Raw genomic sequence first — 57,671 nt, forward strand, 5'->3', positions numbered from 1 at the left:
AAGAGTGTTTATGGCGGCAAGCTGACGATCGGTGGCGACTTCACGCAGTCGGCAGGCGGAACGCTGGAACTGAACGTATCTGCTCCGAGCGATACGCTCGAAGTACAGGGCCGTGTACAAGCCGGCGGCACACTGAAAGTCAATTTCACCAATAACTATGTACCGGCAGCAGGCGACTTTACGGTCATTACTCATGCTGCGGGAACTCCTGTCGGCGCATTCGATAGACTGGAAACGACCGGCCTGCCGAACGGATACAGTGCAAGCCTGAACTACCGGAATGACCGAATCGTACTGACCGTGGCTGATACGACGGTTGGAACGCCGAATCCAGGCACGTCGAATCCGCCTTCGAGCGGCGGGGGAGGTTACGTAACCCCTGCTCCTTCGACACCTGCACCAACACCAGTATCGACACCTGCACCAACACCAGTAATCCCAACACCGGCGCCAACTGCTCCGCAGCCTACCAGCCCGTTCCGTTCGAACGTAGTGGACCCGGCGATCACGCTGCAGGCATTGACTCAAGCCGCAGCCGTCACGCAAAACGGAAGCCGGACGTTCTCCGACCTGTCCGCCGGTCACTGGAGCCGCGACGCTGTTGTCAAAGCGACCAAACTCGGTATCGTGAGCGGTTATGAAAACGGAACGTTCCGTCCGAACGCGTCGGTTACGCGTGCCGAGTTCACGGCGATGATCGCCCGCGCTTTCGGAATCGAACCGGCTTCATCTTCGGCTTCGTTCCGCGACACCGGCTCCAACTGGGCTTCCGGCTACATTGCAGCACTGTCCGATCTGGGTGTAGTGGCCGGTTACAAAGACGGCAGCTTCAAGCCAAGCGGAACGATCTCCCGCGCCGAGATGGCGGTCATGATCGCCCGTGTCATCAACCTGAACGAGCTGTCAACCGGCACAACAGCTAACTTTAGCGATGTGAGCGGCGATTACTGGGCAGCAGGCGCAATCAGCCAGGCTTCGTCCGCTGGTCTGCTGAACGGAACCTCATCTTCTTCCTTTGCACCGAAAAAGGAAGCCAGCCGCGCCGAAGCGATCACGCTGATCATCCGCGCACTGGAAAGCGACAGCTCCGTGAAGTCGCTGCTGGACAGCCTGTAAGAACTAACGTATTGATTTATCCACCCCCTTGGATAAATGAAAAGCCCGTCCTTATGGACGGGCTCTTTTTGCTATGTGAAGCCATGGTTTTTATGCGCAAAAGACCTTAGATCTTGAAGCGGCTTACGGCGTCATGCAGATTTTCCGCGAGATGAGACAAAGCTGCCGAGGAAGAAGAAATCTCCTGCATGGAAGCAAGCTGCTGCTCGGCTGCCGCAGCCACGTTCTGCGAATGGTCGGACGTCTCGTCCGCGATGTGCAGAATGCCTGATAGATTCGAAGAAGCGTGCTGCACGTGCGAAGACAGTTCGGTTGTTTCTCCGGACATAACTTCAACACGGCCTGTCAGATTGCCCATCAGCTCGAGAATTTCCTTGAAGTTCGTTTGTGTCCGTCTGATCGCTTCAAGTCCGGCCTGCACCTCCGTGCCTACCTGTCCGATGGAACGAGTAGAATGCTCCATGTCGTTCTGAATTTCGTGGATCAGGCCCGAGATCTGTGAGGAGGACTGCTGGGACTGTTCGGCCAGCTTGCGCACTTCGTCGGCAACGACCGCAAAGCCTCTGCCGTGCTCGCCGGCTCTGGCCGCTTCGATCGCCGCATTCAGTGCGAGCAGGTTCGTCTGCGCGGCGATCGTCGAAATGAACTGCGAGATTTCCTCGATTTCTTTCGAACGATCGTCCAGCATCTGAATAATCCTGCCGCTCTCGTGAACGGAACGATCGATCTCTTGGATTTGAAGAACGGTATCGTCGACGAGACGATCGCCTTCCGATGCTTTGCGGATTGTTTGACTGCTTACGTCCAGGACAGCCGAGGCATTGCCTGAGATGGACTGCATACCTGCTGCGACGTCACTAAGCACAGATGTACTGTCGTTGAGGCGATGTGCCGACTGTTCCGAACCGACTGCAACGTCTTGAATGGATTGAGCGATGGTTTCCGTCGCCTGGCTGGTCTGATCCGCACTGGCGGATAATTGTTCGGAAGAGGAAGCTACTTGATGGGACGTTTCGATGACTTCATTGAACGTATTTCTCAAACTTTCCGTCATCGTATTAAAGCTGCCGGCCAGGCTGGAAATTTCGTCGCCCGCCCGATCGTCTACTTGATGGGTAAAGTCGCCGCCGCCGGCTTGATACAGCGAAGCGGTTACGGCGCCAAGCCGCTTTCGGATTCGTGAAGTGAAGAGGAAAACAAATGCAGTGGATAAGAGCAGAATAACGCCAAGTGCAATTAGGAATACCGTGAAGAAGCTGGAGAGAATACTGTCGATAATGCTTTGCGGCGCTCCCACGTAGAAAATGCCAATGACTGCTCCTGACGCGTCATGGAGCGGCATGTAGGCAGCCTGATACGTATTACCTGCTACATTGGCTTCTCCGGTATACGGTTGTCCGCTATCGATCACAATTTGTTTCACCTTGTCCGATACCTGCGTACCGACGGCGCGGTTGCCGTTGATTTGAACATTGGTCGCAACCCGGGTATCTCCCTGGAAGATTGTGACCGTACCGCCGCTGTCTTCGCCGATTGTATCGACCAGTTCAAAGTTGTCGTTTATAACGGTTTCGCCCTTGAACAGTTTGCCGTCCGAGATGGACCATTCTCCGGGGTAGGCACTGTCGATATAGCGATAAGCCAAAGCCATATCATTTTTAGCTTTTTCGACTGCAAATTCCTTGATGCCTCGAGTTACCTGATCTTGTACAATCACTCCCACAATACCGGAAAATAGAATCATGCAGGCGAGAAACAATAGATTTATTTTTGTACCCAATTTCATTTTCAGCTGCAGTTTTTTACGCAAAGTTCGTCCGCTCCTTAAAAAAAGTATTGCTAACTATATCGGCGAAATTTGAAGGATTTGAAGAGAAAATGACTGGAATTCGACACAAATAGACCTTTCACTTATGTGAAAAGGCCTATTTGATCATAAATTTTGAATGAAAATGCTTTAGTTGAATGAAAAAGCGTCTCTTCAATCTCCCCAAGCACTCTCAGGCAGCAGCATTGGCAGATGAAAAACGAAAGAGCTGCCTTCCGGCGAGGAGTGCTCCAACTTCAGTTCTCCATTCATCAATACGACAAGCTGTTTACAGATCGACAAGCCCAGTCCGGTGCCGCCGTAGCGGTTAACGTAACCGGGTGTATGCAGTTGGGTAAAGGCTTGAAACAGCATAGGCTGTTTATCTTTGGCAATGCCGGGGCCCGTATCTTTTACAGCAAACGTTAAATAAGCCGTTTCTGCCGCAGAACGTACTGGAGAAAATTCATTTCTAGCAGCGCAAGAAGAGATGACTGCCGCCGAATCTTCTGTAAAGCCTACCTGCACAACGCTTTCTCTGCCCCAAGACATCCGGACTTCGACTTGCACTTCTCCTTCATTCGTAAATTTTAATGCATTAGACAATAAGTTGACGAGGATTTGCCGAATTTTGTTCTCGTCCCCGATCCAAAGATCCGGTATGCTTGGCGGTACGCTAGCGTGCAGTCCAATCTTTTTAAGATTAGCTTCGGTTCTAAACATCTGCGTGACTTCAAGTAGACAGCCTCTCAGAGAGAACGGCTCGCATACGACTTCCATTTTGCCTGCATCCAATCTTGAGTAGTCCAAAATTTGATGCAGGATCGTCATCAGCGAACGTCCGCTGGACTGAATGATGCGCAGATACTCCATTTGCGTATCTGACACTTTGGACGATTGCAGCAGTTCCCCCATATTCAGAATGGCATTCATCGGTGTACGAATCTCATGACTGAGAATGGCCAGTAGATTGGCTTTCCCTTCCATAGCTTTCTTCTGTTCCTGCTCGGCCTTGCGCCACCTTCGGTACGTTTGATCCAGATCCAGCATGTTTTCGAAAAAAGCAGCGAGCGAGATCAGCAGTTCCACATCTTCCGGCTGATACGCGTAGAAGTTATGATCGAATGCGCACAGCGAACCGAACACTTCACCATCGCTCGTTCGGATGGGTACTCCCATAAACGAACAGCCGCCGATAAACGAGGTAACGCTCATATCGCGGGTCAAAGGGTGAGTCAGGTTGCTATCGATCACCAGCGGCCCGGGACCATTTTCGGTCACAAGATGACAGTAAGAGTCGGTATGATCGATCACTAATCCTTCCTGCAAAATCACGGCGCTGCGGTTGATTGTATTGAGCACCTTTGTCTGGTCGTGGTCGCTTAGTGCGATACAGAATGTATTGGCAGGGATCACTTTACTGGCTGTATCTACAATTTGGGCAGCGGAAGTATATAATTTCTCGGATAAGACGTCCATGACGTCGATATAAGTTGTTTTAAGCAAAAGAGCACCCCCAGGTATGGTCAAGCTTTTATTGGATGAATGAAAAGGAAACTAGCTTTAGAAAAAAGCGAGAACATTAAATCGGGAATTTTGGATCTTTATAGCGAAAATTAGGGGGGAATAGCAGTTTATAGAGGCCTGCCTTATGAAAAACTACATTACTCTCTAAATAAACCGACGTTTCGACAAACTAAACAAATAGAAAAACCGGCTTTGCCCCAAAAAGAATGCCGAGTTTTACGTTACCATTGCCATTTGCGCTGCGGTTCGCTATGCTAAAAATAAATCAAATAAGAATGCGGGTGCTGGATGAAGTCCGGCTGAGATTGGAGCCTTGTGCTCGGGACCGTTAATCTGATCCAGGTAATGCTGGCGTAGAGAACCTCATTCGAATTGTCCAAGCCATTCGTGTATTCTCGAATGGCTTTTTTGTATATTCGCGAGGAAAAGGATTCGGGAGCGGGAAGCAAACGGCAGATTGACGGCTGCGACTTATCGCTTGAATTGATTTTCCGGTTCCAGCGTCCGGCATGATCTTGGAACGAGGAGGGGCATCATGCAGAAAAATGCATGGAATCAGCAGGGGGAGACTGCTGCGGACAGTGGGAACACGGTACGCGAAACAATCTCTATTGAAGAAGAAACATCTACTAAAGAAGAAACAAATGATAGGGAACGATATTCTCGTCAGATGCTGTTCGCGCCGATTGGATCGGAAGGACAGAGTCGTCTAGCAGAGCGCTCCGTTTGTATCGTTGGCATGGGCGCGCTCGGTACCGTGTTGGCGAATCATATGGTTCGGGCCGGTGTTGGACGTGTACGTTTGGCAGACCGCGATTATGTGGAGCGCAGCAATCTGCAGCGACAGATGCTCTATGACGAAGAAGATGCCATACAGGCACTTCCGAAGGTGACGGCAGCCGAGCGCAAGCTGCGCAGCATCAACTCATCCGTGAGGCTGGAGACTGTTTTCGCAGACGTGACGCCTGGAAATATCGGCAGTCTGCTGCAGGACATCGATCTGGTGCTGGACGGGACCGATAATTTCCAGACCCGGTTTCTTCTGAATGATGCCTGCTACAGCGGAGGAATTCCGTTTATATATGGCGGCGCGGTCGGATCGCGGGGAATGAGCGCCATTTTCGTGCCGGGGGAGACGCCTTGTCTGCGCTGCTTGATCCCGACTGCGGATTCCGGCGGAGAAACATGCGATACGGTAGGTGTGATCTCGCCGATCATCGATATCGTCGCGTCGTATCAAGCGGTCGAGGCGCTGAAGTTTCTGGTGGGAGATCGTGAAGCGAGAAGGGAAACGCTGCTGTCGTTCGATATATGGAATAATCACCATCACGCGCTGAAGCCGATCTCTCCGCGCCCGGATTGTCCATGCTGTGGATTGAAGCGTTATCCGGCGCTCAATCGTGAAGAGGAAACGGTGCTGTCGCTGTGCGGACGGGATTCGGTGCAGATCGCGGGACATGAACCGTTCGATCTGGAGCTCTGGCGGAAGCGGTTAGAGCCGGCTGCACGCAGTCTGAAGACCAACCCATATCTGATTCGGGCAGAAATGCCAGAAGGCGAACGCCTCGTTTTGTTTGAAGATGGACGCGTACTTGTGCAGGGGACGGACGATCCGGCCCGAGCCCGAACCGTCTATGCCAAATATATCGGCAGTTGAGGACAATATAAAGGAGGACGACAGTAATGCGCGATTTTAGATTGTATGCGATCACCGGTGAAAATTTTCATCCCGGTCGCGAACTTGTCGAAGTGATGGAGCAGGCGATTATCGGAGGCGCGGATATTATACAGTACCGCGATAAGACGAGCGGAAGGGAAGATCGTCTGCGCAAAGCCAAGGCGCTGCGAGAGCTGACACGCAAATATGATATTCCGTTTATCGTCAACGACGATGTCGACTTGGCGCTGGAAGTGGATGCGGACGGTATTCATCTCGGTCAAGGTGATCTGCCGCTGGAAGAAGCGCGGCGCCGGGTAGGGGACAAGGTCATCGGCATCTCTACACACGCGATTGAAGAAGCGCTGCTGGCGCAGGAGCAGGGAGCGGATTACATAGGAGCTGGTCCGGTCTACGCTACACAGACCAAGGCGGACGTGGTCGATCCCGTTGGACTTGATTATATCCGCGAAGTTTCTCGGCAGATTACCATCCCGTTTGTCGCGATCGGGGGCATCAAGCTCGGCAACGTGGACGAAGTAATCGAAGCCGGTGCCACTCGGGTATGTGCAATCAGCGAGATCGTCAGCAGCGACGACGTGGCGGGCGCCTGTCGGGCATTTATCGATAAATTGGAAGGGAAAGGGTGAACAAATGGTGGAGCTGATCATTAACGGAAGCAGGCGAGAGGTAGAGGCGGCTACGGTGGTGGACGTGGTGAGAGAGCTGGGTCTTGCGGGAAGACCGGTCGTGGCCGAGGTAGACGGGGCGGTATTGACCGAGGAGCAGTGGGCATCGACGGAAGTGAGAACCGGCATGAATATCGAATTAGTCCATTTTGTGGGAGGGGGCTAAACCTATGTCTGAAGCAAATCGAAATAGCGAAAAGCAAACGGACACGAATCGGAATATGAGCTCCAAGGCGGATTGGCCGAACGAGACTTATGCAGGTACAGCCAGAGATACTTGGCGGATCGGAAATTTGGAAATGACATCGCGCTTTTTCCTTGGCACCGGATTGTTTCCCAACCCGTTTGTACAGACAGAAGCGATCCGCGCCTCCGGCGCGGAAGTGCTGACGTTCGCCATTCGGCGTGTCGATCTGGAATCTGCGGAAGACGATTCTATTCTGCAGCATCTGGAGCCGGGCGCTTTTCAGTTTCTGCCGAATACGTCGGGTTCCCGAACGGCGGAAGAAGCAGTTCGTATCGCACGCTTGGCCCGCGCATCGGGACTGAGCGACTGGATCAAGGTAGAGATCAGCGCAGACGAGCGCACGCTGCTGCCCGATCCGATCGAGACACTGCGGGCGACCGAAATCCTGGTCAAGGAAGGATTCACGGTGCTGCCGTATATTTCGGACGATCCGGTGATCTGCCGCAAGTTGGAAGAAGCCGGTGCGGCGGCAATTATGCCAGGCGGAGCACCGATCGGGACAGGGCTGGGTATTCTGAATCCTTATAACATCGGATTAATCGCCGAAGAAGCGAGTGTACCGGTTATCGTCGATGCGGGACTCGGTACGGCAAGCGATGCGGCACTTGCGATGGAACTCGGCGCATCCGCTATTCTGATGAACACGCCGGTCGCCAAAGCCCAAGATCCCGTTGGCATGGCACTGGCGATGAGATTGGCGATCGAAGGCGGACGGTTGGCCCATCTGTCCGGAAGGATGCCGAAGAAGCGCTATGCTTCCGCCAGCAGCGGTTTGCAGTCGTTGATCGTGGAGTGAACGGATTGAGCCGCATAGAGGCGAATTAAGCAGGAACCGCATAATCGGTCGGCAATCGAAGTTTGACTGAAGACTATAAGGGCTATGAGAGACAGAGTCTTGGGCTGCCAAGGGAGGCGACAAGGAGATGAACGATTCTTTTATCGTGTTGGGCGGAGGAATTGTCGGACTATCATGCGCGCTGGAACTGCGGCTGCGCGGAGGAGATGTGACGCTGCTGGAGAGCGGTGTCTGCGGCGGCCAGGCCTCAGGGGCCGCAGCCGGGATGCTGGCGCCATATTCGGAAAACCCGGAGTCGCCGGATGAGTTTTTCCACTTGTGCCGGGAGAGCCTGGGGCTCTATCCGGAATGGCAGCGGCGTGTCCGGGAAATGTCGGACAAGGACTTCGAGTATACAGAGTGCGGCAGTCTGTACGCTGCTTACCATGAAGCGGATCTGCTGGCGCTGGAAGGCCGGCTGGATTGGCAGAGGCAGCATGGATCGAGCGGCAAGATTCTGCGCGGAGCAGAGTTGTTCAAGGCGGAGCCAGGGCTGTCGAGTTCGGTTGTAGCGGCGCTGTGGACGCCGGAAGAGAGTCATGTTTATGCGCCTGACTTTGTCGAAGCGCTCAAGACGGCCTGTCTGAAGGCCGGCGTCGTGATCCGCGAACGGCTGGGCGCTGTGGAGCCGGTAGAATGGGAACAAGGCATTGAGGTTTGGTCGGCGGAATACGGTATCGAGGTACGCCTGACAGAGTCCGGCAGCGATATGCAGTCGGCGGATCACAGCGGCGAAGTGCCGTCGGTAAAATCCGGTCACGGCGTGTTTCGCGCCGATCGACTGGTCGTCTGTACGGGGGCTTGGGCCGGCGGGCTGTCAGACCTGCTCGGTCTTCGCCTTCCCGTGCAGCCGATCCGCGGACAGATCTGTGCATACGAATGGCGCGAAGAGCGTACGCCGGTCAAGCATATGGTGTTCTGCAGTCAAGGATATCTGGTACAGAAAACAAACGGGACTCTGGTCTGCGGCGCATCTGAAGATGTCGCAGGCTTTGATACAAGCGTAACCGAGCGCGGGATCTCGCGCCTGCTGCGCTGGAACAAGCGGCTGCTGCCCGCGCTGGAGCAGGCGGAGCCGTTCCACCGCTGGGCCGGACTGCGCCCGGCGACGCTCGACGGCCGCCCGCTAATCGGGCGGCTGGAACGCGCGGAACGGGTGATCTTCGCGGTGGGACACTACCGCAACGGCATTCTGCTCAGCCCTGTCACCGCGAAGCTGGTGGCCGACTGCGCGGAAGGCCGTTCGCCGCAGCCGTGGCAGCAGGCGTTCCGGCCTGAACGGTTCGGTATGCCTGCGGCAAGCTTGCGATAGACGTACGCTTGCCAACGGAGCTGTATAAGGTGCTGGAGATCGGTCGCTCAGCTTTCTGAACCGTGCTTGATGCTGCAGCGTTCTAACGGAACGTCATTCCGTTAGAACGCTTTTTGACATATTCAAAAACATTAAAGGTTCTTGCAGGTCCGCTTTGTTGTGTTGGACTGAAGTGAATTTCCTTCGGGAAAATCTAACCATTTTCATACTTAAGAAAAATTTAACTTTGCCTCGCTTTTTCTTAAACGGCTTCTTCTATACTTGGAGAAGAGAGCGATGGGGAGGAAGAACGGAATGAAAAGCGGGATGAAGAGATGGGGAGTTATAACGGTAATCGTCGCGCTTCTGGTTGCAGCGGCTGTCTTTAAACTGGCGGATCAGAGGAGCGTACTCGGCGATCATTACGAATTGGCGGATGGCTTAATTCAGGAGATCGCCCTGCGCAACAGCAGAGAGGCTCTCCGGGTGACGGAAGAAGAGCGGTATGAAGGCGATCTGCTGCTCGTAAACAGCGATTACCCGGCACGTCCGCAGGGAACGAAGCCTGATATCGTCGAGCTGTTTGGGCATCCCGAGCTGACAGGCCGGGCAGCTCTGCTGGACAGCAGCATTCGTCTGTCACGGAGTGTGGCATTGAAATTCGTTGTGATGCTCGATGCGGCCGCAGCCGACGGAGTCGAGCATTTTCTGATCAGCAGCGGTTATCGAGATCAGGCGGAACAGGGCCAGCTGTATAAGGAGAAAGGTGCGGATTACGCGCTGCCGCCCGGACGGAGCGAGCATCAACTGGGACTGGCGCTGGACGTAGGTTCGACGGAAGGCAAAATGGGCGAAGCCGACGAAGGCAAATGGCTGGAGGAGAATGCGGCAAGATACGGATTCGTGCTGCGCTATCCTGCCGACAAGACAGAAATCACGGGTATTTCGTTCGAACCCTGGCATTTTCGCTACGTCGGTCTGCCGCACAGTGTGCTGATGAAAAAAACAATATGGTACTGGAAGAGTATGTGGAGCTGTTGGAGGAGAAAAAGGCGATCTCGACTACCGTCGGCGGCCGCAAATACGAGGTCTGCTATTATGGACCGGATGAACAGTCGAAGCTTAAAATACCTAAAAACCGCGATTACTCCCTCTCGGGCGATAATCGCGGCGGTCTGATCCTCACGGTTTATCCGTGAGGTTATTTGCATTTGAACAGCTCCAAATTCGAAGCGGCTCAGATATTCAATATTCAAATATGCTGGAACATTCGCTCCAGCGCGGCTCTGGCATCTTCGGTGATATGTGCGGGAACTTTGATAATTCCGGTCGGTTCGCCGCGATCGATGCATTCTAGCGACCAGAGCAGATACGGAAGATCGATCCGGTTCATGGTCAAGCATGGGCACAGATCCGGATTAAGCGAGACGATATGCTGGTCCGGATGATTGGCCGCAAGGCGGCGGACCAGGTTCATCTCGGTGCCGACGGCCCATTTGCTGCCCGCAGGCGCTTCTTTGATTCGGTCGATGATATATTTGGTAGAACCTGCATCGTCCGCCGCGATCACGACATCGTGGGTACATTCGGGATGCACAATCACGCGGATTTCAGGGTCCTGCCGTTTCATCTCCTCGATCTGTCCGGTCGTGAATTTCTCGTGTACGGAGCAGTGGCCTTTCCACAGGATGATCCGGATTTCTTCAGGATCTCTATCAGTGAGCAGGCGCTGCGCGTAAGGGTCCCATACGGCCATCTCGTCCAGCGGAATGCCGAGCTCGTAAGCGGTATTGCGTCCCAAATGCTGATCGGGCAGGAACAGAATCCGTTTGCGCTGCTTCAACGCCCAGGCAATGACTTGACGGGCATTGGACGACGTAACGGTAGCGCCGCCGTGGCGCCCGACAAAAGCTTTGATTTCGGCTGTCGAATTGACGTACGTCAGCGGCAGAATCGTGTCGCCGACCATTTCGGTAAGCAGGCGCCAGGCCGCATCGGTCTGGGCCATATTTGCCATGTCCGCCATTGAGCATCCTGCCCGCTGGTCGGGCAGGATGACGTGCTGGTGCTCTTGGGTCAAGATGTCACAGGTCTCAGCCATAAAGTGCACACCGCAGAATACGATATGACGCGCTTTAGTGTTCTCGGCCGCCAGTCGTGCGAGCTCCAGCGAGTCTCCCGTCACATCGGCAAATTGAATGACCTCATCGCGCTGATAATGGTGTCCCGGAATCAGCAGTTCGTCGCCGTATTTCTTTTTGATTTCCCTAACCCGGTGTTCCATTTCTGCAGTCGGAATCCCGCGGTATGTATCGGGCATCAATTGATATTGAGGCATTAATTCATTGAATATAGACATAGGGCCTCCTACCTTTCCGATTTTTGTCCGCGTTTGGAGTCGGGGACAATATCCATGCTGATGTCCAGGCTGCCGGCCGAATGGGTCAGAAAGCCGAGCGAGATATAATGGACGCCCGTGCCTCTGTATGCCGGCAGGGTATGCATATCGATTCCGCCGGAAGCTTCCGTGATGATCGAAGGCGGCGTCATTTCCGCAAATCGTCTGACCGTGTCGGGATCGCAGTTGTCGAACATAATAATGTCTGCGCCTGCGGCAATCGCTTCCTGCAGCTGATCTTCGTCTTCGATCTCGACTTCAATCTTGACCATATGCCCATTCCGCGCCCGGGCTTTGGCGACGGCTGCCGCAATGGAGCCTTCCGCCGCGATATGATTGTCTTTGATCATGATTCCGTCATACAGGCCGAAACGATGATTGTACCCTCCGCCTGCCGTTACTGCGTATTTTTCCAGCATACGCAGACCCGGTGTCGTTTTGCGGGTGTCGCAGATGCGAATCGAAGGATCGTTCAACACTTCGATTGCCCGCCGGGTCGCCGTAGCAATGCCCGACATTCGCTGCAGCAGATTAAGCACGACCCGTTCTCCCGTCAGCAGGTTCAACGGCTTGCCCGTAAGGGCAGCGATGGTTTCGCCCGGAGCGAGTGATTCTCCATCTTTTTTGAGCAGGGAGACTCTAATGTCCGCGTCCAGCAGGGCAAAGGCTTCGGAAATGACGTCGACACCAGCTAGGATGCCATCCTGTTTGGCATAGATGATGGCCTGCTGCGGGCCCGAATCCGAGATAAGCTGCGCGCTCAGATCGCCGCTTCCGATATCCTCCATATAAAAGTGTTCCAGCATTTTTCTTAAAGCGATACGCTGCATTCGTTCATTGTCCTTTCTGCGGCCACGATAGGAGCGGCTGTATTCGTATGGGTGATCGTTCGGCCCGACCATTGAGAGTCGAGCGGTACCGGATAATCTGCGCGATAATGCGCCCCCCGGCTTTCCGTCCGCAGCTGTGCGGAAGTGACGACCAACTGCGCAAGCTTCCACAGATGGGATAGTTCCGCTTGTTCACGGGTAAGCTGCGACAGCGGAACAGGGTCGGTCTTCAAATTCCGCAGCCACTGTGCCAGCTGGCGCAGCCCTTGGGCATGGCGAACGATCGAAGCATGCAGGCTCATCTGCTGCTGAAGCTCGGCGAGCGTAACCTGCGGAACTTCGAAAAATGCTCGATTTGCAGAAGGGGGAGTGTCCAAAAGTTTCGGATCTGCCGTTTCCATTTGCGTTCTCGAATGCTGCCGCATGACATACTGGAAGCTGTGCTGCGCCGCTCTTCGTCCCAACACCAGCGCTTCAAGCAGCGAATTGCTGGCCAGACGGTTCGCGCCATGAAGACCTGTGCAGGCTGCTTCTCCGATCGCATACAAGCCGGGAAGCCTGCTGCTCCCCGATCCGTCGACTTTGATGCCGCCCATCATAAAATGCATGCCCGGCACGACAGGGATTTTCCCATCGGTCCAGTGAATGCCCGCTTTTTCTAAAATGCCGGTTATCGTCGGGAAACGTTCGCTAAAATGCTTGCAGCCGCGAATATCCAGATGAACGTCGTGGCCGTTCTGCATTTGTTCGTGAATGGCTCGGGCGACGACATCGCGCGGAGCCAAGTCGCCCAGCGGATGTTTTCCTTCCATAATCCGCAGACCTTGTTCATTCCGCAGCACTCCGCCTTCTCCCCGCACCGCTTCAGAGATTAACCCATAGGTTGTGCCATTTTTCACCAACATGGTCGGATGAAACTGCATAAATTCAAGATCGCATAATTCGGCTCCCGCCTCGTAAGCCAGCATCAGACCGTCTCCCGTTATACTGGAGTCCCCGGTATGGTGAGCGTAGAGGCTCCCGCAGCCGCCGCTTGCGATAACGACCGCGTCTGCGCGGAACTCGGTCAACTGCCCTTCTTGCAAAGCCAGTACTCCAGTGCATCGGCCCTCTTCCACAATCAGCTGCAGTACGGTCGCATGCTCTATGATCGAGGCGCGGCCTGAAGTTCGATCAAGCAGGTACTCCATCAATATGCGGCCTGTAGCATCTCCGCCTGCATGGAAAATTCGATTGAACGAATGTGCGCCTTCAAGGCCGAGCGAAATACGCTGCTGCGCATCCCGATCAAAGGGGAATCCTTCGCTGGCCAATTGATTGATCAGCGCACTGCCTTCCGCAAGTATCTCATTGACGAGAACGGGATCATTATGACCGTCTCCTGCCATCAGCGTATCCCGGACATGGTAATCCACGGAATCTTCCGGCAGACGGACGGCGGCAATGCCTCCCTGGGCAAGCATGGAATTTCCGCTTCGAACAGAAGCTTTGGTGAGGAGCTGCACTTGGCAGCCATCAGGGAGAGAGGCGATCAGCGAGAGGGCTGCCGCTCCGGCTCCGATAATCAATACGGATGGTTGGGACAAGGTGATCCACTCTCTTCTTTATTTTGTTTACATGTAAAGTTACAGGTGTCTTGACACCTATATTTACATAAACATAAACTAAACTCAAGTCCATTTGCATAAATCGCTGGATTTATGACGGAAGAGGGGTTTGGAATGATTTATTTGGATTATGCAGCTTCTTCGCCTATGTGCGAAGAAGCTTTACAGACGTTGATGACAATGAGCCGCGACGTCTATGCGAATGCAAGCAGTTTGCATGACGGGGGCGGGCGAGCATCACATATTGTGGAACAAAGCCGGGAATTCATCGCCGGATTGATCGATGGGCAAAAAGACGGGCTGTTCTTCACGAGCGGCGGTACGGAGTCGAACATACTGGCGATTCAGTCGCTGGCGAGAGGACTGCCTATGGAACGCAGACATATTCTGACCTCCGTGCTGGAGCATCACTCGGTCAAACTTGCAGTTTCGGAACTGGTCTCCCTTGGCTATGAAGTGGATTATATTTGTCCGGATGCATCAGGACGAATCACGCCCCAGCAGATCGAGCCGCTGCTGCGGCCGGACACCGGCTTGGTATCGATACAGCATGCCAATTCGGAGACGGGATTGGTGCAGGATATATCGATGATTGGCACATTTCTGCACGAGCGCGGCATTTTGCTGCATACGGATGCTGTTCAGACTTTTGGGAAAATCAGATTTTCCGCTCGTGATCTTGGTGCGGATGCAATATCGATCTCGGCGCATAAAGTGCAGGGACCCAAAGGAGTCGGCGCAGTCTACATCCGCCCCGGCATTCCGTTCGTTTCGGCGCATCCCGGAGCTTTGCATGAACGCGGCTTCCGACCGGGAACGGTCAACGTGCCGTCTATTGCCGCTTTTGCCGCTGCCGCTGTCCATACCTGTGGGCGGCTGGAACAGACAGCGAATCATTACCGCCTGCTCAGGCAGCGTTTGAAAGAACGGTTCCGCGCCTGCGGTCTGTCTGCTTATTTGGTTACCGACCGGCTGCCGGGCAGCGAATCTAACGAATCTAACGAATCCAATAAAGTTAATGTTCTGCCCCATATCGCAGGCTGCGCCGGCTTGGGATACGAAGGCCAATATGTTATGCTGGAATGCAATCGAAAGAGCATTTGTATCTCCACAGGAAGCGCATGTTCCTCCGGGCAGCATGCGGTTCCCGAGACGCTGGTCGCGCTGGGATTGTCGGAAAGGGAAGGCCATTCGTTTTTCCGGATTTCTTTCGGTCCCGAGACGACCATGCAGCATGTGGACCTTCTCGTTCAGGCTCTGCATGAATTGGAGCAAACCAAAAAAGAAGGGAGTTTCTTATAAATCCCTATGGAAGATATCAAATTGACAGGTGAACAGCGGCGCGAAAAGCTGCTGGAATGGCTCAAGCAGTCTTCTCCGATTACCGGCAGTGAGCTTGCCAAAAGAGCTTCCGTGTCCAGACAAGTCATCGTTCAAGACATGACGCTGCTCAAAGCCAGAAATCACGCCATACTGGCTACAAGCCAAGGATACATTTTCCTGACACCTACCGATGAACCGAAAGCCCGAAGAATCGTAGCCTGCAGGCACGATCCTTCCCGAACGGAGGAGGAACTGCTTCTGCTCGTGGATTATGGAGTCAGTGTCGACGACGTCATTATCGAGCATCCGGTCTATGGAGAATTGACAGCCTTGATTCGCGTGAGCACGCGGAGCGAAGTGTTTGAGTTTATCGAGAGAATCAATTCGACGGGCGCTTCCTATTTGTCGGAATTGACGGACGGTATTCATTTACATACGATCTCCGCACCCGATGAGAGCCGAATCGAAAAAGCTTGTGCCGCATTGAAAGAAGCTGGGTTTTTGGTCGAGGACTAAAGCGTGTATGCAAACGCATCTGTCTGTTACAGCGGTGTGAAAATGGATTGAACGCTATCTTTTTCGGGGTGGATGGTTGGTCGTTATGCGATTATTTGCAGTCGGGGATCGTTCGTCATCCATCATTTATTGTTACGGGAGGACTTTGACTTTATGAGCAAAACCAAACTGGCCGTGATCGGCTTGGGCAATATGGGACGGCGGATGATTCACCGCTTGGTGCCGCAGTATGCGGACCGGGTAGAGCTGGTTGCGCTGTGTGACAGCAGCGAGGAGAATTTGCGAAGCGAGAGTGAAGCGGCAGGAGGCTCGGCCAAGCTGTACACCGATTACCGTACGCTGCTGGCGGAGACCGACGCGGATCTCGTCTATATCGCTGTCCCGCCGTCCATGCACTTCGACGCTGCGCGTCTTGCCTTCGAGCGGGGAATTCATGTCTTCTGCGAGAAGCCGCTGGCAAACAGCCTGGAAGAAGCCAGAGAGATGATGGAACTGGCGCAGCGGACAAACAGCCTGCTGAACATCGTCCACTTTTCTTTCCCGCTGGAAGCTCCGGTGTTGGAATTCCGGCGCCGGATCGCAAGGGGAGACGCCGGACAGATCCGTCAGATCGATCTGTATTTGGAGTTTCCTCAGTGGCCGCGGGCTTGGCAGCAGAACGACTGGATCTCGACGCGCCGCGAAGGCGGCTACCTGCTGGAAGTAGGAATCCATTGGATCCAGATGATCCAGCAGACGTTCGGTCCGATTGTCGCGGTGAAGAGCGAGATCGAATTCCCGGAAGACGAAAGCCTGTGCGAGAAGACGGTCCGGGGAATTCTGCGGCTGGAAAACGGGCTGGAGATCCAGGTATTCGGCACCGACCGCCGTATTGGTGACGAGCGGGTCTCACTTGTGGTGCAGGGTTCCGCAGGTACCCTAGCGCTGGAGAACTGGGGCAATCTGTTCGCCGGTTCAGCCGGGGAAGAGCCGCAGCCGATCGAAGTCTCGGAAGAAAATGGCGAACTGCCGATCTTCAAGCAGGTGCTGAATCTGCTGAACGGCGAACCGGGCACGGCATACGATTTCCGCGATGGCTATAACGCACAGGTTGTGCTGGAAGCACTGCGCAATCCGGCGGAAGGCGGCGGGTTTACGGAGCTGACCGGGCGGTTGATCAATGAGCTTGCGTAGCCGAGGGCTGTGCGGCGGCGGTTCATAGATTTGCTTGAGAGGTGCTTGATCCGCGGATAGTAGGTAGGCAAGGAACGTTCGAAGAGGCTTCGGTTAAACCGAAAGCCTCTTTTTATAGGGGATTTTGATTTGAAATATGCCTGCGGATGTTTTAGATGTGTAGAACCCTTTAGGAGCTATTTATAATTTTTAAAGTTAGGAAGGAAATAAAGAGGAAATAGCAAATGTTTAAGTACCAACTAAACAGAGGAGTTGTGAAATTGCTTGCTAAATTAGCTTCATCCATTAAACTGGTTTTGAATAAAACAAATTCTATTTTAAATAAAAATTTCATAGTCTGGATTCCTTTCCTCTTATGTACATCAGTCTTTTTATTTTCGTCAGGGAAAACAGAGAAAACTATAGCACTAGCTTTTCTGGGTGTTATTTTGCTTTTTAATATCCTTAATAATAAATGGTTAAAGAAAGATAAATTTATTGTCGGCATAGTTGCTTTATTAACTTTGGTTTCTTGCTTCTATATCGAATTTTCATATTTTGTGATTTCTTTAATTTTAATCTCTATACTTTCTTTTAAAGTATTCAACAAATTAGGAATTAGCTTTGAAAACTTTTTTGTGGAAAAAGGCATGCCTGAGTTGATGGCTATACTGTTTAAATTTTTCATCTGGTCGATTGGTTTTTTTATTTATCTTTTTCTATACGGGATTTTTCTGATTAAATATTTAGAAATATATCCGGAAAATAACTTGTCTAAAGCTTTGTTAGCACAACCTATGGAAAGCGTAATCAATTTTTGGGGAATGACTGTTTTTTCTTTAATTGTAGCTGGTTTCATCATTGATTTCTTAATCAGATTTGTAATGAAAAATGTGTCCATTTTAAATATAAGAAGCATGACAAAAAATAGACTCTACGAGTTTGTTTTAAAGTTAGCAGTGATCATTGTTTTCGTAGATATTTCATATTCACTTTTATATTTTTCATTTTCAAATATAGCCACCTTAGAGTCTAGAAATCAAAATAATCTAATAACGAATTATTTTGTTAATCTTCGCTACATAGTAGAAACATTTTATTACGCATTTTGCTTGCATTTTGCTGTACCTATGCCCGAAACAACTTTGATTGAGAAGTTAGATACATTAGTAAAGAATACACCACACCTTTTGGTTATTCAGTTCTTTCACTTTTGTATGAATAAAATTGTAGACATAACCATTCTGGCGTATAGCGCTACAACAATCTTTAAAATTTTTAATTCCAAAGAAGAGATTCATACTTCTGATCCAAAAATATAAGTATAAAATATCGTGATTTATAACTGTAAAAATAAATTAAGTGAAAAGGAGATGATTCTATCTCCTTCCACCCTACCTATAATGCTGCTTCAGACGTACAGCATCCGCGAAAAGGCCGCGGCCTCGCCGCGGTTGAATGGGATAGACCGTCATGGTGCTAGTCTACAAAAGTACGGATCTGGAAGAATGGGAATGCCCATATGTTGTGTTCGAAGTTCTCGACGGCGTCTAGGCGCATCCGCAGCGTGGCACTGGAAGTGCACAAGTACGGCGGCTGCCACTATCTATTCGTAAGCTGCATAACGAAGGCGGAATTTGGATGGCACGCTGTACCTCGGTGAGGGAGTCTACTGCCACGAGTGGATTCAGACGCTGAACGGCACGATCGAAGCGGTGCAGTTGACGAAAGATCTGTCGTCGGCAACCTTGGAACCAATCGTGCTGCTTTAGGATTCGGCCGCTCCGTGACTGGTTGGAACTAACAGCAAGACCGAAGAATCGAGGGATCACTTCACGCCCGCCGGTGATCCTGTTATTTACGTCACGGATGACTGTCAGCTGCATCGAACATCGGACGGCAGCCTGGTGATGCTCTGGTCGAGCTACAAAGAAGACAGCTACGTGCAGACGATTGCCCGTTCGACCAGCAGCCGACTTGAACGGCCATGGGAGCAGCTTGACCCGCTCGTTAAGGAAGATAGCGTTCATGGCATGCTGTTCCGTACATTCGACGGATATTGAATGCTGATCCTGCATCGACCGTTCAAGATACCGGATTCACGGGGGTATCTGTACCAGATGGAAGATACGGGAGATCGCTTCCAAGTCATCAACTGAACTAGAATGCAGTGCGCTTAATCGTAAAGCGCAACACAAAAAACCGGGTGCGGTACGGCGTACTTCCGCTTTATCGCGCCCGGTTGTCTTTTTCATACAGCTCAACTCGGCCGTAAGGCAGGTTCGATCATTTCCTTTTGCCGCGGCTTCGCTTGAGGTTGACCGGCTCGCTGCCCTGCGGACGCCGATCTACTCGGAGCCACAGAATACCGCTAACCAGCGCATATAGGCCTACGAAGAGAACGAAAATCCCCGCCAGCAGATTGTCCAACATCATGATTCCCGTAACGAACATGATCGCAGCCAGCAAAAAGCGGATCAAGGAACGTTTATATTTCATCAAAATTGATTTACCTCCTTTGAAATTAAATGATTTCTGTTACGGGAAAAAAGGCAAAGGGTTTCAGGCGCGGCAAATCACAGTAAATTCGAAGTTTGGGCGGCTTTTGTAAATGGTGTACAATGGAAAAAGAAAATGTATCTTTTTTTCCGGCATCTATACCTCTAAGGAAATAGGAATTGAATGGATTTTAGTTTATAGTAAAGATAGACAATATACAGACACAGATTGTTCCGGAGTGGAGCCTTACTTCTTGTAGCACCCATGCAGGCGAGCCTGCCGTTTGACGCAGACCGCGTACCCGCCTGTTCTCTTTTGCCAATATACGAGATAAGGAAGGTTTTATATGAGCAGCGTACAGAAAAAAACAGACGTAATCTTAATCGGGGCCGGGGTCATGAGTGCGACACTGGGAACCTTGTTGAAAGAGCTGGCGCCGGAGTGGGAAATCAAAGCGTTTGAGAAATTGGCAAGCGCAGGCGAAGAAAGCTCCAACGAATGGAACAATGCAGGCACGGGCCATGCGGCACTGTGCGAACTGAATTACACGACGGAAAAAGCGGACGGCTCGGTCGATATTACGAAAGCCGTCAATATTAACGAGCAGTTCCAGCTGTCCCGGCAGTTCTGGGCGAATCTGGTCCGACGCGGCCTGATCTCGAATCCGCGCGAATTTATTCGGCCGATTCCGCATATGAGCTGGGTGACGGGCGAGAAAAATGTGGAATTTTTAAGCAATCGATTTAAAGCGCTGTCACAGAACCCGCTGTTCCAGGGCATGGAATACTCCGAAGACAAGAGCAAACTGCGGGAGTGGATTCCGCTGATGATGGAAGGCCGCGACACCAATGAGCCGGTAGCCGCGACCAAGATCGATTCCGGCACAGACGTTAACTTTGGCGCGCTGACCCGGCTGCTGTTCGATCACCTCAAGACCAAGGACGTTGAAGTCCAGTACCGCCACAGCATCAAGGATATCAAGCGTGCAAGTGACGGCGGTTGGCAGGTCAAAGTTCAGAATCTCGACAATAACAAAATCGAGTATCATCATGCGCGTTTCGTCTTTATCGGAGCGGGCGGAGGCAGTCTGCCTCTGCTGCAGAAGACGGGTATTCCGGAATCCAAGCACATCGGCGGATTCCCGGTCAGCGGATTGTTCATGGTCTGCAAAAATCCGGAGATTGCCGAGAAACATCATGCGAAAGTCTATGGCAAAGCCAAGCTGGGCGCGCCGCCGATGTCTGTTCCCCATCTGGACACCCGCTATATCGACGGCAAGAAGGCGCTGCTGTTCGGTCCGTTTGCAGGCTTTACGCCGAAATTCCTGAAGACCGGATCGAACATGGATTTGATCGGTTCCGTCAAGCCAAGCAACCTGTTCACGATGCTGGCAGCCGGAGCGAAGGAGATGGGTCTGACCAAGTATCTCGTGCAGCAGGTCATGCTCTCCAACGCCCAGCGGATCAGCGAACTGCGGGAGTTCATTCCCGAAGTAAAAGACGAGGACTGGGAAGTTGTAACGGCCGGCCAGCGTGTACAGGTTATCAAGGACACGCCGCAGGGCAAGGGAACGCTGCAGTTTGGCACGGAAGTCGTCAGCGCCGCCGACGGCTCCATCGCCGCGCTGCTGGGAGCTTCGCCGGGCGCTTCCACCGCTGTGCACGTTATGCTCGAAGTCATGCAGCGCTGCTTCCCGCAGCACATGCCGGAATGGGAGCCGAAGATCAAGGAAATGATTCCTTCTTACGGGCAGCTGCTGTCGAACAATCCGGAGCTGTTTGAGCAGCTCTTCGATGACACAGCGGAAGCGCTGGAGCTGGAGAAGATTGCGGCTGTGCGGAGCTGACGTCAACATTCTGTGCCAATATTGAAACGGATGTATAGCAAGTAAGTGAAAAGAAACTTTTCGAAATTCTGCCTTGATCGGCGGATTCATTTCATCAAGAAAGGCGGCCGGAGACTTCCGGCCGCTTTTTTTGTCTTGCAGGCTTTTTCAATATCCCTTATTCCTCTAACCTTTCAGGTGATATAAGCGGACGCAGCGACTGATCGTAAAATGTTTAAGTTCAAGCCGTCGTTTGTAATATCAAGAAATACAGTGACTCTTCTTGTGTTACTTTATCCGCAGCTGCTGCATCCAATCCATGTAGACCTCAAAAAAAAGAAAGAAACCGCGGAAGCAGCTCAGGTTTTCCACGAGAGGAAGGATACGATGAATACCGCAAACGTAGGCAGTCAGCTGAGAGAAAGCCGTTGGACACTATGGATATAGAACAACTGGCCAAAGAGGCCCAAGAAGGCAATACCGAAGCTTTTTTGAAATTGATCGAGTCATGGAAAGGCCCGATGTACCGAACCGCGAGGACAATTTTGGGAAGCGACACAGACTGTGCCGATGCCCTGCAGGAAACCATACTGAAAGCGTATCGTTCGATTGGAACACTGCGAGAATCGAATTTTTTCAAAACGTGGCTGTACCGGATTTTGATCAACGAATGCAATACCATTTTGCGCAAAAAGAGACGGTTATCGCTGCCTGGAACCGTACCGGAAGTGATTGGAGGCGAAGAAGATTATCGAGTTGTCGAGCTGAGGGAAGCTGTCGATCGGCTTAAAGAGCCGCTGCGTCTAACAGTCGTTCTCGTATACATGGAAGATATGAAAATCGCTGAGGCGGCGCGTATATTGGGGGTCAGCGAAGGGACAGTCAAGATGAGACTCAAGCGAAGCCGGATACAGCTGCGTAAGTGGTTGGAGCCGATGACAGACGGGGAGGAACGTTATGAAGCGGCCAAACAATGAACACAAGACGAGTATGCGTGATCCGGAAAAAGAAAATTTGAAAATTACACGCGATCCGATGACGTCGCTTCGGCAGACAGACCTGATCGAACTGCCGGCAGCAGTCGAGACCCGGATTGAGGATACGTTTCGGATAATCCGAAGTGGAGAAGCGAGCGAAAAAACGAATAAAGAAAGCGAATCGACCAATCGAAACCGCGGCCGAATGTCGAGACTACGCCGCAGCGCGGCTATTACTGCGGCGAGTGTGCTGCTGCTGGGAGCCGGCCTGACAGGAATCGGCTTTGCTTCGCCGTCGTTTGCTAAGGCGATGCAGTCCGTGCCCATTCTGGGAGGTATTTTCTCGATGTATGGCGATCATGGACTGCAAACTGCTGAAGAAGAAGGATTCGTTCAGCCTTCTGAGCTGACTGAGACGATCGGAGATCTTACTGTTGGAGTGAGAAACGTCGTATTCGACGGCACGCGCATCGCACTGGAAGTTTTTCGCGAAGGCGAAGGACCGCTGTATAATGACGGCGATCCCAACCATCCTGAGCACGGCATATTTGAGAACGTTTCGGCTTTTTATGGACAGCAATCTTTGAATCCGAGCTATCGGGCTGCAGGAGATGGCACGGTGCTCATGACTATGGATTATGCGTTAGGAGAGGCGCTGCCGGACAAATTTGAGTTATCGCTGTCACTGGAATTGGCAGGAGTGGACCAACCGTTCGAGTTTGAAGTTCCGGTCGAATCCAATACTCCAAAAATCGTGATTGAACAACCTCAAATGCCGAAGGAACTCATTGAACGAGGGATCTTCGTCGACCGTGTAATTGTCACGCCGGTTACGACTCAGGTGGTGTTCCATCTGCGACCGAGAGCTGAAGATACGAAAGGAACTTTCGTGCACGCCGACGACATTGAAATGAGCAATATCATGCATGACGAACTAGGTAGCGAATACCGTTCGCTTTCGGGTATGGGCGAGCCTGAAAGCGAAGCCGGAAGCAAACAATATTATCAGTTCGAGCCGGTAAACACTCAGGCTCGAACGTTGAAGCTCGGATTTGATATGCCTGGCGAGCAGGATGGTAAGCCCTATACACACATTGAGATGGAAGTCTTGATTCCGTCAGATTCTTAACCTTAACAATAGCGAAGTCCTCGAAGCCATTGGCTTCGAGGGCTTTTCTGTTTGGCATATTCTTTTTTCGAATATTCCTGTAAGACTGACTATTAAGAGATTTAGACTGACTAAAGTCATACTAAAATAAAATTAAATATTAATTATAGCGTCAATCAATGTCAATGTTAGATTTTTAATCAAAATACATATTTACATTCTGACTATAGTCAGATAAAATTCGATTCATGTCAAATTCAATTACTTGTTGGAGGTTAAGATGAATACGAATGTTTTGAAGGTCCCGGCTGCCCGGTTATGGACCGGATCTTTTATTTTTATCATGGTGGCGAATGCGCTGCTGTTCATGGTGTTCGAAATGATGCTGCCAACGCTGCCGCTGTTCGTTTCCCGCTTGGGCGGAGGAGCTGCACAGGTCGGGCTGGTTACCGGAATCTTCATGTTTTCTGCGATTCTGATTCGTCCATTTGCGGCCAGACTGGCTTCGAAGATCGACAAAAAATACTTGTTGATGATCGGTCTGGCGATCTGTGCGCTGATGACGGGTGCTTACTACCTGTCGACCGGAGTCGGCACGCTGCTGCTGCTGCGTCTGCTCCACGGTGCCGGATTTGGTCTGGCAACAACGTATTTTGCAACGCTGGCGGCTGAAAATATTCCGAAAGAGCGCCGAGGTGAAGGAATGGGCTACTTCGGTGTAGGCGAGACGGTAGCGGTGTCGGTTGGTCCGCTGATCGGTATTGCGATCTTGACCCGGTATGATTTCCACAACCTATTCTTCGGCGGGGCCGCGGTCCTGCTGCTGGCATTGGTCATGACAGTCTTTATCTCGCGTAAACCGCAGGCAGGACACCATTCCGCTCCAGATGCCCATGTTCCGATTAAGCTGATCGAGCGTAAAGTGCTTTTCCCGTCGTTCCTGATTCTGCTTGTCGGTATCGCGGCGGGTTCGATCATGTCGTTTATTGCGCTCTATGCCGTGGAGAAAGGTTTTGCAGCGGTCGCCTGGTTCTTCTTCATCGTTGCGGCAGCCAGCTTCGTTGTTCGACTTGTATCCGGCAAAATGTTCGATAAGCTGGGACCGGGTTCTGTACTTGTACCTTCCGCCGTTCTAATGATCGCCGGTATCTGGATGTTAACCCTGTCCGGCAGCGAAACGACGTTTCTGCTATCGGCCGTCCTGTACGGACTCGGATTCGGAGCCGTATTCCCGGCCATTCAGACCTGGTGTGTCAATCTGGTCGAAGAGCATGAGCACGAGAACGCAATGGCTTCATTCTTCAACTTCTTCGACCTTGGTATTGGTGGTGGTGCCATGATTCTGGGTATGGTCGCCTCGGCGTTTTCTTATGAAGTGGTGTATAATATCGCTATCGCGGTGATGATCGTATACCTGCTGCTGTATGCGGGATATGCGATTCGTACCGGTAAAAAGAAGGTTGAGCTCTCGCAAAAAGTTTAGCTCAGCATCCGGAGGATTGTTCGTGAGCAGAGAATCAATCAAGGAAGCGGCGGTGAAGCTGTTTAACCGCCACGGTTATGAAGGCACGAAGATGGTGCAGATCGCCGAGGAAGCGGGCATTCGCAAGCAGTCGCTGGCTTACCATTTCAGCAGCAAGAAGGATCTGCTGAAGGAACTTTATCGGGAAATTGTCGAAGAAGAGATCGAATTTGTGCGCGGTTACTTTGGCGAAGATAAGGCCGCTTCCTGGGAAGGTCATTTATACGGATTTCTAGTGGAGCATAAAAATCGGTTTTTGACGAGTCCGAATGTGCACCTCATGTTCGTTCTGTCGTTTACGACGCCGGTCGAAGTACACGATTTCGTAATCGCTGAGTATCGGCGCTACTTGACCGTGTTGAAAGAGGAGCTGACGGCACTATTTACTGGGGCGAAAGTCGGTACTTTTCCTCCGGAGGAATGCATGGTCACGTTTATGACAATGCTCGATGGACTTGATGTGCAGTTGGTATATGAGACGCGCCAAGCTTACGAGCAAACGCTGGCGATCGTATGGAAAGTGTTCCTGGCAGGGATTGGACACTCTGTGAACGGGCAGTAAATGCAGCGTACGCGCTGGGAAGCGGCAGCCTTTAACAAAGGCTGCCGCTTTTTGGTACGCCGTTCACTGTTTCAAATGCTCGCTTCAGGTCTGTTATTGTACATATATGGATATATGCATACAGACATATGCAGCGCAGCGGATTTCAACTGCAGAAAGGAGCCTTTCCATGATCACTGCCGTTTCAATTTTCATTCTCCTGCTTACCGCCGCGCTTGCGCTGACTGTCACTCTGCCCAAAGTTACCACGGTGTCTGGCGCAAGCGTTATGGCGTTCGCGATTTTCACACAGGGAGTCCTGGTACATGCTGCAGGAAAAGGCTCGGCGGGCACAAAAACGCTTGCCGCTCTGACGCTGCTGCTCTGGCTGTTCCTGCTGGCCGCTTATGTGGGTTCGGTCCGAGACGGAAGCTTCAAGGAGCGTCATTGGGACGATCCGTTGGGGCGCTTCGCAATCGGAACGTGGGTAGCCGGCACGTCGTCCGCGCTGACGGCAGCGCATGTGAATTTTCCTGAGCTTCATGCTGTGCTTGTGCCGCTTGGGATCTTAAACGCGGGCCTACTGATTTTCTACTTGTTCGCAGCGTCGCTGGCAGCTGGAGAAATTGCCGCTCGGCGGCTGCATTTCAAGCTGAACGGTATTATTCTGCTAACAGTTGTTGCCATTCAGTCAGTATGCCTGATGCTGCACGAGTTGTTCGGAACGACAGAGTACATGATGTACCGTGTCCTGGTACTGCTGGGGCTTCTGTTCTATCTCGCCGGATTGACGCTGCTGATCCTTCGTTACCGCCGCAGAGATTGGAAGCTGACGGATGATTGGCCGGAAACGAACTGTACGCTGCATGGATCGATTGCCATTACGGGAGCCGCCGCGCTGAAATCTTTCGTGTTTCCGGACGGGGTGCTGCTTGGCATCTGGATCTTCACACTGCTGATGCTGCTGCTCGTTGAAGGAATGGAGATTGTCCGGGCCGTCCTGCGCATTCGCAAGTACGGATGGGTGAGGAGAATCGGCGTATATGCTCCGGCGCAGTGGTCGAGGCTGTTTACGCTTGGTATGTTTTATTTCTTCACCCAGCAGGCGCAGCGCATCTTTCCTCAGGATGCATCATCAACGCTTAGTGTCCTTCGTGAGTGGATACTATACGGTGGAGCGTGGATTATCATTTTTCTTATTTCCATAGAAACACTGCTTTGGATGCTTAGGTTTCAGAAACGATCGTCCGCCCATAGGGAACAAGAGACTTAAAAATTTTCGCATAAATATACAAATTCCGTTTCGAAGAGAGTATGATGGAGTCATCGGATATTGAACTATACAGAAAATGGAGAGATGACCCATGACCCGATTCGAATGCGATTATACCCAAGGCGCGCACCCGCGTATTATGCAGCGTCTGCTGGAAACGAACTTGGAACAGACAAGCGGCTACGGCACCGACGAATATTGCGAGCGGGCACGCGGCTTGATCCGCCAAGCATGCGGGGCAGAACGTGCAGATGTCCATTTCCTTGTCGGAGGTACGCAGACCAACACGACCGTAATTGCGGCGCTGCTGCGTCCGCATCAGGGCGTGCTGTCGGCGGATACCGGACATATTGCCGGACATGAGACCGGAGCGATCGAATCGACCGGGCACAAAGTGCTGGCGCTGCCGAATACAGACGGGAAAATTACGGCGGAGCAGGTACGAGAAGCTTACGAATCGCACTGGAACGATGCTGCGAACGAGCATACGGTGCAGCCGGGAATGGTCTATATTTCGCAGTCTACGGAAAACGGGACAGTCTACAGCCTTGCTGAACTGGAAGCGCTGAGCGAAGTCTGCCGCGAGTGCGCGCTGCCGCTGTTCGTCGACGGCGCGCGTCTGGGCTATGCGCTGGCGGCCGAAGGCAGCGACGTGACGCTGGCTGATCTGGCACGGCTGACCGACGTGTTCTACATTGGAGGAACCAAGCTGGGAGCGCTGATGGGCGAAGCGGTCGTCATTATGAACGAGCCGTTGAAGCGGGACTTCCGCTATCTGATCAAGCAGCGCGGTGGCCTGCTGGCCAAAGGCCGTCTGCTCGGCATCCAATTTGAGACGCTGTTTGAAGATGGACTCTACTTCGAGATTTCGCAGAATGCGATTACTCTCGCAATGAAAATGCGGCGCGGGCTGGAGAATCTGGGGCTGGGCTTCCTACACAACTCGCCGACCAACCAGCAGTTCCCGATTCTCCCGAACACTCTAATCGAACGGCTGCGCGAGAAGCATACGTTCTCGACTTGGGCCAAGATCGACGCCAACTCTACCGCAGTACGCTTCTGCACCAGCTGGGGCACGACGGATGCCGAAGTCGACGAGCTGCTCGAAGATATCGCGGCAATGATGCCGACCGAAGATCGCCAAGCGGTGCTGTAGGGAGAGCCGGGAAGCGAAGCGGCGGAATTCGGTAGGGAAAAATTCGGCAGAAATAGAAAAGAAAAAGAGAGACGGTTATCAGCCCTCTCTTCAATGAGTCGAGAAAGTCTGATTCAAAGCGAAGCGTATGTGCGAAGAGGGGAATTCAGTGGAGGAACGATAGTGTTCGCCTTTGAAATCGGGAAAATCCCACTAACATTTGATCTCTTTTCCCGATTTCAACACGCGACCGGAACGAATTTCCCTCGCAGCCTTTGGGCTTCTATAACGAATAGGATTTTCTCGACAACCAGAGAGACGGCCATAAACCGTCTCTCTTTTTCCATTTATATGCAAAATTCCGGTAAACCGTTCCAGCGTTCGGGTAAGAACCCCTGTAGGGCAATCGCGAGACAGAGACGGCGATTCAATCCCCATCCGTCAAGGAGGAGTGAGAGAACCATGAAACCGCAAACTGTACAAACCGATTACTCGTCGCCCCTTTACTTGAACAAGCTGGATGCTTACTGGCGTGCCGCAAATTACCTGTCGGTCGGACAGATTTATCTGAAAGACAATCCGCTGTTGAGAAGACCGCTGGAGGATGAAGACGTCAAAATCCATCCGATCGGTCACTGGGGAACCGTTCCCGGACAGAACTTTATCTACGCGCATTTGAACCGTGTTATTCAAAAATACGACTTAAATATGTTCTATATCGAAGGCCCCGGTCATGGCGGTCAGGTCATGGTGTCGAACGCCTATCTGGACGGCAGCTACACCGAAATTTATCCTGAGGTCACTCAGGACGAGCGGGGTATGCAGCGGCTGTTCAAGCAGTTCTCGTTTCCCGGCGGGGTTGCTTCCCATGCTGCGCCGGAAACGCCGGGATCGATCCACGAGGGCGGCGAGCTCGGCTATTCGCTGTCGCACGGCATCGGCACGATTCTCGACAATCCGGATCTTATCGCGGCGGTCGTGATCGGGGATGGAGAAGCGGAGACAGGGCCGCTTGCGGCTTCCTGGTTCTCGAACCGGTTTATCAATCCGATCAGCGATGGAGCGGTACTGCCGATCGTCCACGTGAACGGGTTCAAGATCAGCAATCCGACAATGTTCGGCCGGCAGAGCGATGAAGAGTTGGAGCATTATTTCCGTGGACTCGGCTGGGAGCCTATATTCATCGAAGGCGATGATCCGGCAGTGATGCATACGAAAATGGCGGAGACGCTGGATTCGGCAGTTGAGCGGATCAAGGATATCCAGCGTCATGCCCGTGATAACAACGATCCGTCTCGTCCGATGTGGCCGGTACTCATTTTCCGTACGCCAAAAGGCTGGACAGGCCCGGAAAAGTGGGACGGCCAGACGATTGAAGGCTCGTTCCGCGCCCACCAAGTGCCGATTCCGGCCGACCGGCATCATATGCAGTACACACCTGCGCTGACAGAATGGATGAACAGCTATCGTCCGCAGGAACTTTTTGACGAGCAGGGCCGCTTGAAGCCGGAAATATCGGACATTCTGCCTAAGGGAGAGCGGCGCATGGCGATGAACCCGGTGACCAATGCCGGTAAGATTGTTAAAGATCTAAAATTGCCAGAACTCGCCGATTACGCCGTGAAGATCGACAAACCGGGTGCGCAGGACGATCAAGACATGCATGTGCTCGGCGAATACGTTCGCGACGTGATGAAGCTGAATGAAGAGAATCGTAACTTCCGCATTTTCGGTCCTGATGAGACGATGTCCAACCGTTTATCGCCAGTGTTCGAAGTGACGAAGCGGCAGTGGGTAGCGAAGATCGACGAAGTGAACGACGAATATATGGCACATTACGGACGGGTGATCGATTCGCAGCTGTCCGAGCATCAGGCGGAAGGCATGCTGGAAGGTTATGTGCTGAGTGGGCGCCATGGCTTCTTCGCCAGCTATGAAGCTTTCCTGAGAGTTGTTGATTCGATGATTACCCAGCATTTCAAATGGATGAGAAAAGCGTCTGATCAGGCTTGGAGAGCGGATATTCCATCTCTGAATCTGATCAGCTCGTCGACGGTGTTCCAGCAGGACCACAACGGCTACACCCACCAAGATCCCGGCATCCTGACCCATCTGGCGGACAAAAAAGCCGAGTTTATCCGCGAGTACCTGCCGGCCGACGCCAATACGCTGCTGGCCGTGTTCGGTAAGATCATGAATGATCGCCAGCGGATCAACCTTGTCATCTCGTCCAAGCATCCGCGTCCGCAGTGGTTCAGCATGGAGGAAGCGGCGGAGCTGGTGGAGCAGGGCGTCAAAATCGTCGATTGGGCGAGCACCGCAAAAAATGGCGAAGAGCCAGACATCGTCATTGCGTCTTCCGGCACGGAACCGACAGTCGAGGCGCTGGCGGCGATCCAGATTCTGCATCAGCAGCTGCCAGAACTCAAGATCCGCTGCGTCAATGCGGTCGATCTGCTGCGCCTGCGCCATCACAAGCGGGACCCGAGAGGACTGACAGACGAAGCGTTCAACGCCATTTTCACCATGGACAAACCGATTGTCTATGCGTTCCACGGCTATGAAGGGCTGCTAAAAGATCTGTTCTTCGACCATGCCAATCGTAATCTTCATGTGCACGGCTACCGGGAAAACGGCGACATCACCACTCCGTTCGATATGCGCGTGCTCAACGAAATGGACCGGTTCAGCATCGTCAAGACGGCGGTGCGCAGTCTGCCGAATTCAGAGCGCTACGCGGAGATTGTACGGGAGATGGACGCCATGCTGGGCAAGCATACACATTATGTCCGGACAGAAGGAACAGACCTTCCGGAGGTAGCGGATTGGCGCTGGGAAGGGTTAAAGTAAGCTGGAGCTATTGAGTAAAGGCTTGGATATGAAGTGGAAATTAATGGACATTGAGTAGCTAATAGTAAAAAACAGTAAGGAGAAGAACGCTTTGTAAAAGAAGCGTTCTTCTTTTTCGTATCTTTTGTAAAAGTCTGGAAAGGATTGAAAGGCTTGTGTTACGTTAAAATTAGGCAAGCTGCTGTCGATTCATGAGGAAAATCTTGCAGGGGGGATTCCGCAGTTGAAGACTTGTTTGGAAAGGGGCAGAGATTATGGTTTTGTTCGTTCTGCTGCTAAGTACTATGTTCTTCGCCCTTTTTATTCTGATCATCACTTCGGAGAGCATCGAGAATATGAGAAGAAAAAAGTACAAAGCGTATGAAAGGTTTGGCGCTTATCATATGGGCGGTCTGCCTGGGCTGCCCCGGATGAAAAGGCTTCAGCTGTTTATGAATGAGCATGTGCTGACGATCAAGCCTTGGCGTCAGCCGGCGCTGATGATTCCCGTGCGGAATATTGCTGAAGTGCGCTTGTTGGGGGCGAAAAGTCTGAACAGAGATAAGATCGATAATCTGTATACATGGCGGTGTCATTTCGGTGAAATGCCGTTGGGAAGCGATCTGGACCCAATTCGACAGTGGACGCGATTTCGAAGGCCGAAGTGGTACGTACTGCTTCATTACGTCTGGGAAGATGAAATGCGGGCAGTATGTTTCGGATTTGGCAATGGACAGGCGGACGAAAGGGAGCAGCAGCCGTTTTACCAATGTTACGAGGTGTTGGAAAGACATGCTGCGGATTATAGAAGGAGAGATCCGAAGGATGCGGTCGGAACGGTAAGTTTGCGAAAAAGGATTGTTCAAACTGCCGGGAAATCCGTTTGGCGGAAGGACCCTGAAAGCAACGGAATGACCAGCAGATGGGAGTCTTAGAATCACAAGCGGCGTTGTCATATTTTTTTGTCACCCACGTCTCATTCTGATCTTTTTCTGACCTATTTACACGGAAGCCGGAATAACGTATATTTCATCCATTCCGTCTATGGGTCCGGAAGAGAAAGGAAGGCTAATATGAACACAACGAATAGGATAGAGCGCGCCCAAGCGCTTATTCGTACTTATGCGGCATCGCCGGAGCAGCAGCAAAAATTATATCGGCGTACGCTGATCACCGTGATCCTCTCGCAGATTTTCGGCGGTGCGGGTCTTGCTGCCGGCATAACCGTCGGTGCGCTGATCGCGCAGGATATGCTGGGAACGGACAATTTCACAGGGGTTCCTACCGCTCTGTTTACACTGGGGTCGGCGGCAGCTGCGCTGCTGGTAGGCCGTTATTCGCAGCGATTCGGCCGACGAATGGGACTGGGTCTTGGATTTATCGTCGGTGGCATTGGAGCGATCGGAGTTGTGCTTGCGGCGATAAGCAGCAGCATTATCCTGCTGCTGATTTCCCTGCTGATTTACGGCGCAGGCAGCGCGACGAATCTGCAGGCCCGGTATGCCGGAACCGATCTTGCCGGTCCGAAGCAGCGTGCGACAGCCGCGAGCATGGCGATGGTCTTTACAACGATTGGCGCGGTTGCCGGTCCCAACCTCGTTGGAGTAACTGGTGATTTTGCAGAATCTATCGGTGTTCCCAGCTTGGCAGGGCCATTTATTTTGGCGGCAGTCGCTTATTTTCTGGCCGGTATCATTCTGCTGATTCTGCTTCGCCCCGACCCTCTGCTGGTCGCCAAAGAAGTAGCAAAGCAGGCTGTACAGAGCGGGACAGCTTCGGTCGGCACCGCTACAGCCGCCGATAGTCGAAGAGGGATTACGCTCGGCGCACTGGTGATGATCTTGACACAGATCGTGATGGTCGCGGTCATGACAATGACACCCGTACATATGAGACATCACGGTCACGGCCTGGAGGAAGTGGGATTGGTCATCGGTTTTCATGTCGGCGCCATGTATCTCCCATCTCTAATTACAGGCGTCCTTGTCGACAAGATCGGCCGGATTGCCATGGCAGCGGCTTCCGGCATTACCCTGCTTCTGGCAGGGATAACCGCCGCGCTGGCGCCTGCCGATTCGCTGTTTATGCTGATCGTCGCGCTGGTTCTGCTCGGTCTGGGCTGGAATTTCGGCCTGATCAGCGGAACGGCCATGATCGTGGATTCGACAACCGCGGCCAATCGGGCCAAAGTGCAGGGTTCGGTGGACGTGCTGATTGCACTCTCCGGTGCTTCCGGCGGTATGCTCTCCGGCATGGTCGTCGCCAATTCAAGTTATGCGACGCTCTCGTATGCAGGAGGTTTTATTGCACTGGCACTGGTTCCGTTTATGCTGTGGAAAGGACCTCGTCCTACAAAAGCTTGAACAATTTGTGCGACCGGCTCCTTGAGCCGGTTTTTTGTGTTCTTATTAATAAAAAAGAACAATTCCCGAATCTCGCATGAAAACGCCTCCAATTGTTCGGGTAGTGCCGGGCCGCCGACTTATCATAAAATGAAGATAAGAAAGCGCATTCGAAGGAGGACCACCATGTCTATCGAAACCAACTACCCGTTTCAAGATACATCGCTCCCGCTTGAGGAGAGAGTAAACGACCTTGTCTCCCGCTTCACGCTGGAGGAAAAAGTCGACCTGATGATCCAATACCAGACTGCCGTCGAGCGTCTTGGCGTAAAAGCTTATAAGCACGGTACCGAAGCCGCACACGGCATGGCTTGGCTGGGTGAAGCAACCGGTTATCCGCAGCCGATCGGCTTGTCGAGCATTTGGGACGAAGACCTGCTCAAAGAAATCGGCAGCGCAATCGGCGACGAAGCGCGCGGTTTCTACAAACGCAATCCGGAAATCAACGGACTGACGCTGTGGGCGCCAACTGTCGATATGGAACGCGACCCTCGTTGGGGACGGACCGAAGAAGCATACGGCGAAGATCCGATTCTGGCCGGTAAACTGGCTTCTGCGCTCGTGCAGGGCATTCAAGGTGATCATCCGACGGTTCTGAAAGCGGTTGCCACCCTGAAGCACTTTATCGCTAACAATAACGAAGTGGGCCGCGGCGACGCTTCGGTCAGCATCGACCCACGCAACATGCGCGAATATTATCTCAAAGCATTCGAAATTCCATTCAAAGAAGGCGGCGCGCAGTCAATGATGACGTCGTACAACGCCGTCAACGGCGTTCCGGCCAACCTGAATCCGGACGTTAACGGGATCGTCAAAGGCGAGTGGGGCATGGACGGATTCGTAGTCAGCGATGCGTTCGACGTATCCGGCACGGTGCGCGATCACGGCTATCTGGAGTCGCATACGGAAGCGGTTGCCCGCTCCGTCAAGGAAGGCGGCATCGACAGTTTGACCGACGACGGCGAGCTGATGAAGTCTTCGCTGCGCGAAGCGCTCAAAGACGGACAGATTACGGAAGAGGATCTCGACGTGGCACTGCGCAATACGTTCCGAGTACGTTTCCGTCTGGGCGAGTTCGAACCGGAGGAGAGCAACCCGTACGCGTCCATCAACGAATCCGTCATTATGAAAAAGGAGCATGCCGAACTGGCTCGCATCGCTGCACGCAAAGCGGTCGTACTGCTCAAGAACGACAAGAAGACGCTGCCGCTGCAGGCGGACAAGCTGAACAAAGTTGCCGTCATCGGACCGCTTGGCGGAACCGTCTACCGCGACTGGTACAGCGGCGAACTGCCGTACGCGATCACGCCGCTGGCTGGTATTCAGGAGAAACTGGACGGCGCAGGCCAAGGCGGACAAACGCAGTTTGCCGGCGGAACGGATCGGATCAAGCTGAAGTCGAAAAAGAACGGCAAATACGTATCGGTACAGGCCGGCGAAGAGTCGCCGCTTGCGGCTTCGGCCGACTCGGCGGACGACGCGTCCGTGTTCGAACTGACCGATTGGGGCTGGGATAACGCAACGCTGATTGCCGAACAAAACGGTCTGTATCTGACTACCGACGATCGGATCGTGAAGGCATCGGCGAACCGCATCTGGGAATGGTTTACGAAAGAAGTGTTCCTTGTTCGTCCGGAAAATGGCGGCACCGGTACTGCAGGCGATCATTCGTCTGTCACGTTCTCGACGTGGAAAGATACGCCGGTCACGGTAGGCGAGAATGGTGAACTGCTGTCGGGCGACGGTCGTGGTGAAGAAACGTCGAACGAGATCGATGCTGGCGGTACATCGGCGTTGGGCGGATCTGCGGTAGAAGTGCAGGCCGATGCTTTTGAAGTGGAAAAAGTAACGGACAAATTTGAAGCGGCCCGTATCGCTGCTCGCAATGCGGAAGTCGCAGTTGTCTTCGTCGGCAACCATCCGCTGATCAACGGCAAGGAAACAGTTGACCGTCCGGACATCACACTGCCGGAATCGCAGGAGCAGCTGATCAAAGAAGTGATGGCCGTTAATCCGAATACGATTGTGGTGGTCATCGGCAGCTACCCATACGCTCTCAACTGGGTGAACGACAATGTGCCTGCGGTACTGTACTCCACCCATGCCGGTCAGGAAGTCGGCCGTGCAATCGCGGACGTGCTGTTCGGCGAAGAAAACCCGGCAGGACGTCTGAGTATGACCTGGTACAAATCGGTCGACCAGCTGCCGGAATTTATGGATTACGACATTATCCAAGGCAATCGTACGTATCGGTATTTCGAAGGCGATGTACTGTATCCGTTCGGCTACGGATTGTCGTACACGACGTTCTCTTATGACAGTCTGAAGCTGGATCAACCGAGCGTTGAAGGATCGGAAGACGCGCGGATCGGTCTGACCGTTACGGTAAGCAATACGGGCGAGCTGGACGGCGATGAAGTCGTGCAGATCTATGGTCGTGTGGAACAGTCCCGTGTGAAGCGTCCGTCTAAGCAGCTGCTGGCTTTCCGCCGCGTTAAGCTGGCTGCGGGCGAATCCAAGCAGATATCGTTCAGCATTAAGCTTGCGGAACTGGCGGTATGGGACGTCACCCGGGAGCGTTTCGTCATCGAAAATGCCCAGTACACACTGCTGGCCGGTCCTTCATCGGAAGAGCTGCCGGTAAGTGCGGCGCTTGAAGTATCCGGTGAGACGATCCCACCACGCGATCTGACGCAGCCAACGAAAGCGATCAACTACGACGCTTATGACGGAGTCATCCTCGGCGAATGCCATGAAGGCGGCAGCGCGATCGAAGTGACCGGAGATGCCGGATGGATCGCGTTCAAAGACGCCGAGTTTGGCGCCGGTGCGGAATCCTTGACGATCCGCACTGCAAGCGCAGGCGGCGGCACCGTTGATGTTCGCCTGGGCAGTCCGGAAGGTCAGCTTGTCGGAACGGCTTCTATTGAAGTGGGCGGCGTTCAGCAGTGGAACGACGTCAGCGTTTCGCTGAACGGTGTGAGTGGACGTGAGGACGTATATCTTGTTCTGAACGGTAAATTGGCAGTCAGCAGCATTCGTTTTGCTTAAGAAACTGCTTGCAGGGTCATAGCAATAAGATTCCTTATCGAAAGAGAGTCTTCATCATGCAGAGAAACCAGCTTTCCGGATAGCGGAGAGCTGGTTTTTTGCAGTTCCGATTAATTTCCTGCTGAATGCTTTGCATCGGTGAGTTTTTACCATTTAATTATACTGGTCAATCCTCTTTAAAAAAGCTGTGTGTTCTCAGCTGCAATTCAACTAAAATGAGGTAAATTCAATTTAGGGGGAGTTTTAATGGGATTAGAAATGAAAAAAAGATGCGAAAGATGCCTAGAAAGCGTAGAATTAGAAGCTTATATTTGCGTTCATGAATGTACGTTCTGCCACAATTGTACGACGCAGATGTCTTACGTTTGTCCAAACTGCAACGGGGAACTTGTAAAAAGGCCAAGACCAAAGGGAGCATCTCCAATCCATTCATCATAATAAAATCTGAAAAGACAGAAAAGAGGTACAGATGGCAGAGAATGAGACCGGCGAGTATGCCAAGCATCCAACCCCCACTATCGAAATCGTCCGTTTTGAAGCAGAGCATATTCCTTACATCAACGACATGAACGAGGCTTTTCCGATCTTCGGACGGCTTGTGCCAAGATTGGAGGAAGGAGTCTGGTCACACAAGGAAGAGCTGTTTGGCAGTACGCAAATTAGCAGCTTCCCCGACGACCGTCTTGAGTGGAACGAGTATATCGGCAGCGATCAAAAAATTATTTTCCTCGCCTTTTATGGAGCAAAATGTGTGGGACAGGTTCGAATCGTCCGAGACTGGACAAATTACGCCTATATCGAGAATTTAGCTGTGCGCGGCTCGCATCGCGGAAGAGGTGTGAGCGCTGGGCTGATGCTGCAGGCGGAACGTTGGGCACGGAAGCAGGAACTGCACGGGATTTCGCTGGAAGCGCAGGACGATAATCTTGCTGCGTGCCGATTTTATCTCAAACAGGGCATGAAACTCGGAGGCGTCGACACGCTGAAGCAGGCGGCCAATCCAGAGATCGAAGCTACGTTGTATTTTTACAAGCTTTTTGAAATGACTGAAGAATTGCAAGTGGATTAGGGAGTTGAAGAAGTTGATGAAAGGGCATGGCATGAAAAAAAGAGCTTGTTCGGCGATCTACCGATGCAGGGCAGGGGCTGATAAGCTGCATAAAGTACAACAATATCGATTGAAAAAGGTTTGCTGGAGAACTGTTGTTGTATAACATACAACATTCTGCTCGATAAATGGCTGGATACAAGGAAAAGCAGCCGAAAATGCTGTATAAACTACAGCTTAGGCGTGCAACCATACCTTTTGTACGGAAAAAGGTTGTAAAAACTGCAAAATTGGGAATCCGAGATGATCAGTAGATTTCCTTCCATATTGTGATTGTGTGTAACCTCTTTATCAAGCTGAACAGAGACGATTCAGCTTGTCCCAACTCTCGTTCGTTATCCACGAAACTGGAAATAAGATCCATTCCCCTTTACTTTAAGGGAGAATAATAAATCCAACAAGGAGGCTTTCCCATGACGAACCTTTCCAATACCCGGTCCGCCGGATGGAATTTCGATAACAGCTACGCCCGACTGCCGCAGCAGTTCTACAGCTCTCTGCCGCCTGTGCCGGTGCGCGAACCAAAAGCGGTCGTCTTGAACGATCAGTTGGCGGCCGAGCTCGGGCTTGATCCGAAATGGCTGCACAGCGAAGAAGCCGCGCGCGTCTTTGCAGGCAATGAAGTGCCGGAAGGCTCGGAGCCGCTGGCTCAAGCCTATGCGGGACACCAATTTGGCGGCTTCACCCGCCTCGGTGACGGCCGCGCGATTCTGCTTGGGGAACAGCTGACGCCGGACGGACGCCGTGTCGATATCCAGCTCAAAGGCTCGGGACGCACGCCATTTTCCCGCGGGGGAGACGGCCGTGCGGCACTCGGTCCGATGCTGCGTGAGTACATCATCAGCGAAGCGATGCATGGACTGGGCATTCCGACGACCCGCAGTCTCGCTGTTGCGAGCACAGGAACGACAGTCCGGCGCGAAGAATCGCTGCCAGGCGCTGTGTTGACCCGCGTCGCTTCCAGCCATCTGCGCGTCGGGACGTTCCAGTATGCGCAGCAGTGGAGTGATCCCGAAGCGGTCCGTACGTTGGCGGACTACGCGATAGAGCGTCATTACCCGGAGCTTCTGCAGATCGAAAAAGAAGGTTCGAACGGAGCAGAAGGAAACGCGGGCGCAGGCGAAGAAGGACGCTACGCGATGTTCCTGCGGAGCGTTATGGAACGTCAAGCTTCGCTGGTCGCAAAATGGATGCTGGTCGGCTTTATTCATGGCGTTATGAATACGGATAACATGACAATCAGCGGCGAGAGCATCGATTACGGCCCCTGCGCTTTCATGGATGTCTATGACCCGGCGACCGTCTTCAGCTCCATCGACAGGGGAGGACGCTACGCTTACGGCAACCAGCCGCCGATTGCGCTGTGGAATCTCACGCGTTTGGCGGAAACGCTGGTTCCTTTGCTGCACGAGGAGCAGGAGCGGGCTATAGAGATTGCCCAAGGCATTCTCGGAGGCTTTGAACGCCTGTATCTCGGCATCTGGTTTGACGGCATGCGCGAGAAGCTCGGCTTATCGGGTCGGGAAGAAGATGATGAAAAACTGATTGCCGATCTGCTGGATCTGATGAAAGCCTTCCGCGCGGATTATACCAATACATTTGTGGGACTGACTTTCGATGCGCCTACAGCGGCGGGAAGCGGCAGTGCGGCTGAAGCGGGGCAGGCTGCGCAAAAGCCAAGCGGCGGTGATGCCGGCAACGCCGAGCTGGATTATGCCGAGATCGATAGCACAGAGAGAAGCGGAGCTAACAATGACGCTGCTGCAGACGCAGCATCCGGCGGCGCTTTCCGTCCAACTTCATTCCCGGGTGCCGACGCTCTGCTGTCCAGCGGTGAATACCGCGTCTGGCGCAGCCGCTGGCAGGAGCGTCTTAGCCGGCAAAGCGGTTCTGCCGCCGAAGTCCGCGAACGGATGCTGAGTCATAATCCAGCCGTTATCCCGCGCAACCATCGGGTGGAAGAAGCGCTGGCCGCCGCTTCGGAGAACGATGATTACGAGCCGCTGCATCGATTGTTGGCCGTGCTGGCGAAGCCTTACGCGCACACTGCAGATCAAGCGGAATACGCGCAGCTTCCACCGGAAGCGGGCGGCCGCTATCAGACGTTCTGCGGAACATAAGCAGAATTGGATTCACACGTATTCAAGCATCTATGCAAGCGCCTATTCAACGCTGCCGGCAGCAAATTTGAACCAAAGAAGAGCGCGCACAAGTTCCTTTTCGGTGCGCTCTTCTTCTTTTTTATGGTTTCCGGCTTTTTTTCTTCTTCAACTGGACTATAATAGACTCGACGATTGCCGCCGCGGCCTTTCTTTTCCGAAAGCGTTTACGTAAACGAGACCGCCGAGGCCAATACTTTCTGAAAAGGGGTTAAAGGATGATTAGACCGACCGAAGACCAGCAGTATTATGAACTGACCAGCCCTACGGCACTGCCAAAAGCATCCGGGTTTCTCTGGAACGAGAAGATGATGATCCATATGAACTGCCGAGGTTATGCTGTCGCCCAGTTTATGCAGCCCGAGCCGGCCAAATACTCGCATGCGCCGAACCTGGAAGCCAAAACGTTTATGCAGCCCGAACAGCCGTATTACGCGCATCACCCCGGCCGATTTCTTTTTATAAAAGACGAGGAGAGCGGTTACATATTTTCTGCACCTTATGAGCCCACCCGTCAGCTGCCGGATAAATACGTCTTTGCTGCGGGCAAGCACGACATTGTCTGGACGATCGAGCATTGGAATCTTCGGATCGAGATGAGATTGACTCTGCCGAGGACCGATACAGCCGAGCTGTGGAGCATCAAGGTGAAGAATACGGGCGGACGTAAACGGAAGATCAGCATTTATCCTTACTTCAGCGTTGGTTATATGTCGTGGATGAATCAGTCCGGCGAATACGTTCCGGGTCTGGGCGCTATCGTATGTTCATCGGTCACGCCGTATCAGAAGGTACAGGATTATCCGAAGATCAGGGACCTGAAGGACAAGACCTATCTGCTGGCAGAAAAGAAACCGGATGCGTGGGAAGTCAGCCAGGAGGCGTTTGAAGGCGAAGGCGGCATTATGCGTCCGTCTGCGCTGGAAAACGGTATGCTATCCTGCGGTGATGCTCGTTATGAAATGCCGGCTGCCGTCATGCAGTACCGGATTCAGCCGGAAGCGGGCGAGGAATTGGAGTACCGGTTCGTATTTGGGCCGGCGAAGGACGAAGCGGAAATCGAGGATGTGCGGGACCGGTACTTTGGCTGGGAACAGGAGAGTGCTTCGCCTTCAATCGAAGACGGTTTCGCTGAAGCGGCTCGTGATTATGCGGATTATGTTGCCGAAGGTCGGGGCTGCCTGACCATCCATACACCGGATAAGGATCTGGACAATTTCGTTAATCAGTGGCTGCCGCGGCAGATGTATTACCACGGCGTGACCAATAGGCTGTCCACCGATCCGCAGACGCGCAACTATTTGCAGGATCATATGGGGATGAGCTACATCGATCCGCGGAGCACCCGAAACGCTTTCCTGACCGCACTGTCGCAGCAGCGGCCTGACGGCTCTATGCCGGACGGTATCGTGCTGTACGAAGGTGCAGAACTGAAATACATCAATCAGGTGCCGCATACCGATCACTGCGTCTGGCTGCCGGTCTGCCTGAGCACGTATCTCGATGAGACCAACGATTACGACCTCCTGAATGAGGAAGTGCCGTACGCGGGCGGAGAAAAGACAGGAACCGTATTCGAGCATATCGATCTGGCCGTCAAATGGCTGATCGGCGACCGGGATGACCGCGGGCTCAATTACATCAACCAGGGCGACTGGTGCGATCCGATGAATATGGTCGGCTACAAAGGCCGCGGCGTGTCCGGCTGGTTGACGATTGCGACGGCTTATTCCGCCATCGTCTGGGCAAATATTTGCGAACACAGCGGACGTACGGAAGAAGCGGAGGATTATCGTCAGCAGGCGGAAGAGATCAATGGTGCGGTCAACCGTCATCTGTGGGACGGCGACTGGTATGCCCGCGGCATTACGGACGACGGCGTGCCGTTCGGGATCAGCGCGGACGAAGAAGGGCGCATCTTCATCAATCCTCAAGGCTGGTCGCTGCTAAGCGGCGCGGCGGATGCCGGGAAGCAGAGCAAGCTGATTCGTGCAGTTGCGGAACAGCTGGAGAGTCCTTATGGCGTGGAAAAATTGGCTCCTTCGTATACGGCGATGCGCGAAGACGTTGGCCGTGTGACCCAAAAGCATCCGGGATCTGCGGAAAACGGCGCGGTATACAATCATGCGGCGGCATTCTACATTTATGCGCTGTACGCGGTCGGCGAGAAAGAGAACGCCTACCGGCTGCTGCGCAAAATGCTGCCCGGCAAAGACGAAGCGGATATCCGGCAGCGCGGTCAGCTTCCGGTGTTCATCCCGAATTATTATCGCGGCGCTTATCGGCAGTTTCCGCGCACGGCGGGACGTTCCAGCCATCTGTTCAATACGGGTACGGTACCTTGGGTGTACCGCTGTCTGATCGACGGATTGTTCGGTGTGCAGGGTACGCCGGACGGCCTGCGGATCGCACCGCAGCTGCCGGCCGAGTGGAACGAAGCTTCGGCTGTTCGCACATTCCGCGGTGCAGAGTTCCGGATTAGGATCAAGCGCGAAGAAGGCGTAAGCGCAACCGAAGTATATGTCGGCGGAAACGGCGAGCAGATCGAGGGAGGTATTGTCCGCAATGTGCAGGCCGGAGAAACTTACGAAGTCACGGTGAAGCTGCCTCTGTAAGAATAGATCTATGTTCGAATGTGACTGCCTTTGATATATTTCAGCACGCAACCGGAAGTCATTTCTCGTGAAGTTTTTGAGTTTTTAAGCAAACAGAACTTTTTCAACATCCTGGCTCCTTTCCGTGCGGAAGGAGCTTTTCGTGTTTCCAAGCGAGTTATTTTTCGGAAATATCGTGTGATTTTTCCGGGCGTGCCGTATGATAAAAGCCATAAAGAAAATTTAAAATCCAATCTGGCACGGAGGCTGCATCTTATGCACTACGACGTTTATTTGGCTGTTCTGCTGCTGGCGGCCACCTGCTGTTCGCTAACGATGGTCATGCTGTCTTGGCAGCGCAGGGAGTTTCCGATCGCGGTCAGCTATGGACTCAGTATGCTGGCCAGTTCCTTTTATACGTTCGGTTATGCATTCGAGCTGCTTGCCGACAATCTGGACGATATCTGCTTCTGGCTGCGTTTCCAATATATCGGTATCGCGTTCGGCCCTTCGCTGTGGATCATGATGGTCATGCAGTATACGAGTTATGTCGATCGCCTGCGCGTCAAACTTGTTCTTCCGCTGCTGATTGTGCCGTTAATTACGCTTATCTCGCATTATACGAATCCGTGGACAGGCTGGTTTTACACGTCCATGTCAATCGTGCAGGAAAAAGGATTTGTATTGGCCGTTATGGAAAAAGGACCGCTGTACAAGCTGCATGTTGTCTATAATTACACGTTGATCGCAGCCGGTATGCTTATGCTCATACAGATGCTGATCCGGACCAAACGGAGCGGCCGCAAACCGATTGTACTGATGATTGCCGGATCGCTTGTCGCCTATACCGTTACACTCGTGCATGTTGCGGGGCTTCTTCCCATCCCACTGGATCTTTCTCCATTTGGTCTTGTCATTGCCGGTGTTTTTTACCTATGGGGAATCTATCAGTTCAACATGCTCAGGCTGGCTCCGCTTGCGCTGCGCCGCGTATTCGCGTCCATGCAGGATGCGGTGCTGCTGTTCGGTCCCGACGACCGGTTGATCGGTTTCAATCCTTCGGCGCAGCGAATGTTTTCAAAGCTCGGCGGGCGTCAGATCGGTTTGTCCCCGGAACAGGTGCTGGCCGAAATACCGGGCTTGTCTGCCGGCATACAGACGGGAGCATCAGCATTCAGGCGCAGAATCCAAGCCGGCGCAGACGATCATTACGAGGTCCGTTTCTCCACGCTGTGTGATCGGCTGCAGCGGCCTGTCGGCAGTATGGTGCTGCTGACGGATATCGGAGAGGCGGTCCGATCCGAACGGAGAATTCTTGCGGATGCCGAGAAGTTGAGCCAATTGAACGCGTTCAAGGACAAAATGTTTCAGGTCGTGGCCCACGATCTGCGGGATCCGCTGGCGGTACTGGTCAATCTGGCTGAACTGTTGGAGGAAGAAAGCGCGGAAAGGGGCAGCGGAGGCGAGGTTGCGGAAGAGATGGGGCGGCAGATTCGCAATACGTTCGTACTTGTTGAGAGTCTGCTGGATTGGCTGCGCAGTCAGGGCGGCGGTATGGCGTTTCATCCGGCTGAGCGGGATTTGCGGCGTACGGTAGAGCGGCATTTCGAGATGCTGCTGCATCGGAGCGGCAGCAAACATTTGACGCTGTGTTCATCGGTTCCGCCGGGTACACTTGTTTATGCGGACAAAGAAATGCTGGATCTGGTGCTGCGCAATTTGCTGTCCAATGCAATCAAATTTACCAAAGAAGGGGGGACCATCGAAATTGGCGCGCAGATCGAGCCGGATCGCTGTGTCGTATCGGTTCGCGATACAGGCTCGGGCATTTCGCCGGCGCAGGCTGCCGGACTGCTTCGAGAGACCACGTATCCGGTATCCGAGATGGGAACCGCCGGTGAACGGGGAATAGGACTTGGACTTTCCTTGTGCCGTTCTTTCCTGCGGCTGAATGGGGGGGACATTTGGTTCGAAAGCGAGCAGGATCTTGGAAGTACGTTTTATTTCTCGCTTCCCGTCTCGCCTTCGACCGAACATGAAGGAGGAAAGCCATGAAAGTCATTCTGATCGATGACGAGCCGGCTATGCATCTAGTCGTGAAAAGAATGCTGTCGAAGCTTGCGAACGTTGAAGTGACGGCTGTCTTTTCCGATACCGCTTCAGCTTACGCTTATTTGCAAACGCATGAAGCGGACCTGATTCTGCTGGATATCGGTATGCCTAAGGAGAACGGTCTTGAATTTGCTGCAAGGCTGCGTGCCGAAGACCGGCAGATCCGCTTGGTGTTCCTCACTTCGCACAAAGAATATGCGCTGGAAGCTTTCGACGTCTATGCATTCGATTATCTGGTCAAGCCTGTGGTACGCGAAAAGCTGCATCGAACCGTACTTCGCATCTTGTCCGAGCTTACCGAGCCTGTGCAGCTGCCTGCAGACCCTGCACCTGCCGGCTTAACGATTCGGGTGCTCGGCGGTATCGAAATTCGCGGAGAGCAAGAAGCTCGTGCCAAATGGAAATCCCGCAAAAGCGCCGAATTGTTCGCCTATTTGCTGCTGCAGCAAGGCCGATATTGTTCCCGGGACCGTCTCATTGACGATCTGTTCGGAAGCATGCCGCAGAAGAACGCCGAAACGTATCTGAATACAACCGCGTATCAGCTGCGCAAACTGCTTGAAGGCTTCGGACGCAAAGGCATGTTGGTGTCTGACAATCAGCACTACGCGCTGGAGATCGGAGCAGGCGACGAAGTCGATCTGCTGAATTTTGAAAACGGCTGCCGGGAAGTACTGGCGCCTACTGCAAAGTTCGACCTGCAGCGGGCGCTGGACGTGGAGAAGCTGTATGCGGGACCGCTGTTCGGTGAGCGTGATTTTGTCTGGGCTTCGGCAGAAAGGGAACGTGTGGATCAGCTGTATGCATCATTCGGACGCAAGCTGTGTGAGGAGCTTCTGCAGCGGGGGAACGCTCTTGCGGCCGCCGAATTGTCAGGCAGGCTGATTGAGCGCAATGATCTGGACGAGACGCCAAGATTGCTGCTGCTGGAAGCGCTGGCGATGCAGAAGAATCGTTCGGGACTGGCACGCCAATACAAGGATTATACGCAAACGCTTCGGCAGGAACTGGGGGTCGATCCTTCGCCGGAATTGAAGGACCGTTACCGGGAGCTGATGGAAAGCCTGCTCTAAAATAAAGCTCTGAAGTGCCGGGTTGATAATAAAAGCCAACGGGGCCGCTCAGCACTTTTTTGTCATTATCTTGTCATTGACCTTGGATATACTTATCTGGCAGGCAGTAAATTCATGTGAATTCATATCACTTTATTCCATAAGGGGTCGACTTGGCGCCGTGTGGACACCCTTAACTTGGCATTCGTATCACTGAACAGACGCAGCGCCATTCCCCGTTTGACCTCACCGTATCAAAATATGCGCTTCATCTCAGTTCACCGCTTGTTCAATCTCACCGCATGCAAAACCACCCGTCATCCCAAGGATGACGGGTGGTTTTTTGTCCGAAAAAGTGATGAGAACGAGCCCGGCTTATCACTGCCCGCCCAATCCTAGCCGCGTTGCTATGCTGTATCCGTTTGGCCCAGCGTTGTAGCGCTTGCGCAGTTCGATCAGGTTCGGGCCGAATGTCGCTTCCAGCGTCTCGCGGTGCGCCTGCATCAGTTCGTAGATGTACAAGTCGTGCACGATCACTTCAGTAATCGGTATGACCAGGCCCGGGTGCATCGTCCAGGCCGCGCGGCTGTCCGCGCCCAGCGAGACGATACCAGCAACGACTTCGCGATCGTCGGCGCTGACGACAATCCAGCGGCCGCCATATTCCTGCGTGATCTCCTCGCTCGAATCGTGCGGATACACCTGCGCGAAATCGAAATCCAGCTCCCCGTAGACGACGAGCAGAACGTCCAGCCCGCGCGCTGCCGCAGCTCGAAGTTCTTTTTCCAGCAGCAGAGCTTCTTCCGGCCAGATCTCCAGCAGCACCCGCGTATCGGCGCGTCTGATCGTGTCAGCCGCCCGCTCGAGAATAGCATCGGTACCCGTGATGTTCCATATATTTTCCCGGTTGGACGAGACGAATGAATACTGCTCCAGCGCCATCTCCGCCGCTTTGAGCGAAGCTTCAGAACGACGCTTTTTTAAGCGGACCAATTCCTGCGGCGGCAGCGGCGTATACAGCGAAGGTTCTTCATGGCTGACTAACACTTCGCCGCGTTCGACGAGTCCGCTAAGTACCTCGTAAATTTTGGAGCGGGGCACGCCCGATTCGAGCGAAACGGCGTAGCCCGACAGCGGAGATTTATTCAGCAGCGCAAGGTAGGCCCTGGCTTCATATTCGGTAAAATTCAGATCCTGCAGCAGTTTGACAATCTCGGGTTTCATACACGAACCTCCTAACGTCTCGTTACGTAAGACTTTACCCGATGGCGCGGCCTTCGCTCCATTATCCCATACCTTGCTTGACACCGTATAGAGCCGATGATATACCTGTTACTAGTGACTACTTGAGTAGCGACTAAGATTTATGGGTAGGTATGCGGTGAATGAATCGGTCAATTTTGGAGGTGCGCTGTGGGAGCGATAGTGAAAAAGCGTGAAGAAGCAAGCGGGAACGCAGCAGGCGTCTATACGGACAGGGAAGTACCAAAAGGAAGGCAGAGTCGAACGAAAACCGTTTTACCGAGCGAGTTTCGTACGGCCCGGACACTTTATCTAGTTGCCGCGTTAATTGCAATAACACTGTGGAGCACGTCTTTCGTCGGCACCAAGATCGCTTACGCTTCGTTTCCGCCGCTGACGCTTGGGGCGGCTCGGTTTGCGATCGCTTCGCTCATTCTGGGAGCGATCGTGCTGCTGCGCCGCGAATTCACGGTACCGGCGCCGAAAGATTTGGGCATGATGGCAGTAAGTGGACTGCTGGGGACAACCCTTTATTTCGCACTGGAAAATATAGGGCTGGAGCTGACGACGGCATCGAGCGCCGCGCTGATCGTCGCATCGTATCCGGCTGTGACGGCGCTGCTGGAGTTCTTTTTTTACCGGACGAGAATTTCGTGGATGCGGGTGATTGGGATCGCGATGGCAGTGTTTGGCGTGTACCGGATCTCCGGCGGAAGCGGTGGGGAGGGCGGGGCACACGAGCTGACCGGCAATCTGCTGCTGATTGCGGCGGGGTTTGTGTTCGCTATCTATAATTTCGCTACGCGCAAAGTCGTCGGCCGCTACTCGATGGTTACCGTATCGTTCTACCAGACCATTGCGGGCACTTTTGCTTTTATTCCGCTGGCGCTGACGGAGACGAAGCAGTGGCAAACGCCGACGGCGGAATCGCTGTGGATGCTGCTTTATCTGGGTGTGTTTTGCTCGGTCGCGGCGTTTATGCTGTACAATTTCGGTCTTCGCGGACTGACGGCTGGAACAGCGATGGGACTGATGAACCTTGTGCCGGTCATTGGCGTAGCGCTGTCGATCGGGCTGCTCGGCGAAAAGCTGCATCCGGGCGACTGGATCGGTGGAATCATCGTAATTGTAGGCGTGATTCTGAGCGTAAGGGAGCAGCCTCGGAGGATACATAAGACGGCAGGTGAGATCGATTTGAGCTCGTAAGGTGCCGGATGATAGGAGCTGGAGTGAATTTCGACCGTTTGATATGCCGCTCCGCTTGAATCCGCTGAGCGCAAGCGAAGTCCAATACGGCAGCGAATTTATGTAAAAGCAAAAAAGGAGCCCGAGGGCTCTCTTTTGCTTTCGCAGGATGCTGGGTGGTCATTCCATTCATCCATTTCACAGGAAACCTTGCGACTTGTTCAACCGGCAGCCGCCAGCACGAAACAGCCTAACGCTGCTGCGCTGCAGAATGTCCGAACATGATTCCATCGTGTCCAGACAAGAGAGTACTGATTCCAAAAATCCAATCCTTCGGCAGTATCCGGCCGATGAGCCGCCAGCTTATTATTCAGCGGTACATTGCAGATGACCGTCACGCCGAAGCCGCCTGCCAAGTAGAGCAGACCGCCGGCCAGCATCCAGACTGAACCCGGCTGCTGCCAGTGAAGCAGAGCAGCGGCAGCAGATACAGCGGATAGACAAGCTGTGCCAAAAAAGAGCAGCAGAAAGGTAGGATTCACAATAGCGGCGTTGATCGCCTGCATCGCATTCATGCCGCTGCCATCTTCCAGCCTGGACAAAGCGGTCATAGCCGAATTCGAGAAAACGAAGAACAGCCCGGCCATTAACCCGCAGCCCAACGCGTTAAGAAAAATCAGCGCATCGACCCAACCTGCTGCGGAAGCGCCGTCCGCCATGATCAACGATCCCATGCGCCAGAAGCAGCGGTTCGGCGCACATAGTCGGCGAAGTCTGCGGGAGGCCGGCCTGCGGCCTCAAGAACCCCGGAAGCCGGCTCGGCATTGCGTCCGTCCAGCACACGTCCGAACAGAACGTCCATGACATAAGTGATGTCTTCCGGTACCTGCTGATCGCGCATCGAACGGATGAACTCTTCATGCGGAATCTGCGTGTAAGTCACGCTGCGGTTCAACGCTGCGGAGATTTCTGATGCAGCCTGGGCAAAAGACAGCGAACGCGGACCGGTTAACTCGTACACTTTGCCGATATGACGGTCTTCGGTCAGCGCGGCGAAAGCGGCGTCCGCAATGTCTTCGACATCGACGAAAGGTTCGGGTACATCGCCGGCGGGAAGTTCGATCCGTCCTTCCCGTACACCGTCCAGCAGGAAGCTTTCGCTGAAATTGTGGGCAAACCAGCTGGCCCGCAGAATCGTTGTTTCGGCGCCTGCATTAAGCACAGCCTGTTCACAGCGCTGCGCTTCTTCTTCGCCGCGACCGGACAGCAGAACGAGTCGGCGGACTCCCTGCTTGACGGCTGTTTTGGCGAAAGCGCCGATCGCTTCTTCCGCTTCCGGCACAAGCAGATCCGGATAATAAGTGATGTATACCCGCTCCATACCTTCAAGCGCACTTTCCCAAGTATCCGGACTGTTCCAGTCAAACGACGGCTGTTCCGAGCGGGAGCCGATTCGGACCGGGAACCCTGCATTTTTCAAACGTTCAGCGACCCGGCTGCCGGTCTTTCCTTTTCCCCCAATGACAAGTATAGATGGACGATTTTGTTCAGACATTTTCTTCTCCTCCTTATTATTTGCTTGTACAAACAAATTATGAGATAAAAAGCACTTAGCTACTAGCTTGTCTCACTTAAATAGTAGGGTTTCGTTACTCTGAATCGTACACGGTTTAGGTACGAAATCTCAGAGGAGCGAAACCGTTCATCTGAGTGAGACAAGCTTCAACAGCGCTTCTGCCTCCATCGTTATCCTGTGCCGGACCGCTTGAAGATATTCTGCGGGCCTGCTTTATTCCTGGATTTTGCCTTCCAATCTGTCGCTTGCTTTGTACAGTTCGAGCGTCAGCCTGTCGCCGTCTTCGATACCCAGAATAGCACCGTAACGGTCGCGCAGTGTATCCCAGCACTGCTGGATCTGCGGCTGAAGAGCTTTGCCTTTGTCCGTGGAATAGATCCGGGAGAGCCGTCCTTCGACTTGATTGTAGATTAGGCTGCGTCCGATCATTTTCTCGATCAGCCGGGTGACGGTAGAAGGCTGGAGATGCAGCATCTCGCCAAGCTTTTTCTGTGTAATGCCTTCCTGCTCGTAGACGGCCATCAGCAGAAACGCTCCATTCGGAGCCAATCCGCAGGAAGCGAACTCGTCTTCCGCCATCTTGGTCAGCACGCGTCCAAGCCGGTTGGCCGTGAAATACAGACATTCTTTCAGATAAGTGTCCAGCAACGTTATCCCTCACGATCTTTTGCTTTTAATATTGTTTGTACATACAAATATAGACAGGAAGAGAAACAATAGCAAGGGCAAAAACCAAATTTTACAATTTTGACATTACCCTCGATATTGAATTGTCATACTCATCCGCGCAGCTTCTTCACCAATGCTGAGATAACGGTGGGGTAAATCCGCTTTGAACCGGATTGCGTCTCCGGCTTCCAGTCGGTAGATTGTGCTCTGAACCTCCACCTCAAGGACTCCTGTAAACAGGGTAATCAGCTCCTCTGTTCCTGATCGATGCGGCTCCGAGCCGAGTGTACCGCCAGGTTCAATCTCAACGCTGTAGACTTCAAAGCCCCGTTCCGCTTTATAGGGAAACATGGGGTAGAGTCGGTATCCTTGCTCGGTGTCCTCAATTATCGACAAGTTTTTCCTGCGCAGCACCGAAGCATCCGTCGGAGGCTCGGTAATCAGCGAGGTGAACGAAAGCTTCAGGCCATTGGCGATTTTCCAGACTGTCGTAAGCGATGGACTTGATTCGCCGCGTTCAATCTGGCCCAGCATCGTCTTGCTAATACCTGTGAGATCGGAGAGTTTGTCGAGGCTTAATTTGCGCTCTGTCCGCAGCCTTTTCAAATTCTCACTTAAAATCAGGTTGATTGGTTCCATAGAGCTGTTCCTCCACTCAAATCAGGTTAATTTTGTACGTTATAAAATATAATTTGATCTTTTTAACGCACAAAATTATAATACTAATTATTACGTTATAACGTACATTTTATTCCATTATAGCATACAGGAGGTTAGAGCTATGCCGTTTGTTCCGCTGTTGTTCTATGCTTTGGCCGCAAGCTTTACACCGGGGCCCAATAACTTGATGGCGCTCGACGGAGCCAGACGAATCGGCCTGCGTAAGATATTTCCGTTTGTACTTGGCATATCGGGAGGCTGTCTGGGCGTTATGCTGCTGGCATGTGTTTTCAATCTAGTGCTGTACCGCTGGATTCCAGGCATTCGTTTAATTATGAGTGTACTGGGGAGCGGCTATATGCTGTGGTTGGCCATAAAAATTTGGAGAAGTACAGGCGCCGAAGAGCAGGAAGAGCTGCATAAGGTCTATTCGTTTCGAACCGGCTTTTGGCTGCAATTTATAAATCCTAAGCTTCTACTGTATGCGATTACAGTCATATCGGCATTTGCAATACCATACTCAACATCACCGTTTCAACTTGTGGTTGTATCGCTGATGCTCTCCTTGATAGGACTGGCTTCTTCCGGCTCTTGGGCAGCATTTGGAGCGCTGTTTCAACCTTTTCTCTCTCGGCATGAACGAGCTTTCAACGGTATAATGGCACTCCTACTTCTGTATAGTGCGGTAGCGGTATGGTTCTGAACAGTGTCAAAGAAAGCCGCAGTCCATCAGGAAGACGAGACGGGCGCGGTTCTCTTTTTTTACATAAACTCGAAGTAGTACCGGACTACGTGAAAAAACACCGGCGCTGTGTACGTCAAACTGTCGATCTGACTCAGATAGCTCTTTTTCAACGTTGCAGCTTTGTCCTCATCTCCAATCAGCAGATCGCGCTTCAGCACCGAGACGGTCAGGCTGCCGAAGAAAGCTGCGAACGACAGCAGTGCCCCGAACCAGAGAGCTGCGGTCTGGCTGAAAGGCGTCAGATAAGGAGCGAGTGCTAGCGCGGCGCCTACTGTAACGATCAGCGCGCCAACGAAGCCTTCCCAAGTGAGATTGGCGTTAGCGGTAGGTACAACTTTCTTTTTCCCAAAATAGAGCGAAATGACCGTATGGATCACGTCATGCAGCTGCGTTAGCACGACAAGGAACAGGACGAGCCCGCCTCCAAATTCCGGCGTTGCGAATTGGAAATAGGCCAGGTGGCTGAGTCCGAATACCATGAGCATAAGACCCCATTGGGTGGAACTGACGCTGCGCAGAAAGCCGAACGTGCCTTTGCCCATAAGCCGTGGAATCGGCAGAATGAGGAACACGTACAGCGGAATGAACACAATGAACATGCCGTACCAGCCGGTGTAGATCCAGTAGAACTGCACGGGAATGGCAAGGTAGGCCCACAGGAACAGACGCCGGTCGGCTTTGCGGGTACCGCGAATCATCGAGAAATATTCCTGCAGGGCAAAGAAGCAGAGAATCATCAGCGAGATCAATGAGACAGCGGGCGTAAACAGCGTTGCAAGGCAGAAAATAAAGAACATGCCCCACCACGTTTTGATCCGGTTACCGATCGACGAATAATCTTTGTCCGGCTGGCGGCGGCTGACAAACACATACACCAGATTTGCGGCGATCAGCACGGCCAAAACAATCAGCAGGACAACGGTTGAGTTGAACATATCATCACCAACTTCTGGTTAAAATAGCAATCCAGGCAAGCTTACGTATGCTATCATATAGGAATCATTTGAAAAGGCGCAATACGAAAACAAGCTGGCTATGCGCTTCGCGTCGAGTAGGGAGTCGAACGCGGGCGGCCTATTTGAAAAAGATCCGGTTTTGTCGGTTTTGCTGGTTTTGCGCCGCGCCGTAAGGGGGAGTTCTCGATGACGGATCAACGATCCGTGTACATTTTACTAACGAATACGGGCACGCTGTTTACGAGGATGATCCAGACGTATACGCGCGCGCCGTACAATCATGCTTCAATCTCGTTCGACCGCGGATTAACAGAGCTGTACAGCTTCGGCCGGAAAAATCCGTACAACCCGATCGACGGCGGCTTTGTCCGGGAAGATATTCGTACAGGCACCTTCAGCCGTTATCCGAATACGACGTGCGTGATCTATGAACTTCAAGTAACGGAGCGCGAGGTGGAGAAGATGCGGCGGGTGCTGAATGTCTTTCTCCGCAGCCGGGAAAAATACCTGTACAACCTGCTGGGCATCGTTGGTGTGGCGTTCAAAGAACCGGTAGAGTTCAGCAATTCGTATTTCTGCTCGCAATTTGTGGCGGAGATTTTGCAGCGTTCGGGGATCAAGATCTGGAACAAGCTGCCCGCACTCGTTACGCCCGACGACTTCCGGCAGAGTGAACGGATGCAGCTGGTGTACCAGGGACGGCTGAACCAATACGGACATTCCGCTGCTGCCGCAGATTGGGCGCAAAGCACCGAACCGGAGTAAGTTTATAGAGAAAGTTTAGAGAGAAAAGGGGAAAGTCTATTGAAAATCGGAAGAAATGACCCGTGCTTCTGCGGTTCAGGCAAAAAGTACAAGAAGTGCTGTATCGACAAGGACATGACTTTTACCGATTCCGCAAAGTTCACTAATCTCAAAAAAGCCGATCCGGCATTTACGCCGAGAAGCCATTACATAGGCCGGATCTCGGAACTCAACGCGCGGCTTGAGGCGGAAGCGCATTCCGAAGAGCTGGACGCCGAACTGATGACGCTGGCTGGCGACCTGCTCGACGATTTGGAGAACGCGCGCCTGCACGCGTTCACCCGCTACGGCGAAGGCTTCCGCCCGGCGGAACGCCGCCTGCTGCAGGAGCTGGCAAACCGTGTGTGGGGCGGACTGGTCTTGGGCGGATTCCAGGAGCAGGACGTGCTGCGTCCGCTGCTGGCGTTTGCTGCACAGGCGCTGTTGCAGGGAATCGGCGAAGAATCGCGGGTGTCCGGCGCCACGCTGGTTGCGGATCGGGACGCAAATCTGCTGCGCTGGGAGCTGACATCGGCCGGAGACGAGCCGGAAGGATTCGGGTTGACGTTGGAGTCGGAGGACGAGTGAGGAAGTTTCAGCAGAGCACTTTTGCCCGGACCGTTTTCGACAGCGCCTTATCGGTGAGAAGGCAGGCCGTGTCCGGATTAGATGGAACAAAGAGCGAGAAAAGGACACCCATGATGGGTGTCCTTTTCTTTTTATAGACCGAGAGCTGACAGGTTTGCGAGCGGAAGACTGGGTTCCGCGTTCTCCTAATTGCCGTTCTCGATCGACTGAATAAGACCTTTCATCTCGTCGATTTCCTGCAGCTGGGATTCAATAATCCGATTGGCGAGATCCTGAACACGTGGATCGGTGATATTGGCACGCTCGCTGGTCAATATGGCGATGGAATGGTGCGGGATCATTGCTTTCATCCAGGCAATATCGCCGACCGTTTCCTGGCTGCGAACGAGCCAGAGCGAAGCGCCGAATACGACCGCGCTGCACGCAAGAATGATGACGTTCGCGCGTCGGTTCGCGTACATTTTCCACATGAACAGCATCATGATGAACGCCATCGCGGCGCCCATCATAATCGCCATATACGCGCGCGTTTCGCTGAAGAAGATGTGATTCAGCTGGAAGATATTGAAGTACATCAGGGCGAACATAACGAGCGTGGAGACAAGGATCATGAGTCCAAATTTAACGTAACTTTGTTTGTGCATGGATGCAGCTCCTTTACAGCAAATGATTCGCTTAACGTAGGTTATATATACCCAGTTGGAAGAGAAACATGCACAAACAAAATGAATTTTTGATGAAGATCGAAACAACCGATGGGCGGATCAAGCCGGAAAATGCACGGTAAACGTCGTTTTCTCGCCCGGGATGCTCTGGACCGAGATCCGCCCCTTGTGCCGTTCGATGATCGACTTGGCGATCGCCAGTCCTAGGCCGTGGCCGCCCTGGGAGCGGGTCCGCGACTGATCGGTGCGGTAGAAGCGGTCGAATACCCGCGGCAGATGCTCGGCGGGGATGCCTTCGCCGGTATTGCTGACGGCGAGGCGGACCTCGCTGTGCTCCCGCTTCAGCGAGACGTCGACCGAGCCTTTGGCATTGGCGTACTTGACCGCGTTGTCGAGTAGAATCATCGTAATCTGGGTAATCTGCTCGCGGCTGCCGACGATGCTCAAGGAAGGCTCGATGTCGTAATCGAGCGCCAAGTCCTTTTCGAAGATGACGGCTTCCATCGTCAGCATGACGTTCTCGACCGCGTCGCTCAGATCGAAGCGGGCCTGGATCATGTTGGTCCGCGAGTCGTCCATCTCGGTCAGGTAGAGCAGGTCGCCGGTCAGCTTGGCCATACGTTCGGTCTCCGATTTGATATAACGCAGCCATTTCTCTTGACTGCGAATCGTTTCATCCCCGTTCGCGAGCAGCACATCGGCATTGGTATTAATAACGGCCAGCGGCGTTTTGAGCTCATGTGAAGCGTCGCCGATAAACTGCTTCTGCTTCTCGAACGCTTCTCTTACCGGGGTGATCGAACGATTTGCGAAGAACCGGCTGAAGAAGAACAGCACGACGAGCATGACAAGACCGACGGCTATAAATGTGTAGATCAGCGTCTTCAAGATGTCCTGACGCGTAGTGGTATCGATGAATACGTACATTGTGCCTGTGTCTGTCGGCATCCGCATAAAAGTCCAGCGGCTGTCTTCCAAAGTAAAGCTGCCACGGTCACGATCCATTCCTTCCGCTTGCTGCAGGGCAGCGGCATAGAAATCGTCAGTCATACTGAACCGCGAGTCCGTTTCGGTAAGCGTGCCTGCCGAATCGGTGTGGAGCATGAACGATACAGATCTTTCGGGAGGCGTACCGTCCCCGCCAAATCCGCCGTCTCTCGGCGGTTCGCCTATCCCGCCGCCAAATCCGCCATCTCCAGTGTTTCCGGAACCAGTGACTGCGTCATTTGCGGCACCCGTTTCCGAAAAGGCTGCCGTGCTATCCGCGCTGCCCGTATCATTTTGCCCGGATTCCATTTCGCCTGCTGCCGCGCCCGATAGATTGTCAGGTCCATTTCCGTGCCGCGGATTGCTCCCATTGATGTCGTCTCGGTACATATTGGTTGTGCGCTCCAGATCCATGCCGATTTCGTTCTGGACTTGACGGTAGGTAATCGTGTAGATAGTAGCAAAAGCCACCAGCATAATAATGACAATGGTCGCCAGATTGACGATCAGAAACCGGTCGCGCAGTTTTTTGAACAGCGGATTTTGCGGGATTCCTTTTTCGGCGCGGCCTTTTTTCGGCGCTCTTTTTCCCATTATTCTCGGTCCTCCTCCAGCACGTAGCCCACGCTTCGAATGGTCGTGATGCGCGTGTCAGAGGCGAGAAACTTCAGCTTTTTACGCAGAAAAGAAATATAGACTTCCACGTTGTTATGCTCTGCTTCCGAATCAAACCCCCACAGCTTCTCGATAATCTGCTCCTTCGATGTGACTGCCTGCTTGCGCAGAATCAGCAGCTCCAGCAGCTCGCTTTCCTTGGGATTCAGTTTAATCTCCTTGCCCCGCACCGTCAGCTTTGGATTTGACGCGTTCAGTTCCAGGTCGCCGAATTTCAGTGCGTCTTCCGGAACCACTTCGCCTTTGCGCCGCATCGCCGCCCGTATTCTGGCCAGCAGTTCGTCCGAGGAAAAAGGCTTCGCAACATAATCGTCCGCTCCGTGATCCAGTCCCGCGATTTTGTCCGGAATTTCTCCCTTAGCCGTCAGCAGGATAACCGGCACGTCCATGCCTTTGCCCCGTACCGTTTTCAAAATGCTGATCCCGTCCATGCCCGGCAGCATAATATCCAGCAGCAGCAGATCGTAAATGCCGCTTAATGCATAATCCAGTCCGTCTTCGCCGTCGTGCACAACATCGACCGAGTAGCGGTTCTTTTTCAAAATTTGCGATAAGGCTTCCGCCAAATGCTCCTCGTCTTCCACAATCAAAATTCTCATCTATCGATCACCCTCTGTTTAAGTTTTGCTTTGCGTACATTGTTTTTATTTTTGTCGTTGTTTTCATTATATCGGGTGTCCCTTTAATCAACCTTAATGAATTTAATCAACATAAAAAAGACGCTTTTCTGTTGGAAATCTTCCATATAGTGTCCTATGCAGCCGATAGTCTTGTTACTGTGCCGTCTCCTTTACTTTCATTTTACAAACTTCTCGATCTTTAAGACTCGTTAAAGGTTACCAGCCTAAGATACATACATGGCAAGGGAATACCGAATACTTCACCACGAAAGGAACGAGGAATCATGGCAATCGAAGTCTTCAACCGATACGAGAGCAAATACCTGATGGATCATGCGGCGTACGAGAAGATCTATGGGGCGCTGCTGGAATATATGGAGAAAGACGAATATAACAAGAACGAATTTTACTGTATCAGCAATCTGTACTTCGACACTCCAAGCGACTCGCTAATCCGCCAAAGTCTCGCCAAACCGAAATATAAGGAAAAATTACGGCTGCGATCTTACGGTGTGCCGAGCGAGGACGCCAAGGTGTATCTGGAGATCAAGAAAAAGGTATTCGGTCTGGTTAACAAACGCCGCACGGCGCTGAAGTTGAACGAAGCCTATGAGTTTGTGCGTACGGGAAAGCCGCCTGAGCTGCAGCCCTACATGAATCCCCAGGTGGTCGACGAGATCGAATATTTCCTCCGGCTGTACGATCTGGAGCCGAAAGTATATCTTTCTTACGACCGCAAAGCATTATTCGACAAGACGAGCCGCGATCTGCGCATCACGTTCGATACGAATATTCGCTGCCGCCGCTACGATGTCCAGTTGGAGAACGGCGATTACGGCGAGCAGTTGATGGAACCGGGGCAATGGCTGATGGAAGTGAAGGCGGAGAAAACGGTGCCGGCCTGGTTGTCCAAAATGCTGTCCGAACACGGGTTATACCGGACAAGCTTCTCGAAATACGGCAATGAATACAAGAAGATGGTGCGAACGGGCAGAATCGTATACGGTTTGGGTTCGGAGCTTCTGCCGAACGCTGCAGTCGGTGCACGGATTACGGAAAATATGAAAAATACGGAGAACACGAAAACAAAGGAGATTGTTCAATATGCTTGATTCCATTCTAAACGACACAACACTCA

The 57,671-nt window shown here is 52.8% G+C and carries 51 protein-coding genes (2 of these 51 cut by a window edge); 36 read left to right on the forward strand and 15 right to left on the reverse strand.

All coding sequences use genetic code 11. From position 1 onward, the window contains the following. Positions 1-1,116: the end of an S-layer homology domain-containing protein gene (locus F456_RS0110745; RefSeq protein WP_040925163.1), read on the forward strand. 1,533 nt of this gene lie to the left of the window's left edge; only the last 1,116 of its 2,649 coding nucleotides appear in the window; its start codon lies beyond the left edge, outside the window; the stop codon is at positions 1,114-1,116. 106 nt (positions 1,117-1,222) lie between these two features. Here F456_RS0110745 and F456_RS0110750 read toward each other — a convergent pair whose 3' ends face one another. Together F456_RS0110750 and F456_RS0110755 are read right to left on the reverse strand one after the other, a co-directional pair. Further along, a complete protein-coding gene (locus F456_RS0110750) occupies positions 1,223-2,926 on the reverse strand; it encodes a methyl-accepting chemotaxis protein (protein WP_018977033.1) in 1,704 nt (567 codons plus the stop codon). Positions 2,927-3,097: 171 nt separating this feature from the next. Continuing rightward, entirely contained in the window at positions 3,098-4,429 is a 1,332-nt protein-coding gene (locus F456_RS0110755) for a sensor histidine kinase (protein WP_018977034.1), read from the reverse strand. 556 nt (positions 4,430-4,985) lie between these two features. Between F456_RS0110755 and F456_RS0110765 the strand changes: the two genes are divergently transcribed. The 6 genes from F456_RS0110765 to F456_RS22345 all read left to right on the forward strand — a co-directional run bounded on the left by F456_RS0110765 (position 4,986) and on the right by F456_RS22345 (position 10,348). Beyond that, positions 4,986-6,107: a ThiF family adenylyltransferase gene (locus F456_RS0110765; RefSeq protein WP_018977036.1), complete on the forward strand. Its 1,122-nt coding sequence runs from the start codon at positions 4,986-4,988 to the stop codon at positions 6,105-6,107. Between the two features lie 26 nt (positions 6,108-6,133). After that, the gene (thiE, locus tag F456_RS0110770; RefSeq protein WP_018977037.1) at positions 6,134-6,757 is read left to right on the forward strand and encodes a thiamine phosphate synthase; all 624 of its coding nucleotides are present in this window, start codon (positions 6,134-6,136) and stop codon (positions 6,755-6,757) included. Positions 6,758-6,761: 4 nt separating this feature from the next. Further along, complete coding sequence (gene thiS / locus F456_RS0110775; protein WP_018977038.1) at positions 6,762-6,962, forward strand: sulfur carrier protein ThiS; 201 nt, start codon at positions 6,762-6,764, stop codon at positions 6,960-6,962. A 4-nt stretch (positions 6,963-6,966) separates the two neighbouring features. Then, positions 6,967-7,839, forward strand: a complete 873-nt coding sequence (locus F456_RS0110780) for a thiazole synthase (protein WP_018977039.1) — start codon at positions 6,967-6,969, stop codon at positions 7,837-7,839. 127 nt (positions 7,840-7,966) lie between these two features. Further along, positions 7,967-9,190 carry an FAD-dependent oxidoreductase gene (locus F456_RS0110785; protein ID WP_018977040.1) on the forward strand — a complete coding sequence of 408 codons (1,224 nt, stop codon included), beginning with the start codon at positions 7,967-7,969 and terminating at the stop codon, positions 9,188-9,190. Between the two features lie 294 nt (positions 9,191-9,484). Further along, positions 9,485-10,348 carry a M15 family metallopeptidase gene (locus F456_RS22345; protein ID WP_051086730.1) on the forward strand — a complete coding sequence of 288 codons (864 nt, stop codon included), beginning with the start codon at positions 9,485-9,487 and terminating at the stop codon, positions 10,346-10,348. Between the two features lie 73 nt (positions 10,349-10,421). Here F456_RS22345 and nadA read toward each other — a convergent pair whose 3' ends face one another. The 3 genes from nadA to nadB are packed head-to-tail and all read right to left on the reverse strand — an operon-like array spanning position 10,422 to position 13,983. Beyond that, positions 10,422-11,528 carry a quinolinate synthase NadA gene (gene nadA, locus F456_RS0110795; protein ID WP_026293812.1) on the reverse strand — a complete coding sequence of 369 codons (1,107 nt, stop codon included), beginning with the start codon at positions 11,526-11,528 and terminating at the stop codon, positions 10,422-10,424. 8 nt (positions 11,529-11,536) lie between these two features. Beyond that, the gene (nadC, locus tag F456_RS0110800) at positions 11,537-12,397 is read right to left on the reverse strand and encodes a carboxylating nicotinate-nucleotide diphosphorylase (RefSeq protein WP_018977042.1); all 861 of its coding nucleotides are present in this window, start codon (positions 12,395-12,397) and stop codon (positions 11,537-11,539) included. Beyond that, positions 12,379-13,983, reverse strand: coding sequence for an L-aspartate oxidase (nadB, locus tag F456_RS0110805; RefSeq protein WP_018977043.1), 1,605 nt, complete (start codon positions 13,981-13,983; stop codon positions 12,379-12,381). The genes nadC and nadB overlap by 19 nt, the downstream gene beginning before the upstream one ends. Before the next feature lie 135 nt (positions 13,984-14,118). Here nadB and F456_RS0110810 point away from each other — a divergent pair, with 135 nt between their 5' ends. From F456_RS0110810 to F456_RS24785, 6 genes are all read left to right on the forward strand, one after another. After that, positions 14,119-15,306: an IscS subfamily cysteine desulfurase gene (locus F456_RS0110810; protein WP_018977044.1), complete on the forward strand. Its 1,188-nt coding sequence runs from the start codon at positions 14,119-14,121 to the stop codon at positions 15,304-15,306. 6 nt (positions 15,307-15,312) lie between these two features. Next, positions 15,313-15,843 (forward strand): transcription repressor NadR, encoded by a 531-nt coding sequence (locus F456_RS0110815; RefSeq protein WP_018977045.1) that lies wholly within the window; start codon positions 15,313-15,315, stop codon positions 15,841-15,843. Between the two features lie 153 nt (positions 15,844-15,996). Further along, a complete protein-coding gene (locus tag F456_RS0110820; RefSeq protein ID WP_018977046.1) occupies positions 15,997-17,016 on the forward strand; it encodes a Gfo/Idh/MocA family protein in 1,020 nt (339 codons plus the stop codon). 224 nt (positions 17,017-17,240) lie between these two features. Next, positions 17,241-18,317 carry a hypothetical protein gene (locus F456_RS0110825; protein WP_018977047.1) on the forward strand — a complete coding sequence of 359 codons (1,077 nt, stop codon included), beginning with the start codon at positions 17,241-17,243 and terminating at the stop codon, positions 18,315-18,317. A 315-nt stretch (positions 18,318-18,632) separates the two neighbouring features. Beyond that, entirely contained in the window at positions 18,633-18,767 is a 135-nt protein-coding gene (locus F456_RS25005) for a hypothetical protein (RefSeq protein WP_018977048.1), read from the forward strand. A gap of 135 nt (positions 18,768-18,902) precedes the next feature. After that, the gene (locus F456_RS24785; RefSeq protein WP_244878756.1) at positions 18,903-19,058 is read left to right on the forward strand and encodes a hypothetical protein; all 156 of its coding nucleotides are present in this window, start codon (positions 18,903-18,905) and stop codon (positions 19,056-19,058) included. A gap of 223 nt (positions 19,059-19,281) precedes the next feature. Here the strand turns inward: F456_RS24785 and F456_RS0110840 are convergent, their stop codons facing one another. Further along, positions 19,282-19,497, reverse strand: a complete 216-nt coding sequence (locus F456_RS0110840) for a hypothetical protein (RefSeq protein ID WP_157060065.1) — start codon at positions 19,495-19,497, stop codon at positions 19,282-19,284. Positions 19,498-19,840: 343 nt separating this feature from the next. Between F456_RS0110840 and F456_RS0110845 the strand changes: the two genes are divergently transcribed. The 17 genes from F456_RS0110845 (at position 19,841) to F456_RS0110925 (ending at position 45,203) form a co-directional block, all read left to right on the forward strand. Continuing rightward, on the forward strand, positions 19,841-21,340 hold the full coding sequence (locus tag F456_RS0110845; RefSeq protein WP_018977051.1) for a malate:quinone oxidoreductase: 1,500 nt from the start codon (positions 19,841-19,843) through the stop codon (positions 21,338-21,340). Positions 21,341-21,756: 416 nt separating this feature from the next. Continuing rightward, the gene (locus F456_RS0110855) at positions 21,757-22,296 is read left to right on the forward strand and encodes an RNA polymerase sigma factor (protein ID WP_018977053.1); all 540 of its coding nucleotides are present in this window, start codon (positions 21,757-21,759) and stop codon (positions 22,294-22,296) included. After that, positions 22,277-23,425: a DUF4179 domain-containing protein gene (locus F456_RS0110860; RefSeq protein WP_018977054.1), complete on the forward strand. Its 1,149-nt coding sequence runs from the start codon at positions 22,277-22,279 to the stop codon at positions 23,423-23,425. The genes F456_RS0110855 and F456_RS0110860 overlap by 20 nt, the downstream gene beginning before the upstream one ends. 259 nt (positions 23,426-23,684) lie before the next feature. Next, complete coding sequence (locus F456_RS0110865) at positions 23,685-24,887, forward strand: MFS transporter (RefSeq protein WP_018977055.1); 1,203 nt, start codon at positions 23,685-23,687, stop codon at positions 24,885-24,887. Positions 24,888-24,909: 22 nt separating this feature from the next. Next, positions 24,910-25,488 (forward strand): TetR/AcrR family transcriptional regulator, encoded by a 579-nt coding sequence (locus tag F456_RS0110870; RefSeq protein ID WP_018977056.1) that lies wholly within the window; start codon positions 24,910-24,912, stop codon positions 25,486-25,488. Positions 25,489-25,657: 169 nt separating this feature from the next. Next, a complete protein-coding gene (locus F456_RS0110875) occupies positions 25,658-26,740 on the forward strand; it encodes a hypothetical protein (RefSeq protein ID WP_018977057.1) in 1,083 nt (360 codons plus the stop codon). 91 nt (positions 26,741-26,831) lie between these two features. Next, on the forward strand, positions 26,832-27,896 hold the full coding sequence (locus tag F456_RS0110880; protein ID WP_018977058.1) for a threonine aldolase family protein: 1,065 nt from the start codon (positions 26,832-26,834) through the stop codon (positions 27,894-27,896). A gap of 441 nt (positions 27,897-28,337) precedes the next feature. Next, positions 28,338-30,725: a phosphoketolase family protein gene (locus F456_RS0110885; RefSeq protein WP_018977059.1), complete on the forward strand. Its 2,388-nt coding sequence runs from the start codon at positions 28,338-28,340 to the stop codon at positions 30,723-30,725. Between the two features lie 254 nt (positions 30,726-30,979). Next, entirely contained in the window at positions 30,980-31,639 is a 660-nt protein-coding gene (locus F456_RS0110890) for a hypothetical protein (RefSeq protein WP_018977060.1), read from the forward strand. Between the two features lie 138 nt (positions 31,640-31,777). Then, positions 31,778-33,067: an MFS transporter gene (locus tag F456_RS0110895; protein WP_018977061.1), complete on the forward strand. Its 1,290-nt coding sequence runs from the start codon at positions 31,778-31,780 to the stop codon at positions 33,065-33,067. Between the two features lie 165 nt (positions 33,068-33,232). Next, entirely contained in the window at positions 33,233-36,157 is a 2,925-nt protein-coding gene (locus F456_RS0110900) for a glycoside hydrolase family 3 C-terminal domain-containing protein (protein ID WP_018977062.1), read from the forward strand. A 258-nt stretch (positions 36,158-36,415) separates the two neighbouring features. After that, complete coding sequence (locus tag F456_RS24000; RefSeq protein ID WP_342342023.1) at positions 36,416-36,595, forward strand: DUF1272 domain-containing protein; 180 nt, start codon at positions 36,416-36,418, stop codon at positions 36,593-36,595. Positions 36,596-36,626: 31 nt separating this feature from the next. After that, positions 36,627-37,226: a GNAT family N-acetyltransferase gene (locus F456_RS0110905; protein WP_018977063.1), complete on the forward strand. Its 600-nt coding sequence runs from the start codon at positions 36,627-36,629 to the stop codon at positions 37,224-37,226. A gap of 452 nt (positions 37,227-37,678) precedes the next feature. Continuing rightward, the gene (locus F456_RS0110910; protein ID WP_018977064.1) at positions 37,679-39,385 is read left to right on the forward strand and encodes a protein adenylyltransferase SelO; all 1,707 of its coding nucleotides are present in this window, start codon (positions 37,679-37,681) and stop codon (positions 39,383-39,385) included. Between the two features lie 257 nt (positions 39,386-39,642). Beyond that, the gene (locus F456_RS0110915; RefSeq protein ID WP_018977065.1) at positions 39,643-42,039 is read left to right on the forward strand and encodes a GH36-type glycosyl hydrolase domain-containing protein; all 2,397 of its coding nucleotides are present in this window, start codon (positions 39,643-39,645) and stop codon (positions 42,037-42,039) included. A 255-nt stretch (positions 42,040-42,294) separates the two neighbouring features. Then, complete coding sequence (locus F456_RS0110920; protein ID WP_157060066.1) at positions 42,295-44,073, forward strand: sensor histidine kinase; 1,779 nt, start codon at positions 42,295-42,297, stop codon at positions 44,071-44,073. Then, positions 44,070-45,203 carry a response regulator gene (locus F456_RS0110925; RefSeq protein ID WP_018977067.1) on the forward strand — a complete coding sequence of 378 codons (1,134 nt, stop codon included), beginning with the start codon at positions 44,070-44,072 and terminating at the stop codon, positions 45,201-45,203. Before F456_RS0110920 ends, F456_RS0110925 begins: the two co-directional genes overlap by 4 nt. A gap of 357 nt (positions 45,204-45,560) precedes the next feature. On the opposite strand, the gene F456_RS0110930 is transcribed toward F456_RS0110925, so the two are convergent. After that, positions 45,561-46,406 carry a TrmB family transcriptional regulator gene (locus F456_RS0110930; RefSeq protein ID WP_018977068.1) on the reverse strand — a complete coding sequence of 282 codons (846 nt, stop codon included), beginning with the start codon at positions 46,404-46,406 and terminating at the stop codon, positions 45,561-45,563. Positions 46,407-46,595: 189 nt separating this feature from the next. Here F456_RS0110930 and F456_RS0110935 point away from each other — a divergent pair, with 189 nt between their 5' ends. Continuing rightward, positions 46,596-47,630: a DMT family transporter gene (locus tag F456_RS0110935; protein WP_018977069.1), complete on the forward strand. Its 1,035-nt coding sequence runs from the start codon at positions 46,596-46,598 to the stop codon at positions 47,628-47,630. Positions 47,631-47,830: 200 nt separating this feature from the next. Here F456_RS0110935 and F456_RS0110940 read toward each other — a convergent pair whose 3' ends face one another. From F456_RS0110940 to F456_RS0110955, 4 genes are all read right to left on the reverse strand, one after another. Next, complete coding sequence (locus F456_RS0110940; RefSeq protein ID WP_244878757.1) at positions 47,831-48,343, reverse strand: anthrone oxygenase family protein; 513 nt, start codon at positions 48,341-48,343, stop codon at positions 47,831-47,833. Then, positions 48,331-49,164 carry an NmrA family NAD(P)-binding protein gene (locus F456_RS0110945; protein ID WP_018977071.1) on the reverse strand — a complete coding sequence of 278 codons (834 nt, stop codon included), beginning with the start codon at positions 49,162-49,164 and terminating at the stop codon, positions 48,331-48,333. The genes F456_RS0110940 and F456_RS0110945 overlap by 13 nt, the downstream gene beginning before the upstream one ends. Positions 49,165-49,398: 234 nt before the next feature. Beyond that, complete coding sequence (locus tag F456_RS0110950; protein ID WP_018977072.1) at positions 49,399-49,833, reverse strand: MarR family winged helix-turn-helix transcriptional regulator; 435 nt, start codon at positions 49,831-49,833, stop codon at positions 49,399-49,401. A gap of 105 nt (positions 49,834-49,938) precedes the next feature. Beyond that, positions 49,939-50,493 carry a helix-turn-helix domain-containing protein gene (locus F456_RS0110955; protein WP_018977073.1) on the reverse strand — a complete coding sequence of 185 codons (555 nt, stop codon included), beginning with the start codon at positions 50,491-50,493 and terminating at the stop codon, positions 49,939-49,941. A gap of 142 nt (positions 50,494-50,635) precedes the next feature. On the opposite strand from F456_RS0110955, the gene F456_RS0110960 reads away from it, so the two are divergent. Continuing rightward, a complete protein-coding gene (locus tag F456_RS0110960) occupies positions 50,636-51,217 on the forward strand; it encodes a LysE family transporter (protein ID WP_018977074.1) in 582 nt (193 codons plus the stop codon). 59 nt (positions 51,218-51,276) lie between these two features. Here the strand turns inward: F456_RS0110960 and F456_RS0110965 are convergent, their stop codons facing one another. After that, positions 51,277-52,194, reverse strand: a complete 918-nt coding sequence (locus F456_RS0110965; protein ID WP_018977075.1) for a phosphatidate cytidylyltransferase — start codon at positions 52,192-52,194, stop codon at positions 51,277-51,279. A gap of 207 nt (positions 52,195-52,401) precedes the next feature. Here F456_RS0110965 and F456_RS0110970 point away from each other — a divergent pair, with 207 nt between their 5' ends. Together F456_RS0110970 and F456_RS24665 are read left to right on the forward strand one after the other, a co-directional pair. Continuing rightward, positions 52,402-52,980, forward strand: a complete 579-nt coding sequence (locus tag F456_RS0110970; protein WP_018977076.1) for a hypothetical protein — start codon at positions 52,402-52,404, stop codon at positions 52,978-52,980. A 39-nt stretch (positions 52,981-53,019) separates the two neighbouring features. Beyond that, a complete protein-coding gene (locus F456_RS24665; protein WP_018977077.1) occupies positions 53,020-53,586 on the forward strand; it encodes an SEC-C metal-binding domain-containing protein in 567 nt (188 codons plus the stop codon). Between the two features lie 185 nt (positions 53,587-53,771). On the opposite strand, the gene F456_RS0110980 is transcribed toward F456_RS24665, so the two are convergent. The 3 genes from F456_RS0110980 to F456_RS0110990 form a co-directional block, all read right to left on the reverse strand. Further along, positions 53,772-54,230, reverse strand: coding sequence for a DUF305 domain-containing protein (locus tag F456_RS0110980; protein ID WP_018977078.1), 459 nt, complete (start codon positions 54,228-54,230; stop codon positions 53,772-53,774). Between the two features lie 120 nt (positions 54,231-54,350). Then, positions 54,351-55,832 carry a sensor histidine kinase gene (locus tag F456_RS0110985; protein ID WP_018977079.1) on the reverse strand — a complete coding sequence of 494 codons (1,482 nt, stop codon included), beginning with the start codon at positions 55,830-55,832 and terminating at the stop codon, positions 54,351-54,353. Further along, a complete protein-coding gene (locus tag F456_RS0110990; RefSeq protein ID WP_018977080.1) occupies positions 55,832-56,512 on the reverse strand; it encodes a response regulator transcription factor in 681 nt (226 codons plus the stop codon). Before F456_RS0110990 ends, F456_RS0110985 begins: the two co-directional genes overlap by 1 nt. A gap of 305 nt (positions 56,513-56,817) precedes the next feature. On the opposite strand from F456_RS0110990, the gene F456_RS0110995 reads away from it, so the two are divergent. Beyond that, a complete protein-coding gene (locus tag F456_RS0110995) occupies positions 56,818-57,645 on the forward strand; it encodes a polyphosphate polymerase domain-containing protein (RefSeq protein WP_018977081.1) in 828 nt (275 codons plus the stop codon). Continuing rightward, positions 57,638-57,671, forward strand: partial view of a DUF4956 domain-containing protein gene (locus F456_RS0111000; protein ID WP_018977082.1) — the beginning only. 656 nt of this gene lie beyond the right edge of the window; only the first 34 of its 690 coding nucleotides appear in the window; its start codon is at positions 57,638-57,640; its stop codon lies beyond the right edge, outside the window. Before F456_RS0110995 ends, F456_RS0111000 begins: the two co-directional genes overlap by 8 nt.

This window comes from Saccharibacillus kuerlensis DSM 22868 (assembly GCF_000378145.1).
Taxonomy (GTDB): Bacteria; Bacillota; Bacilli; order Paenibacillales; family Paenibacillaceae; genus Saccharibacillus; species Saccharibacillus kuerlensis.

Bases quoted from the DNA above. Each gene is read 5' to 3' on its own strand.
- F456_RS0110970 (WP_018977076.1), top strand. From the start codon at position 52,402: ATGACGGATCAACGATCCGTGTACATTTTACTAACGAATACGGGCACG.
- F456_RS0110855 (WP_018977053.1), top strand. From the start codon at position 21,757: ATGGATATAGAACAACTGGCCAAAGAGGCCCAAGAAGGCAATACCGAA.
- F456_RS0110995 (WP_018977081.1), top strand. From the start codon at position 56,818: ATGGCAATCGAAGTCTTCAACCGATACGAGAGCAAATACCTGATGGAT.
- F456_RS0110965 (WP_018977075.1), bottom strand. From the start codon at position 52,194: ATGTTCAACTCAACCGTTGTCCTGCTGATTGTTTTGGCCGTGCTGATC.
- F456_RS0110990 (WP_018977080.1), bottom strand. From the start codon at position 56,512: ATGAGAATTTTGATTGTGGAAGACGAGGAGCATTTGGCGGAAGCCTTA.
- F456_RS0110815 (WP_018977045.1), top strand. From the start codon at position 15,313: ATGGAAGATATCAAATTGACAGGTGAACAGCGGCGCGAAAAGCTGCTG.
- F456_RS0110940 (WP_244878757.1), bottom strand. From the start codon at position 48,343: ATGGGATCGTTGATCATGGCGGACGGCGCTTCCGCAGCAGGTTGGGTC.
- F456_RS0110925 (WP_018977067.1), top strand. From the start codon at position 44,070: ATGAAAGTCATTCTGATCGATGACGAGCCGGCTATGCATCTAGTCGTG.
- F456_RS0110865 (WP_018977055.1), top strand. From the start codon at position 23,685: ATGAATACGAATGTTTTGAAGGTCCCGGCTGCCCGGTTATGGACCGGA.
- F456_RS0110845 (WP_018977051.1), top strand. From the start codon at position 19,841: ATGAGCAGCGTACAGAAAAAAACAGACGTAATCTTAATCGGGGCCGGG.
- F456_RS0110915 (WP_018977065.1), top strand. From the start codon at position 39,643: ATGATTAGACCGACCGAAGACCAGCAGTATTATGAACTGACCAGCCCT.
- F456_RS0110880 (WP_018977058.1), top strand. From the start codon at position 26,832: ATGACCCGATTCGAATGCGATTATACCCAAGGCGCGCACCCGCGTATT.
- F456_RS0110820 (WP_018977046.1), top strand. From the start codon at position 15,997: ATGAGCAAAACCAAACTGGCCGTGATCGGCTTGGGCAATATGGGACGG.
- F456_RS0110900 (WP_018977062.1), top strand. From the start codon at position 33,233: ATGTCTATCGAAACCAACTACCCGTTTCAAGATACATCGCTCCCGCTT.
- F456_RS0110985 (WP_018977079.1), bottom strand. From the start codon at position 55,832: ATGGGAAAAAGAGCGCCGAAAAAAGGCCGCGCCGAAAAAGGAATCCCG.
- F456_RS0110890 (WP_018977060.1), top strand. From the start codon at position 30,980: ATGGTTTTGTTCGTTCTGCTGCTAAGTACTATGTTCTTCGCCCTTTTT.
- F456_RS0110920 (WP_157060066.1), top strand. From the start codon at position 42,295: ATGCACTACGACGTTTATTTGGCTGTTCTGCTGCTGGCGGCCACCTGC.
- F456_RS0110810 (WP_018977044.1), top strand. From the start codon at position 14,119: ATGATTTATTTGGATTATGCAGCTTCTTCGCCTATGTGCGAAGAAGCT.
- F456_RS0110930 (WP_018977068.1), bottom strand. From the start codon at position 46,406: ATGAAACCCGAGATTGTCAAACTGCTGCAGGATCTGAATTTTACCGAA.
- thiE (WP_018977037.1), top strand. From the start codon at position 6,134: ATGCGCGATTTTAGATTGTATGCGATCACCGGTGAAAATTTTCATCCC.
- F456_RS0110960 (WP_018977074.1), top strand. From the start codon at position 50,636: ATGCCGTTTGTTCCGCTGTTGTTCTATGCTTTGGCCGCAAGCTTTACA.
- F456_RS24000 (WP_342342023.1), top strand. From the start codon at position 36,416: ATGAAAAAAAGATGCGAAAGATGCCTAGAAAGCGTAGAATTAGAAGCT.
- nadC (WP_018977042.1), bottom strand. From the start codon at position 12,397: ATGCAGCGTATCGCTTTAAGAAAAATGCTGGAACACTTTTATATGGAG.
- F456_RS0110895 (WP_018977061.1), top strand. From the start codon at position 31,778: ATGAACACAACGAATAGGATAGAGCGCGCCCAAGCGCTTATTCGTACT.
- thiS (WP_018977038.1), top strand. From the start codon at position 6,762: ATGGTGGAGCTGATCATTAACGGAAGCAGGCGAGAGGTAGAGGCGGCT.
- F456_RS0110780 (WP_018977039.1), top strand. From the start codon at position 6,967: ATGTCTGAAGCAAATCGAAATAGCGAAAAGCAAACGGACACGAATCGG.
- F456_RS0110910 (WP_018977064.1), top strand. From the start codon at position 37,679: ATGACGAACCTTTCCAATACCCGGTCCGCCGGATGGAATTTCGATAAC.
- F456_RS0110905 (WP_018977063.1), top strand. From the start codon at position 36,627: ATGGCAGAGAATGAGACCGGCGAGTATGCCAAGCATCCAACCCCCACT.
- nadA (WP_026293812.1), bottom strand. From the start codon at position 11,528: ATGTCTATATTCAATGAATTAATGCCTCAATATCAATTGATGCCCGAT.
- F456_RS0110785 (WP_018977040.1), top strand. From the start codon at position 7,967: ATGAACGATTCTTTTATCGTGTTGGGCGGAGGAATTGTCGGACTATCA.
- F456_RS0110885 (WP_018977059.1), top strand. From the start codon at position 28,338: ATGAAACCGCAAACTGTACAAACCGATTACTCGTCGCCCCTTTACTTG.
- F456_RS0110875 (WP_018977057.1), top strand. From the start codon at position 25,658: ATGATCACTGCCGTTTCAATTTTCATTCTCCTGCTTACCGCCGCGCTT.
- F456_RS0110825 (WP_018977047.1), top strand. From the start codon at position 17,241: ATGTTTAAGTACCAACTAAACAGAGGAGTTGTGAAATTGCTTGCTAAA.
- F456_RS0110765 (WP_018977036.1), top strand. From the start codon at position 4,986: ATGCAGAAAAATGCATGGAATCAGCAGGGGGAGACTGCTGCGGACAGT.
- F456_RS22345 (WP_051086730.1), top strand. From the start codon at position 9,485: ATGAAAAGCGGGATGAAGAGATGGGGAGTTATAACGGTAATCGTCGCG.
- F456_RS0110980 (WP_018977078.1), bottom strand. From the start codon at position 54,230: ATGCACAAACAAAGTTACGTTAAATTTGGACTCATGATCCTTGTCTCC.
- F456_RS0110955 (WP_018977073.1), bottom strand. From the start codon at position 50,493: ATGGAACCAATCAACCTGATTTTAAGTGAGAATTTGAAAAGGCTGCGG.
- F456_RS0110860 (WP_018977054.1), top strand. From the start codon at position 22,277: ATGAAGCGGCCAAACAATGAACACAAGACGAGTATGCGTGATCCGGAA.
- F456_RS0110945 (WP_018977071.1), bottom strand. From the start codon at position 49,164: ATGTCTGAACAAAATCGTCCATCTATACTTGTCATTGGGGGAAAAGGA.